Annotated in this window: 54 protein-coding genes, 1 pseudogene and 1 riboswitch (2 of these 56 cut by a window edge); of the genes and pseudogenes, 27 read left to right on the top strand and 28 right to left on the bottom strand. The window is 57.2% G+C overall.

The features are described from left to right. Nucleotides 1-958 carry the 5' portion of a bifunctional glutathionylspermidine amidase/synthase gene (gss, locus tag CRO87_RS06605; protein ID WP_097162139.1) on the bottom strand. It extends 911 nt beyond the left edge of the window, so only the first 958 of its 1,869 coding nucleotides appear in the window; the start codon lies at nt 956-958; the stop codon falls past the left edge of the window. A 150-nt stretch (nt 959-1,108) separates the two neighbouring features. Between gss and CRO87_RS06610 the strand changes: the two genes are divergently transcribed. Next, nucleotides 1,109-1,657 carry a thioredoxin domain-containing protein gene (locus tag CRO87_RS06610; protein WP_097162140.1) on the top strand — a complete coding sequence of 183 codons (549 nt, stop codon included), beginning with the start codon at nt 1,109-1,111 and terminating at the stop codon, nt 1,655-1,657. Between the two features lie 110 nt (nt 1,658-1,767). Here CRO87_RS06610 and CRO87_RS06615 read toward each other — a convergent pair whose 3' ends face one another. Next, on the bottom strand, nt 1,768-3,183 hold the full coding sequence (locus CRO87_RS06615) for an aldehyde dehydrogenase family protein (RefSeq protein WP_097162141.1): 1,416 nt from the start codon (nt 3,181-3,183) through the stop codon (nt 1,768-1,770). Between the two features lie 104 nt (nt 3,184-3,287). Here CRO87_RS06615 and CRO87_RS06620 point away from each other — a divergent pair, with 104 nt between their 5' ends. The 3 genes from CRO87_RS06620 to CRO87_RS06630 all read left to right on the top strand — a co-directional run bounded on the left by CRO87_RS06620 (nt 3,288) and on the right by CRO87_RS06630 (nt 6,249). Further along, the gene (locus tag CRO87_RS06620; protein WP_097162142.1) at nt 3,288-4,181 is read left to right on the top strand and encodes a LysR family transcriptional regulator; all 894 of its coding nucleotides are present in this window, start codon (nt 3,288-3,290) and stop codon (nt 4,179-4,181) included. 68 nt (nt 4,182-4,249) lie between these two features. After that, nucleotides 4,250-5,116, top strand: coding sequence for a glutathione-dependent disulfide-bond oxidoreductase (gene yghU, locus CRO87_RS06625; protein WP_097162143.1), 867 nt, complete (start codon nt 4,250-4,252; stop codon nt 5,114-5,116). 110 nt (nt 5,117-5,226) lie between these two features. Further along, entirely contained in the window at nt 5,227-6,249 is a 1,023-nt protein-coding gene (locus CRO87_RS06630) for a sensor domain-containing diguanylate cyclase (RefSeq protein ID WP_097162144.1), read from the top strand. Here the strand turns inward: CRO87_RS06630 and CRO87_RS06635 are convergent. From CRO87_RS06635 to yghX, 3 genes are all read right to left on the bottom strand, one after another. After that, nucleotides 6,199-6,486 (bottom strand): DUF2623 family protein, encoded by a 288-nt coding sequence (locus tag CRO87_RS06635; protein WP_097162145.1) that lies wholly within the window; start codon nt 6,484-6,486, stop codon nt 6,199-6,201. The genes CRO87_RS06630 and CRO87_RS06635 overlap by 51 nt on opposite strands. A gap of 65 nt (nt 6,487-6,551) precedes the next feature. Beyond that, entirely contained in the window at nt 6,552-8,171 is a 1,620-nt protein-coding gene (locus CRO87_RS06640; RefSeq protein WP_097162146.1) for a methyl-accepting chemotaxis protein, read from the bottom strand. A gap of 109 nt (nt 8,172-8,280) precedes the next feature. After that, nucleotides 8,281-9,168, bottom strand: coding sequence for a YghX family hydrolase (gene yghX, locus CRO87_RS06645; protein WP_097162147.1), 888 nt, complete (start codon nt 9,166-9,168; stop codon nt 8,281-8,283). Between the two features lie 110 nt (nt 9,169-9,278). Between yghX and CRO87_RS06650 the strand changes: the two genes are divergently transcribed. Further along, the gene (locus CRO87_RS06650) at nt 9,279-10,319 is read left to right on the top strand and encodes an aldo/keto reductase (RefSeq protein ID WP_097162148.1); all 1,041 of its coding nucleotides are present in this window, start codon (nt 9,279-9,281) and stop codon (nt 10,317-10,319) included. A 170-nt stretch (nt 10,320-10,489) separates the two neighbouring features. Here the strand turns inward: CRO87_RS06650 and CRO87_RS06655 are convergent, their stop codons facing one another. Continuing rightward, nucleotides 10,490-10,993 carry an ESA_00282 family adhesion-associated protein gene (locus CRO87_RS06655; protein WP_369680098.1) on the bottom strand — a complete coding sequence of 168 codons (504 nt, stop codon included), beginning with the start codon at nt 10,991-10,993 and terminating at the stop codon, nt 10,490-10,492. Between the two features lie 103 nt (nt 10,994-11,096). Between CRO87_RS06655 and CRO87_RS06660 the strand changes: the two genes are divergently transcribed. Together CRO87_RS06660 and CRO87_RS06665 are read left to right on the top strand one after the other, a co-directional pair. Continuing rightward, complete coding sequence (locus CRO87_RS06660; RefSeq protein ID WP_097162150.1) at nt 11,097-11,501, top strand: hypothetical protein; 405 nt, start codon at nt 11,097-11,099, stop codon at nt 11,499-11,501. A 3-nt stretch (nt 11,502-11,504) separates the two neighbouring features. Further along, nucleotides 11,505-11,936, top strand: a complete 432-nt coding sequence (locus CRO87_RS06665; protein WP_097162151.1) for a cytoplasmic protein — start codon at nt 11,505-11,507, stop codon at nt 11,934-11,936. Here the strand turns inward: CRO87_RS06665 and CRO87_RS06670 are convergent, their stop codons facing one another. From CRO87_RS06670 to exbB, 3 genes are all read right to left on the bottom strand, one after another. After that, nucleotides 11,937-13,391: a methyl-accepting chemotaxis protein gene (locus tag CRO87_RS06670; RefSeq protein ID WP_097162152.1), complete on the bottom strand. Its 1,455-nt coding sequence runs from the start codon at nt 13,389-13,391 to the stop codon at nt 11,937-11,939. A 210-nt stretch (nt 13,392-13,601) separates the two neighbouring features. After that, nucleotides 13,602-14,027, bottom strand: a complete 426-nt coding sequence (gene exbD, locus CRO87_RS06675) for a TonB system transport protein ExbD (RefSeq protein ID WP_097162153.1) — start codon at nt 14,025-14,027, stop codon at nt 13,602-13,604. 6 nt (nt 14,028-14,033) lie between these two features. Continuing rightward, complete coding sequence (gene exbB, locus CRO87_RS06680; RefSeq protein WP_097162154.1) at nt 14,034-14,765, bottom strand: tol-pal system-associated acyl-CoA thioesterase; 732 nt, start codon at nt 14,763-14,765, stop codon at nt 14,034-14,036. A gap of 251 nt (nt 14,766-15,016) precedes the next feature. Between exbB and metC the strand changes: the two genes are divergently transcribed. Both metC and yghB read left to right on the top strand, forming a co-directional pair. After that, complete coding sequence (gene metC, locus CRO87_RS06690; RefSeq protein WP_097162155.1) at nt 15,017-16,204, top strand: cystathionine beta-lyase; 1,188 nt, start codon at nt 15,017-15,019, stop codon at nt 16,202-16,204. A 130-nt stretch (nt 16,205-16,334) separates the two neighbouring features. After that, on the top strand, nt 16,335-16,994 hold the full coding sequence (yghB, locus tag CRO87_RS06695; RefSeq protein ID WP_097162156.1) for a DedA family general envelope maintenance protein YghB: 660 nt from the start codon (nt 16,335-16,337) through the stop codon (nt 16,992-16,994). 39 nt (nt 16,995-17,033) lie between these two features. Here the strand turns inward: yghB and CRO87_RS06700 are convergent, their stop codons facing one another. Further along, a complete protein-coding gene (locus CRO87_RS06700; protein ID WP_097162157.1) occupies nt 17,034-17,933 on the bottom strand; it encodes an AraC family transcriptional regulator in 900 nt (299 codons plus the stop codon). A gap of 193 nt (nt 17,934-18,126) precedes the next feature. Here CRO87_RS06700 and yqhD point away from each other — a divergent pair, with 193 nt between their 5' ends. Next, nucleotides 18,127-19,290, top strand: a complete 1,164-nt coding sequence (gene yqhD / locus CRO87_RS06705) for an alcohol dehydrogenase (RefSeq protein ID WP_097162158.1) — start codon at nt 18,127-18,129, stop codon at nt 19,288-19,290. A gap of 188 nt (nt 19,291-19,478) precedes the next feature. Further along, nucleotides 19,479-20,306, top strand: a complete 828-nt coding sequence (gene dkgA / locus CRO87_RS06710; RefSeq protein WP_097162159.1) for a 2,5-didehydrogluconate reductase DkgA — start codon at nt 19,479-19,481, stop codon at nt 20,304-20,306. A gap of 41 nt (nt 20,307-20,347) precedes the next feature. Here the strand turns inward: dkgA and CRO87_RS06715 are convergent, their stop codons facing one another. The 6 genes from CRO87_RS06715 to CRO87_RS06740 form a co-directional block, all read right to left on the bottom strand. Beyond that, nucleotides 20,348-22,585, bottom strand: a complete 2,238-nt coding sequence (locus tag CRO87_RS06715; RefSeq protein WP_097162160.1) for a YgiQ family radical SAM protein — start codon at nt 22,583-22,585, stop codon at nt 20,348-20,350. A gap of 101 nt (nt 22,586-22,686) precedes the next feature. Then, complete coding sequence (gene ftsP / locus CRO87_RS06720; RefSeq protein WP_097162161.1) at nt 22,687-24,099, bottom strand: cell division protein FtsP; 1,413 nt, start codon at nt 24,097-24,099, stop codon at nt 22,687-22,689. An 87-nt stretch (nt 24,100-24,186) separates the two neighbouring features. Then, entirely contained in the window at nt 24,187-24,927 is a 741-nt protein-coding gene (locus tag CRO87_RS06725; protein ID WP_097162162.1) for a 1-acylglycerol-3-phosphate O-acyltransferase, read from the bottom strand. A gap of 154 nt (nt 24,928-25,081) precedes the next feature. Then, nucleotides 25,082-27,346, bottom strand: a complete 2,265-nt coding sequence (gene parC / locus CRO87_RS06730) for a DNA topoisomerase IV subunit A (RefSeq protein ID WP_097162163.1) — start codon at nt 27,344-27,346, stop codon at nt 25,082-25,084. 136 nt (nt 27,347-27,482) lie between these two features. Continuing rightward, nucleotides 27,483-28,349, bottom strand: a complete 867-nt coding sequence (locus CRO87_RS06735) for a GyrI-like domain-containing protein (RefSeq protein WP_097162164.1) — start codon at nt 28,347-28,349, stop codon at nt 27,483-27,485. 115 nt (nt 28,350-28,464) lie between these two features. Beyond that, nucleotides 28,465-28,866, bottom strand: a complete 402-nt coding sequence (locus CRO87_RS06740) for a YgiW/YdeI family stress tolerance OB fold protein (RefSeq protein WP_097162284.1) — start codon at nt 28,864-28,866, stop codon at nt 28,465-28,467. Between the two features lie 151 nt (nt 28,867-29,017). Here CRO87_RS06740 and qseB point away from each other — a divergent pair, with 151 nt between their 5' ends. The 4 genes from qseB (at nt 29,018) to CRO87_RS06760 (ending at nt 32,073) form a co-directional block, all read left to right on the top strand. Next, on the top strand, nt 29,018-29,692 hold the full coding sequence (gene qseB, locus CRO87_RS06745; RefSeq protein ID WP_097162165.1) for a quorum sensing response regulator transcription factor QseB: 675 nt from the start codon (nt 29,018-29,020) through the stop codon (nt 29,690-29,692). After that, on the top strand, nt 29,689-31,038 hold the full coding sequence (gene qseC, locus CRO87_RS06750) for a quorum sensing histidine kinase QseC (protein ID WP_097162166.1): 1,350 nt from the start codon (nt 29,689-29,691) through the stop codon (nt 31,036-31,038). The genes qseB and qseC overlap by 4 nt, the downstream gene beginning before the upstream one ends. A 105-nt stretch (nt 31,039-31,143) precedes the next feature. Then, nucleotides 31,144-31,725 (top strand): NAD(P)H-dependent oxidoreductase, encoded by a 582-nt coding sequence (locus tag CRO87_RS06755; protein ID WP_097162167.1) that lies wholly within the window; start codon nt 31,144-31,146, stop codon nt 31,723-31,725. 33 nt (nt 31,726-31,758) lie between these two features. Next, nucleotides 31,759-32,073, top strand: a complete 315-nt coding sequence (locus CRO87_RS06760; RefSeq protein ID WP_097162168.1) for a putative quinol monooxygenase — start codon at nt 31,759-31,761, stop codon at nt 32,071-32,073. 290 nt (nt 32,074-32,363) lie between these two features. On the opposite strand, the gene parE is transcribed toward CRO87_RS06760, so the two are convergent. Genes parE through nudF form a run of 5 tightly spaced genes read right to left on the bottom strand, consistent with a single transcriptional unit; the run spans nt 32,364 to nt 36,765 of the window. After that, nucleotides 32,364-34,259, bottom strand: a complete 1,896-nt coding sequence (gene parE / locus CRO87_RS06765) for a DNA topoisomerase IV subunit B (protein ID WP_097162169.1) — start codon at nt 34,257-34,259, stop codon at nt 32,364-32,366. A 27-nt stretch (nt 34,260-34,286) separates the two neighbouring features. Further along, nucleotides 34,287-34,862 (bottom strand): esterase YqiA, encoded by a 576-nt coding sequence (yqiA, locus tag CRO87_RS06770; protein ID WP_097162170.1) that lies wholly within the window; start codon nt 34,860-34,862, stop codon nt 34,287-34,289. Then, the gene (gene cpdA / locus CRO87_RS06775) at nt 34,862-35,689 is read right to left on the bottom strand and encodes a 3',5'-cyclic-AMP phosphodiesterase (RefSeq protein WP_097162171.1); all 828 of its coding nucleotides are present in this window, start codon (nt 35,687-35,689) and stop codon (nt 34,862-34,864) included. The genes yqiA and cpdA overlap by 1 nt, the downstream gene beginning before the upstream one ends. Before the next feature lie 24 nt (nt 35,690-35,713). Continuing rightward, entirely contained in the window at nt 35,714-36,136 is a 423-nt protein-coding gene (locus CRO87_RS06780) for a DUF1249 family protein (RefSeq protein WP_097162172.1), read from the bottom strand. After that, nucleotides 36,133-36,765, bottom strand: coding sequence for an ADP-ribose diphosphatase (gene nudF, locus CRO87_RS06785; protein ID WP_097162173.1), 633 nt, complete (start codon nt 36,763-36,765; stop codon nt 36,133-36,135). Before nudF ends, CRO87_RS06780 begins: the two co-directional genes overlap by 4 nt. Before the next feature lie 205 nt (nt 36,766-36,970). On the opposite strand from nudF, the gene tolC reads away from it, so the two are divergent. The 3 genes from tolC to CRO87_RS06800 all read left to right on the top strand — a co-directional run bounded on the left by tolC (nt 36,971) and on the right by CRO87_RS06800 (nt 40,449). Further along, the gene (gene tolC, locus CRO87_RS06790; RefSeq protein WP_097162174.1) at nt 36,971-38,446 is read left to right on the top strand and encodes an outer membrane channel protein TolC; all 1,476 of its coding nucleotides are present in this window, start codon (nt 36,971-36,973) and stop codon (nt 38,444-38,446) included. Between the two features lie 171 nt (nt 38,447-38,617). After that, complete coding sequence (locus tag CRO87_RS06795) at nt 38,618-39,283, top strand: DUF1190 family protein (RefSeq protein ID WP_097162175.1); 666 nt, start codon at nt 38,618-38,620, stop codon at nt 39,281-39,283. 5 nt (nt 39,284-39,288) lie between these two features. Beyond that, complete coding sequence (locus CRO87_RS06800; protein WP_097162176.1) at nt 39,289-40,449, top strand: glutathionylspermidine synthase family protein; 1,161 nt, start codon at nt 39,289-39,291, stop codon at nt 40,447-40,449. A gap of 78 nt (nt 40,450-40,527) precedes the next feature. On the opposite strand, the gene ygiD is transcribed toward CRO87_RS06800, so the two are convergent. Continuing rightward, complete coding sequence (gene ygiD / locus CRO87_RS06805) at nt 40,528-41,319, bottom strand: 4,5-DOPA dioxygenase extradiol (protein ID WP_097162177.1); 792 nt, start codon at nt 41,317-41,319, stop codon at nt 40,528-40,530. A 195-nt stretch (nt 41,320-41,514) separates the two neighbouring features. On the opposite strand from ygiD, the gene zupT reads away from it, so the two are divergent. Further along, nucleotides 41,515-42,288: a zinc transporter ZupT gene (zupT, locus tag CRO87_RS06810; protein ID WP_097162178.1), complete on the top strand. Its 774-nt coding sequence runs from the start codon at nt 41,515-41,517 to the stop codon at nt 42,286-42,288. Nucleotides 42,289-42,337: 49 nt separating this feature from the next. Here the strand turns inward: zupT and ribB are convergent, their stop codons facing one another. Then, nucleotides 42,338-42,991, bottom strand: a complete 654-nt coding sequence (gene ribB / locus CRO87_RS06815; RefSeq protein WP_097162179.1) for a 3,4-dihydroxy-2-butanone-4-phosphate synthase — start codon at nt 42,989-42,991, stop codon at nt 42,338-42,340. Nucleotides 42,992-43,093: 102 nt separating this feature from the next. After that, nucleotides 43,094-43,243: riboswitch (FMN riboswitch) on the bottom strand. Between the two features lie 122 nt (nt 43,244-43,365). Between ribB and CRO87_RS06820 the strand changes: the two genes are divergently transcribed. After that, the gene (locus CRO87_RS06820; RefSeq protein WP_097162180.1) at nt 43,366-43,644 is read left to right on the top strand and encodes an accessory factor UbiK family protein; all 279 of its coding nucleotides are present in this window, start codon (nt 43,366-43,368) and stop codon (nt 43,642-43,644) included. Between the two features lie 42 nt (nt 43,645-43,686). On the opposite strand, the gene hldE is transcribed toward CRO87_RS06820, so the two are convergent. The 3 genes and pseudogenes from hldE to CRO87_RS06835 form a co-directional block, all read right to left on the bottom strand. Further along, nucleotides 43,687-45,120, bottom strand: a complete 1,434-nt coding sequence (gene hldE, locus CRO87_RS06825) for a bifunctional D-glycero-beta-D-manno-heptose-7-phosphate kinase/D-glycero-beta-D-manno-heptose 1-phosphate adenylyltransferase HldE (protein ID WP_097162181.1) — start codon at nt 45,118-45,120, stop codon at nt 43,687-43,689. A gap of 49 nt (nt 45,121-45,169) precedes the next feature. After that, the gene (gene glnE, locus CRO87_RS06830) at nt 45,170-48,007 is read right to left on the bottom strand and encodes a bifunctional [glutamate--ammonia ligase]-adenylyl-L-tyrosine phosphorylase/[glutamate--ammonia-ligase] adenylyltransferase (protein ID WP_097162182.1); all 2,838 of its coding nucleotides are present in this window, start codon (nt 48,005-48,007) and stop codon (nt 45,170-45,172) included. Nucleotides 48,008-48,036: 29 nt separating this feature from the next. Further along, nucleotides 48,037-48,939 (bottom strand): annotated as a pseudogene (locus CRO87_RS06835) (inorganic triphosphatase); the annotation flags it as partial. Nucleotides 48,940-49,137: 198 nt separating this feature from the next. On the opposite strand from CRO87_RS06835, the gene CRO87_RS06840 reads away from it, so the two are divergent. Then, nucleotides 49,138-49,758 (top strand): TIGR04211 family SH3 domain-containing protein, encoded by a 621-nt coding sequence (locus tag CRO87_RS06840; protein WP_097162285.1) that lies wholly within the window; start codon nt 49,138-49,140, stop codon nt 49,756-49,758. A 71-nt stretch (nt 49,759-49,829) separates the two neighbouring features. After that, nucleotides 49,830-51,068, top strand: coding sequence for a multifunctional CCA addition/repair protein (locus tag CRO87_RS06845; protein WP_097162184.1), 1,239 nt, complete (start codon nt 49,830-49,832; stop codon nt 51,066-51,068). Here CRO87_RS06845 and bacA read toward each other — a convergent pair. Both bacA and folB read right to left on the bottom strand, forming a co-directional pair. Next, nucleotides 51,061-51,882 carry an undecaprenyl-diphosphate phosphatase gene (gene bacA / locus CRO87_RS06850; protein ID WP_097162185.1) on the bottom strand — a complete coding sequence of 274 codons (822 nt, stop codon included), beginning with the start codon at nt 51,880-51,882 and terminating at the stop codon, nt 51,061-51,063. The two genes, CRO87_RS06845 and bacA, sit on opposite strands and share 8 nt — an antisense overlap. A gap of 99 nt (nt 51,883-51,981) precedes the next feature. Continuing rightward, nucleotides 51,982-52,344, bottom strand: coding sequence for a bifunctional dihydroneopterin aldolase/7,8-dihydroneopterin epimerase (folB, locus tag CRO87_RS06855; RefSeq protein WP_097162186.1), 363 nt, complete (start codon nt 52,342-52,344; stop codon nt 51,982-51,984). A 107-nt stretch (nt 52,345-52,451) separates the two neighbouring features. On the opposite strand from folB, the gene plsY reads away from it, so the two are divergent. The 5 genes from plsY to ureC form a co-directional block, all read left to right on the top strand. Further along, nucleotides 52,452-53,075 carry a glycerol-3-phosphate 1-O-acyltransferase PlsY gene (gene plsY, locus CRO87_RS06860; RefSeq protein WP_097162187.1) on the top strand — a complete coding sequence of 208 codons (624 nt, stop codon included), beginning with the start codon at nt 52,452-52,454 and terminating at the stop codon, nt 53,073-53,075. A gap of 142 nt (nt 53,076-53,217) precedes the next feature. After that, nucleotides 53,218-54,042: an urease accessory protein UreD gene (locus tag CRO87_RS06865; RefSeq protein ID WP_097162188.1), complete on the top strand. Its 825-nt coding sequence runs from the start codon at nt 53,218-53,220 to the stop codon at nt 54,040-54,042. 9 nt (nt 54,043-54,051) lie between these two features. Then, the gene (locus tag CRO87_RS06870) at nt 54,052-54,354 is read left to right on the top strand and encodes an urease subunit gamma (RefSeq protein WP_097162189.1); all 303 of its coding nucleotides are present in this window, start codon (nt 54,052-54,054) and stop codon (nt 54,352-54,354) included. A gap of 9 nt (nt 54,355-54,363) precedes the next feature. Then, complete coding sequence (locus CRO87_RS06875) at nt 54,364-54,681, top strand: urease subunit beta (RefSeq protein ID WP_097162190.1); 318 nt, start codon at nt 54,364-54,366, stop codon at nt 54,679-54,681. Further along, a protein-coding gene (ureC, locus tag CRO87_RS06880) for an urease subunit alpha (protein ID WP_097162191.1) crosses the window boundary here: on the top strand, nt 54,678-55,520 show its start. It continues 861 nt past the right edge of the window; only the first 843 of its 1,704 coding nucleotides appear in the window; the start codon lies at nt 54,678-54,680; its stop codon lies off the right edge, out of view. The genes CRO87_RS06875 and ureC overlap by 4 nt, the downstream gene beginning before the upstream one ends.

Consider the following 55,520-nt stretch of genomic DNA (forward strand, 5'->3'; position numbering starts at 1 on the left):
AGAAATCCATGCGCCCGGTGATCATGTCGTGACGACGGCGCTGCCAGGAAAGGCGCAGGCGTGGCCAGAGGATTTTCGGAATGTCGAACAGCGCCAGCAGCGAATCATCCTTCATCACCTTGTCGGTGGCGTGCAGGTACATCAAATGCAGCTCGTTGGTGGCTTTCACCAGCTCCTGTTCGGCGCATTCGGTGATGGTGAAATACTGGCAGGGATCTTTATTGATGAAATGCCCGTTGGCGCGAACGTAGGCGGCCTGTAACGGTTCCTGCTCGTTCAGCCATGCGCCGTCAAACTGGCCTTTATTTTCCAGACGCGCGCCCTGAATATTCAGCGCTTTCCCCGGCAATGCAGGCTGCGGCAGGCTGTGCTCGCTGTTATCCGTCTGGATCATCCAGCCGAGAATCGTGGTGTCATCGAAGGTATCTTCAATGGTGTAGCGCCCGTCTTTCACCACCAGCGTCAGCTCGCGGGTCCACTGCTGGCCCTGCGGCAGCGGGTGATGAATCACGTTCTGTTCGGCAACGCGGACCTTGTTACCGATAAGCTGCGTGATCACGGCAACGTGGCCGGTTTCATTAAACTCACCGCCCTTCTGCCAGATCAGCAGCGAGCCCGCGACCGGCGGACGCTCAGAACCATTAGCAAACGCCTGTAACGGCAGCAGATTGTCGTTCACGACCTGGCGCAAAAAGCGCAACGAGAAAATCTCATAGGCCATTCCAACGTCGGTAAAGACAAAGCCGTAGGTCAGAAACAGGAAGCGGCGCGCGAACTCCACGCACTGCCACTTGTGGCCCATGTATTCGTTATCGATATAGCTGCGAAAAGAGACATCGCTGTGCGAGAAGTCAGGATCTAAACTGCTGTAGTTTGAGGAGTAAATCGCTACGCCTCCCGGCGCATACCCTAACAAGGTTCCAAAAGGGGCATCACTGCCGGACATTCCAGTACTCATTGTTCCTACCTGATTTTTTGTTCGGGGGAGCAGGCGGCTGGCGAAAATCCTGTCGTCGTCTGCGGATTGCCAATGTTCTGACAGAAGTGGCTTAATCATACACCTCGCGGATAAGATAATCGAAACGACAACACAACATCAGGAGTCAACATGAGCTTACAGGCACAGGCGCTGGAATGGGGTCATGGCGCAAAAACTTTCGAGGTTTTTCTGGAACCTACCTGTCCCTTCTCGGTTAAGGCGTTCAACAAACTTGACGCCCTGCTGGCAAAGGTTGGGGAAGAAAACGTGACGGTGAAAATCCGTTTGCAGTCACAGCCGTGGCATATGTTCTCGGGCGTGATCGTTCGCTGCATCCTCGCCGCCTCAACGCTGCCGGACGGCAAAGCCAAAGCCAAAAAGGTGATGCAGGCGGTGGCAGACAATCGTGAAGAGTTTGAGTTTACAGATCACTGCAGCGGGCCGAATATGCAGGCCACGCCGCAGGAGATTGTGGAACGTATTGAGCGCTACAGTGGCGTGAAAGTGTCAGAAGCTTTTGCGGTGCCAGAACTGCAAACCGTCATTAAGTGGCATTGTAAATACGCCCGGCAGAACGGCATTCACGTCTCCCCGACGTTTATGGTAAACGGCCTGGTGCAGCCTGATTTAGGCAGCGGGGATGATATTTCCGTTTGGGCCGAGCGGATTCTGGCGTAACCACTGAGTATTGCCCGGTGTCTGATTGCCCGGTGGCGGCAGACGCCTTACCGGGCCTACAAAATATAACTTTGGGCCGGGCAAGCAACGCGCCGCCCGGCAATTCAGCCTTATCCCACCAGCAGCGTTTTCGCTTCCAGGTACGCCTGCATCCCCCATTTGCCCATTTCACGGCCCAGACCGGACTGCTTCACGCCGCCGAACGGGGCTTTTGGCTCATGCGCCATCGTGTTCACCAGCACTCGGCCAGACTCGATTTGCTGCGTGACGCGCACTGCACGTTCGGTATCGCCGCCAAGCACCATCGCGCTGAGGCCGTAAGTCGTGTCGTTGGCGATCGCCAGTGCTTCGGCTTCGTCGCCGTAAGGGATCATCACCAGCACCGGGCCGAAGATCTCTTCGCGCGCTATACGCATCTGGTTATGGCCGACAAACAGCGTCGGCTTCACGCCCCAGCCTTGTGCCATGCCCGCCGGACGCCCTTCGCCGCCCGCCAGCAGCTTCGCGCCCTCTTCCACGCCAAGGCGGATATAGTCCTGCACCCGCTGCCACTGCTTGCGGCTGACCATCGGGCCGATTTCTGTTCTCTCATCACGCGGATCGCCGGACTGCACCTGGCTTACCGCCCCGGCAAACGCCTGCTCAAATTCCGTCTGCCGACTGCGCGGCACCAGAATACGCGTCCCGGCCACGCAAGCCTGCCCGCTGTTCATAAAGCCTGCCGCCAGCGCCAGCGGCACGGCCTGAGCAGGATCGGCATCGTCCAGAATAATCGTCGGTGACTTCCCGCCCAGCTCCAGCGTGACGCGCTTCAGCGTCCTCGCGCCGCTTTCCACGATGTGTTTGCCTACCGCCGTCGAACCAGTAAAGGAGATCTTGGCGATATCCGGGTGATGATTAATCACCTCACCGACCACCTCGCCGCGCCCGGTAACGATATTGAACACGCCCGCCGGAATCTCTGCCGCATGCAGCGCTTCGGTCACAATCTGCGTCTGCATGGCGCTCATTTCACTCGGCTTTATCACCGCCGTACAGCCCGCCGCCATTGCCGTCGCAAGCTTATTGCAGATAAAACCAGCGTCGCTGTTCCACGGCGTAATCAGGCCCGCTACGCCAACCGGCGTCATGATCACCTGCGCGCTGCCCGCCTGTTCTACAAATTCAAAAGACTCCAGCGCCTCAATGGCCTGAGCAATGACGTCCGCAGGATATTGCGCCATCCAGCGGCTTCTGGAACGTGGCGCGCCGTATTCGGTAACAATCGCTTCGAACAGGTCATCTTCACGCGCCGCCACCGCCGCATGCATACGTTTCAGCACCGCGATGCGCTCTTCTTTACTCGTACGTGACCAGGCGGGGAAAGCGGCTTTAGCGGCCGCAATCGCCCGTTCGGCATCGACTTCGTCGGCGAGGCGCACGGTGCCAATCACCGCCTCAGTAGCCGGATTGTAAAGCTCAAAGCGCTCTTCGCCGTGCGGAGTGACGAACTCGCCGTTGATGTAAATGCTGTCGATGCGCTGCATGGTGTTCTCCACGAATTCAGTTTGTGGAGCGAGTATAGAAACGGATGACCGCCACGATAAGAGGGTCTATCCTGAATGGACTGTCACGAAAATCGGGATAATCTATGCATCGCACAGGAATCACGGAGCTGGAAGTGGTGCTCGCCGTTGCCCATCGTCAAAGCTTTCGCGCCGCCGCACGCGAGCTCGGCATGTCCGCCACGGCGGTAAGCAATGCCGTCGCTGGGCTGGAAAGTCGTCTGAAAGTCCGGCTGTTCAACCGCTCCACCCGCAGCGTGGCGCTGACGCCCGCAGGCGAGCGCTATGTCGAACGCATCGCGCCTGCGCTGGCTGAAATTCAGCGTGCATCGGAAGAAATCACCGCCCAGCCCGATACACCCACCGGCACGCTGCGTATTAATGCCCCGCAGGAGAGCGTGTCGATACTCTATGAGCCGCTTATCGACACCTTCCTGAAGCGCTTCCCGCAAATGCGGCTGGAAATAACCAGCGAGTCCCGGCTGGTGGATATTGTGGCGGAGGGCTATGACGCGGGGATCCGCCTGGCGGAATCCGTGCCGCAGGACATGATTGCCGTGCCGCTCACGCCGGAAATTCGCATGCGGGTTGTCGCCACGCCGGAATATTTCGCCGAGCATGGCACGCCGCAGTCGCCGGATGATTTACTGAAGCATCAGAGCGTCGGCATGCGCATGTCGCACGGTGGGATTTATCACTGGGAGCTGGAGCGCAACCAGCAGAAATTCAACGTCAACGTGCCGCCGCGGATCGTGCTCAACGAAATGCGCGCCATCCACCGCGCCGCGCTCAGCGGGATCGGCATCGCGTTTATCTCCAACGGGTTTGTGGATAAGGATATTGCCGCCGGACGCCTGGTCAGCGTAATGGACGAGTGGAGTCAGCCGTTCGGCGGCCTGCAACTCTACTACCCCGGCAGACGTCACGTTCCCCCGGGGCTGAAGGCCTTTATTGGCCTGGCGCAGGAATTACGCCGCTGAATGTTAAAGCCCGGCTTTTTGACCTGCTACACTGCCTGAATACTTCAACCAACAAACCAGGTACTCATATGTCTGACACCAACTATCAGCCTCCGAAAGTCTGGGAGTGGAAAAAGAACAACGGCGGCGCGTTCGCCAACATTAACCGCCCGATCTCCGGCCCGACGCACGAAAAGGCGCTGCCGGTCGGCACGCACCCTTTGCAGCTTTATTCCCTCGGCACGCCGAATGGCCAGAAAGTCACGATCATGCTGGAAGAACTTCTGGCGCTCGGCGTAACAGGAGCCGAATACGACGCCTGGATGATCCGCATTGGCGAAGGCGATCAGTTCTCCAGCGGCTTTGTCGATGTGAACCCGAACTCCAAAATTCCGGCCCTGAGCGATCATTCAGTCAATCCGCCGCTCCGCGTGTTTGAGTCCGGTTCGATCCTGCTCTATCTGGCGGAAAAATTTGGCCACTTCCTGCCCAAAGATCCGGCCGCGCGCACCGAAGCGCTGAACTGGCTGTTCTGGCTGCAGGGCGCGGCGCCGTTCCTCGGCGGCGGCTTCGGCCACTTCTATAACTATGCGCCGGTGAAAATTGAGTACGCGATTGATCGCTTCACAATGGAAGCCAAGCGCCAGCTGGACGTGCTGGACAAGCAGCTGGCGAAAAACCGCTACGTGGCGGGTGAAGAGTACAGCATCGCCGATATGGCCATCTGGCCGTGGTACGGCAACGTGGTGCTCGGCGCGGTGTATAACGCGGCAGAGTTCCTCGATGCTGAAAGCTACAAAAACGTGCTGCGCTGGGCGCAGGACGTGGGCAATCGCCCGGCGGTGAAGCGTGGACGCATCGTCAACCGTGCGCAGGGGCCGCTCAACGAGCAGTTGCATGAGCGCCACAGCGCCAGCGATTTCGACACCAATACTGAAGATAAGCGTCAGAGTTAATCCTTCCCGCCGACCGGACGTCATCGTCCGGTCACTTTTTTCTCACATCATATTTACACGCCAATACATTATTAGTATGAATATGGTTCCTGTTCGCATTTGGCCCGCAAATGTCTGAAATTTCACTTAAGTTACAGATCCAGAATCTGAAAAAGCATAACGCTCGCCTGCTGCGCATCGCCCGTGATGCAAAAAGCAAGCTCAGCGCTGCGCTGGACGGTACGGGACTGTGCTTATGGCAGCTGGATATTCCGAGCGGGAAACTGATTATTTATAACCGCCGCTGGGGCGCGATGCTCGGCTATCAGCCCAAAGCCCTGAGCGCTCGTTTCGACGTGTGGCGGGAGCACCTGCACCCGGAAGATAAGCAGCGGGTTTTAGACGCGTTTTACAGTCATCTGGAAGGTAAAGCCCCCTATTACGAAGCGCTGCACCGAATGCTGCACAGCAACGGCACCGTCACCTGGGTTTTAGATCGCGGGCGCGTGAGCGAGTGGGACGCCGACGGCAGGCCGCTGAAGGTCACTGGCACCCACATCGACATGACCAAAGAGAAGCAGTACGAAGAGCAGCTTTCTCAGCTGGCAAACCACGATCCGCTGACCGGGCTCGCCAACCGCCACGCGCTGCTGAAGCACTTTTCCCGCATGCAGCAGGACGAGGCAATGTGCGTGGCCTTTATCGATTTAGACGATTTTAAAGCGGTGAACGACCGGTTTGGTCACCGCTGCGGCGATGAACTGCTGATCCAACTGAGCCAGCGCCTGCGCGAAGCCTGCCCGCCGGAATCTGTCGTCGGGCGACTCGGCGGCGATGAGTTTGTGCTGCTGCTGCCGTTCTCGCTCAACAGTTTGCTGGTGTGGAGCACCGCCCACAACTGCCTGCGCGCGGCGCTGACGCCGTTTGAACTGGCAAGCGGGACGGCCAGCGTCGGGGCGTCAATTGGTATCAATGAGGTGCAGGCCGAAGATGATTTCAGCGCGGCACTTTTGCGGGCCGATATTTCGATGTATCAGATTAAGCACACCGGCAAAAACGGCGCGGCGATTGGTCAGACGCTGATTTCGCTGTCAAACGAAGACTCAGCGCTCGACGCGGTAGCCCGCCATGAAGTAGCGAACCGCCGCCTCTGAATTATTTTCGCGGAAAAAATCCATCACCATATCTTTATCGAGGCCGTAGCGGCGCGTCAGTACGCCCGCTTCCCAGGCGCTGAGCTGCCTGTCACCGGTCTGCTCAAACATTCGGTGGCTAAACCCCAGCACAAATCCCCGTTTGTAATCGGCGCAAAACTGCCCGACGTTTGCCGCCGCCTCGGCCTGCGCCGCATTCAGCCCGGCTATCAGACCTTTACCAAAATGGTTGTCCATCGCTTGCCCTCAAATCGCTATATAAAAAATTATATAGCGATATTTTAAGCATTATCCAGCGATTTTTAGAAAGCTACCCATTCTGGGGAAGAGAGGGGTTTTCGCGAAGGAGGCGTTGCGGGTTCAGTGACGGCGTCCTCTGCGGATAAACGGAACTGCTGCACCGAGCGCTGGAGCGCCTGGGTTTGCTGCTCCAGAGCGGAAGCTGCGGCGGAAACCTGCTCCACCAGCGAGGCGTTTTGCTGGGTGACGCTGTCCATCTGGGTGATGGCGATGCCGACCTGGGAGATCCCTTTGCTCTGCTCCGCCGACGCGCTGGCAATCTGCTTCATCAGGGCCGTCACTTCCTGCACGGCACGGAGGATGGCGTCCATTGTGCTGCCGGTGTCGTTCACCAGCCGCACGCCGCTGTCGATGCGGGTGACGGAATCAGTAATCAGCCCCTCAATCTCTTTTGCCGCGCCGGCGCTGCGGCTTGCCAGATTGCGCACTTCTCCGGCAACGACCGCAAACCCGCGTCCCTGCTCGCCCGCCCGGGCCGCTTCCACCGCCGCGTTCAGCGCCAGAATGTTGGTCTGGAAAGCGATGCTGTTGATGACGGTGGTAATTTCAGCAATTTTCTTCGAGCTGTCGGCAATGCCGGACATGGTCTCCACCACGGAGCCCACCAGCCTGCCGCCTTTGCTTGCGGTTTGGGAGGCAACGTCCGCCAGCTGGCTTGCCTGCTGCGCGTTATCGGCGTTCAGCCTGACGGTGGCAGTCAGCTGCTCCATGCTCGCTGCCGTTTCTTCCAGCGCGGACGCCTGTTCTTCCGTGCGTGAAGAGAGGTCGTTATTGCCGGAGGAGATTTCCGTCGCGCCGCGCCAGATGTTTTCACTGCCGTGACGAATTGAGCTGACCGCATCACGCAGGCTGTCCTGCATGCTGTTCAGCAGTGGCACCAGTTGCCCCACACAGTTGCGGCCAAACGGCGACATCGACTCACTGAGATCGCCCTGCGCCATCAGGCGGAAATGGTGGCGAACTTGCTCAAGTGGCTTCACCAGCATCGTCACCAGGTAGCGGTCGGAAAAGATGAGCAATAACAGACCTATAACCACAGCTGCGATAATAAGCGTACGGGTAACGGAGGTCAGGTGATCGACCACCACGCGGGTCTGATCGAGGGCGATACTGGCCTGGGCGTTAAATTTCTCCGTACTCGCACCGAAGGCTCGACTGAGCGCAGGTGTGACGTTGTTGGCCTGCTGTCGATACTCTTCTACAGAACCCTGAGCCGCCAGCTCCATCTGACGCGCGACGCCGTTATCCAGCAGCGCCTGCCAGCTGGCGAGAGTTGCAGCAGAAACCTGCGCATCCATCGGCCCTGGCGACATCGCTTTCAGCGCTTCAAGCTTTGAACGCATGTTGTCCAGCGCCTGTTGCGCCGGGGCGAAATCTGCCGCGCCGCCTGCCTCTTTGCTCTCCATCGCCCGACTGAGACGGGTGACAAAACGAAAATACTGATCGTTGCCCTGGCTTAGCAGCGTCATCTGTTTCACCAGCGCTCTGTCCACTTCATTGCCCTGGGAAAGTTTCGACAAAGAGTGGACGCTGTACAGCCCGACGCCGGACCACAGCAGACCAAAAATGCCGAGGATGATCAGCATGACCATCCGGATAGTAAAGTTACGAAGCAAATGCATGAATTCTCCTGGCCGTTGCAAGGTTATTGTGACAAGCATCACAGTTACCTCGTTATCGGCAGCGCCCGGAGAATTCCTAACCTTTTGTGATTATATTTTTGTGAAACTTTCACTTCAGGTAGCGGTTGAACCACTCAAGGGTACGTTTCCATGCCAGCTCCGCAGCGGCCTGGTCATAGCGCGGCGTAGAATCATTATGAAAACCGTGGTTCACGCCCGGATAGACATAGCCTTCATAGACTTTATGATTTGCCTTCAGCGCCTGCTCATAGGCGGGCCAGCCTTCGTTGATGCCCTTATCCAGCCCGGCATAGTGCAAAAGCAACGGTGCTTTAATTTTGGGGACGTCGGCAACCGCTGGCTGGCGGCCATAAAACGGCACCGCGCAGGCCAGTTCCGGATAAGCCACCGCAGCCGCATTACACACGCCTCCGCCATAGCAGAAACCGGTGATCCCGACTTTGCCCGTTGCCTGCGGATGGCGCTGCATAAACTCAACGGCGGCGAAAAAGTCGTTCATCAGCTTCGTCGGATCGACCTGCTGCTGAAGCGCACGCCCTTCATCGTCGTTCCCAGGATAGCCGCCCACCGAACTCAGCCCGTCCGGAGCCAGCGCAATAAACCCGGCTTTGGCGACGCGGCGTGCCACGTCTTCAATATAGGGATTAAGGCCACGATTTTCGTGGACAACGACCACCGCAGGGAACTTACCGCTGCCGCCAGTGGGCGTCACCTGATAGCCGCGCACCTTACCGTGACCGTTCGGGGAGGGGTATTCGATATATTCCGGCTTGATGGCCGGGTCGGTGAACGCCACCTGCTCCGCCAGCGCGTAGTTGGGCTTGAGCAAATTAAACAGCGCCAGCGCTGTGACACCACCCACCGCGTATTTGCCCGCGAGATGCAGAAATTCACGCTTGGTAATTTTGCCGTGGGCGTAATAGTCGTAGTAGTCGAGCAACTCCTGAGGAAAGTCTTTCGCCGTCATTCGGGTCATCGCATTCTTCCTTTTCAACTGCCAGCTCTGTGATCGCCCGGGCTTACTGGAACCTTTTCAGGCGCTAATATAGAAACGTTGTTTCAAAATATAGACCAGAAGGAGCTTATATGTCATGGCTTGCCCGTTCCGACCGTTATGAACAGATGCAGTACCGCTATTGCGGCAACAGTGGGCTGCAGCTGCCCGCCCTGTCGCTGGGGTTATGGCACAGTTTTGGTCACGTTCAGTCGCTCGATTCCCAGCGTGCGCTGCTGCGTAAAGCCTTTGATTTGGGCATTACTCATTTCGATCTTGCTAATAACTATGGCCCACCGCCGGGCAGCGCAGAGGAAAACTTTGGCCGCCTGCTGCGGGAAGATTTTGCGGCTTACCGTGATGAACTGATTATTTCGACGAAAGCGGGCTACGACATGTGGCCTGGCCCTTACGGTTCCGGCGGTTCACGCAAGTATCTGCTGGCAAGCCTCGACCAGAGCCTGAAACGCATGGGCCTCGACTATGTCGACATCTTCTATTCCCATCGCGTTGATGAAAAAACACCGATGGAAGAGACTGCCGCGGCGCTGGCTCAGGCCGTGCAGAGCGGAAAAGCGCTGTACGTGGGCATTTCGTCTTATTCGACCGAGCGTACTCAACAAATGGTAGCGCTGCTGCGCGAGTGGAAAATTCCGCTGCTGATCCACCAGCCCTCCTATAACCTGCTGAACCGTTGGGTCGATAAAACCGGGCTGCTTGATACGCTGGAAGAGAACGGCGTCGGCTGCATCGCCTTCACGCCATTGGCCCAGGGGCTGCTGACGGGGAAATACCTGAACGGCATCCCGGACGGATCCAGAATGCAGACCGAAGGGAAAAAAGCGCGCGGGCTGACGGAAAATATGCTCAGCGAAAGCAATCTGCAAAGTCTTCGACTGCTGCAGGAAATGGCACAGTCGCGCGGGCAGAGCATGGCACAGATGGCGCTGAGCTGGCTGCTGAAGGATAACCGAGTGACGTCGGTACTGATTGGTGCCAGCCGCCCGGAGCAGCTGGAGGAGAATGTGCAGGCGCTGAACAACCTCACCTTTACCCCGCAGGAGCTGGCGCAGATTGACCAGCACGTCGCCGACGGGCAGCTGAATTTATGGCAGGCTTCCTCGGATAAGTAAGGTTCACCCCTCTCCCCGGCCCTCTCCCAAAGGAAGAGGGAGAGAGTCAAAATCCACTCCGGTGAATTTGCTCTCCTCGGGGAGAGGGAAAATCAAAACGCGCTCCGTTCGATTCCCTCTCCCTTTGGGAGAGGGTTAGGGAGAGGGCATCCGCCGGACTGGCAACAACATCAAACCGCCTGCGGGTCTACCTTTGGGCGCTGAAACTCCGGCCACACCAGCGCCACCAGCGACGGATAGGCATTCAGGCTAAATTCGCGGAAGCACTGCTGGAGGTTGAGCACATCGAGGTCGCCCTGGGGCACCTTTTCACCATTAAGGCAGCGCTTTTTGATATTGTCATAATACTTGTATACTGCCGAATTGAGATCGCTGCAGCGCCGCTGGGCGTCAAACAACCCCTCGGTGGCATTTAATTCAGTGATGCTCATCCGTTTTATTGTGGCATGAAGAAAATCAATATATTCATGATTAACACGCCAGTACCATACCGGTGTTATCGCATTCATCAGCGTAGAGAAGTGGTCTTCACCCTCTTCTTTGCTCAGCATTTTCACCGAAAGAGGCGCAGGCGTTTCTTCCGTCACTTCATTTTTAAACAGACCAGAGATGATTAAAAGAATAACAACCGTGAGCACCAGCAATGCGATCACAAAATAGATAATACTGTTCATGGTTGGCTCCATTTTTTTTGATTTTAAATTTACGCCATGATATTGTCAACAAACCTCACACCTTTACCTCCCTTATCTCATTGAAACTAAAAGGACATCAGTCATGATACCCGAGTCACTGATCCCGGCACGTTTCCATATCTCAAACACCGAGCAAAATAACCCGACAGCAGAAAGTGACACTAATTTAGCTCAGGGAAAGAGAACCCTCGCAAATTTTTCCGCTGATATATTAGCCACGCCAGGTGGCAGCGGTCAGTCACGCAATATGCTACTGGAAGAACGCGACCGCCATATTACCGACAGGCTGTTCCGCGTGCTTAAAATTGAAGCTTTTGCGCGCGTGCTTAATGATTTACAAATTGAAGGGGAAATTGACGCGCAGGAATTAAGCCAAATCATTGCCAAACACACCGATAAAATTAATGAAGAAGGCAGCGAAATTTGGCTTAATTTGATCACGCGTGAAAAAACCACATCTCTATTTTACGACTTTCAGGCTGAATAAAAAATGAAAGAGGGTGAGAATAATAACGTTTATTTGACTTTAGACGACAAAAAAAGCGACGAAGTCGTTCTGCAGCATAATCTCCAGGCGCTCAATAATGAAAAAAATGCAGTCATCGCCGAGATTGCCCGCGCCCTCGTCTCGATACCTGCGGCGCTTGTGCGCATGAAGTGGCAGTATCGCCGGGAGATTTACGCCTTTCAGGTCAAGGAAGAGATTTACGGCGCGGCGCTGGCAGAAATCATCCAGCGCAATCCGCAGCTGAAAGAGAAAATCCTCGCGCATATTGAAGCCAGCTATCAGCACATTCTGGCTCGTGAAACGGCCACGCTGCGCCTGTCACGGAAGCTGTCGGATGGCAACTGTCGAACCACCAGCGTCAATATCGTTGCACCGCAGGAATCCGCTGCGGTGCCCGCAGCGAATAAAACCTGATCACACCAGTCTGAAGACCGAAATTGCGGTCTTCAGCTCACCCGTTTGCCACTGCTGTTGCTGCGCCACCTGCATCGTTTGCGCCACGTGCCGCACGTTTTCCTGCACGCTGGCATCTATGCTCGATATGCTGCCGTTGATTTGCAGAATACTCGCCCGCTGCTGCTCGCTCATCAGCGACAGCGCCTCTACCAGACTGTGCAGACTTTCGATACTGCCAATCATCACCTGCATGGTCTTCCCGGCCTGCTCTACCTGATCGGCGCCCTGCTGCGTGCTCTCCACCGAGGCGGCTATCAGTTGGCGAATATCCTTCGCCGCGCTTTCACAACGCAGCGCCAGCGTCCTGACCTCGGCGGCCACTACGGCGAAACCTTTGCCGTGCTCACCGGCCCTCGCCGCCTCCACCGACGCGTTCAGCGACAGAATATTGGTCTGAAACGCGATACCGTCAATCAGTTCGAGAATGCCGTTAATCCGCAATGATTCGTCGCGAATATGGACCATCGACGCCATTGCCGCCCGAATGTTCTCCCCGCCCTGCTGCGCCACATCGCTGGCCTTCAGCGCCAGGCCACGTGCCTCGCTCGCCTTCTCACTGGTTTGCGCCGCCGCGCCTAACAGCTGCTCCATGGCGCTGGCCGCAACGGCTAACGACTGCGCCTGGTTATCCGTGCGCTCCGACAACGCGGTATTGCGCTGCAATAAGGTCTGCGCGTCTTCCAGAAGCTGCGTCACGCCATGAGTCACCTGTTCGAGCGTGCTGCGCATAGTGCCGAGGGTCAGGCTGAAGGTACGGGCAAACGAGGAGTGCCCGGGAGAGGTTTCCTGCGTCAGCGTCAGAATGCCGGGTTCACGATTGATGACCGATGCGAGCTTTGCCACTTCACTGGCCGAGCGCGCATCCTGCTCCATCCGCAGCGCCATCAGCACCAGGATGATGGCCTGAGCCACAACGAACGCCGCATGCATCAGCACCATATGCAGCCCGGCACCCATCGCAAACACCACCACGCCAAAAAGGTCGTATTCCTGCAGATAGTTGAATAGCAAATGATGCACGGCTATTACCGCGGCCCCCATTACCAGTGGCTTCCAGTCACGCCAGGCGAGCAGGGCCGAGAGCAGCACAAACACAGAGAAGTGATATTCCGTTTCGCCTTCTCCCAGTTGGATCAGCAGCGCGGAGTAACCCATCAAAATAAAGGCAAGCAGCAGTCGCGTGACCAGCCGGCCCGGCATGAGCAGGCAGGCAAGCGTCGCCAGCCCCGCGAGCAGGCTTGCGCCAATCAGGGCGATAACGGCCTGGGCCATCAGCACGCCAAGCGCCAGGCTGATGGCCCAGAGGATCCACACCAGAGCCAGCATCAGGCGGTCGGCACGGCGGCGAATAGCAGAGAGAGAAATCAGGTCACGAGAGGGAGAGGCTGTGTGAAATAAAGTCGGGAGGGCCATAGTGGTTCCTCATACTGTACAGGGGATGTTTTTATAATGTTCCTGAATAAGCGTAGAGAAGTTTGCAGGGCGCGCCAGTGGCAGAAGGAAAATAATCAGGATATATCAGTGGGTTATCAATTTCACTTTAGTCTCTATTGCCGCCAGACACGCTAAAAAAAGGGCATAAAAAAACCGGCCATTGGCCGGTTCTTCATGGTTTCAGCGCGGTTATTTCGCCGCGGCGTGCTCTTCACCCACAAGGCCGATTTTCAGGTAACCCGCCTGATGCAGGGTATCCATCACCTTCATCATCGTCTCGTAGTTCACGGTTTTATCCGCGCGGAAGAAGATGGTGGTGTCTTTCTTGCCTTCGGTCAGGGCGTTGATCGCGTTCACCATCGTTTCGTCGGTGATCGGATCATTGCCGAGGAACATGCTGTTATCCGCTTTCACCGACAGATACACCGGCTTGTCCGGGCGCGGCTGCGGTTGGCTGGAGGAGGCCGGCAGATTGACCTTCACATCTACGGTTGCCAGCGGTGCGGCTACCATAAAGATAATCAGTAGCACCAGCATGACGTCGATAAACGGCGTCACGTTGATCTCATGCATTTCGCCGTTGTCGTCCAGATTTTCGTTCAGACGCATTGCCATTGGCTATCACCCTACCCGTAATTTCTGGGCGGTACGTACCGGCGGCGTGCCGCTGGCATTGAGGTCGAGGTCACGGCTCTGCAGCAGCAGAACCTGGGCGGCCACATCACCGAGCAGCGCTTTGTGGCTGCCAATCATGCGGGCAAAAATGTTGTAGATAACCACGGCAGGAATCGCGGCAAACAGGCCGATGGCGGTTGCCAGCAGCGCTTCTGCGATGCCCGGTGCAACGACAGCGAGGTTTGTGGTCTGCGTCTGGGCAATGCCGATGAAGCTGTTCATGATGCCCCAGACGGTACCGAACAGGCCAATGAACGGGGAGATTGCGCCGATGGTCGCCAGGTAGCCGTTGCCACGGCCCATATGACGGCCAGCCGCCGCTACACGACGCTCCAGACGGAAGCCGGTACGCTCTTTAATGCCTTCGTTATCTTCGGCACCTGCGGAGAGTTCCAGCTCGTTCTGCGCTTCGTTCAGCAACTGGACGCTGAGGCTTTTGGCCGGGAAGGCGGTAGCGATCTCGCTGGCCTGATTCAGGGAGCGGGCTTCGCCCAGCTGCTGCTGCTCTCGCTTGAGGCGGCGCTTTTGCGACAGCAGTTCGGTGCTTTTACTGAAGAAGATTGCCCAGGTGACAACCGATGCCAGAATCAGGCCGATCATAACCACTTTAACCACGATGTCGGCATGATGATACATACCCCAAACGGAGAGATCCGCCTGCATCAAATTATTACCCACTCTGTTTCTCCAGGATCTAAATCACAAAATCTGAGCGTAATGATATCAAAAAGTCGTCGAATTGATAGTCGTTCTCATTACTATTTACATATTGACGCAATCATCGCTAAGTTTCATTGCGCTCACGCAGTAAAAAAGGTGCTTTGCCGCATTCTGGCAAAATTTTCTGCTTAATCTCTGCGCCAGTCGTATTTCACCGCGCAACCATGTTAGTTTAGACGTCCAGACGTATAAAAACAGGTAAGGCGAACATGTCCGATAAGCAACTTGATACCGTGCTGGTGAACGCTGGCCGCAGTAAAAAATATACCCTAGGCTCGGTGAACAGCGTCGTTCAGCGCGCATCATCCCTGGTTTTCGAAACGGTGGAAGCCAAAAAGCACGCCACGCGCAATCGCGCAAAGGGTGAACTCTTTTACGGCCGCCGCGGTACGCTGACTCACTTCTCTTTGCAGGAAGCCATGTGCGAGCTGGAGGGCGGTGCAGGCTGTGCCCTGTTCCCCTGTGGCGCGGCCGCGGTGGCGAACTCTATTCTGGCGTTTGTCGAACATGGCGATCACGTCCTGATGACCAATAGCGCCTACGAGCCGAGCCAGGACTTCTGCACAAAAATTCTTGCCAAACTCGGCGTCACCACCGGCTGGTTCGACCCGCTGATTGGCGCAGGCATCGCCGACCTGATTCAGCCCAACACCAAAGTTGTGTTCCTGGAATCTCCTGGCTCGATCACCATGGAAGTGCATGACGTACCGGCCATCGTGAGCGCAGTGCGCCGCGTGGCGCCAGAGGCCATCATCATGATCGACAACACATGGGCAGCGGGCGTGCTGTTTAAAGCGCTTGAGTTTGATATCGATATTTCCATTCAGGCCGCCACTAAATACCTGATTGGACACTCGGACGGCATGATAGGCACCGCCGTTGCCAACGCCCGCTGCTGGGATCAGCTGCGTGAAAACGCCTACCTGATGGGACAGATGGTGGATGCGGACACCGCCTATATGACCAGCCGTGGCCTGCGCACCCTGGGCGTGCGCCTGCGTCAGCATCACGAAAGCAGTCTTAAAATTGCCGAATGGCTGGCACAGCATCCGCAGGTAGAACGCGTGAATCATCCTGCGTTACCGGGAAGCAAAGGCCATGAGTTTTGGAAACGAGACTTTACGGGCAGCAGCGGCCTTTTCTCATTTGTTCTCAAAAAACGCCTGAGCGACAGCGAACTTGCGGCCTATCTCGATAACTTTACGCTCTTCAGCATGGCCTACTCCTGGGGTGGCTACGAGTCGCTGATCCTGCCGAATCAGCCGGAACAGCTGGCCGCCATTCGCCCTAACGGCAAGCCTGACTTCAGCGGCACGCTGATTCGACTGCACATCGGTTTAGAGAATGTTGACGATCTTCTCCTCGATTTAGCGGCGGGCTTTGAACGCATCGTGTAAAGTGGCCACCGATGGACACAATTTCAGACAGTCCCCGCAAAAACTGCCTGCATTGTTGCGCCCGGGATCAAGGCATCCCGGGTGATTCAGGAGTACACTACACAGAAAATGTCAGTCCACAGGAAAGTCCATGGTTGTTATCCAGGAGATTGCCGCCGCTCTCTGGCAGCATGATTTTGCCGCATTGGCGGATCCTCACATCGTGGGGGTTGTTTATCTGGTGATGTTTGCAACGCTATTTTTAGAAAATGGCCTTTTGCCTGCGTCTTTCTTACCCGGAGATAGCCTGCTGCTGCTCGCTGGCGCGCTTATTGCCAAAGGCGTGATGGACTTCGTGCCTACCTTAGCGATTCTCACGGCTGCGGCAAGCCTCGGTTGTTGGCTGAGCTATGTTCAGGGTCGCTGGTTGGGTAACACCAAAACGGTGAAGGGCTGGCTGGCGCAGCTTCCCGTAAAATATCATGAGCGTGCAACCTGCATGTTCGACAGGCATGGCCTGCTGGCCCTGCTCGCCGGGCGCTTTCTTGCGTTTGTCCGCACCCTGCTGCCGACCATGGCGGGCATTTCCGGTTTATCCAATCGTCGCTTCCAGTTCTTTAACTGGCTAAGCGCAGTGCTGTGGGTTGGCGTGGTGATGAGCTTTGGCTATGCCCTGAGCATGATCCCGTTTGTGAAACAGCATGAAGACCAGGTCATGACATTCCTGATGATCCTGCCGATATTCCTGCTGGTCGCGGGCCTGCTCGGCACGGTGATTGTGGTGATTAAGAAGAAGTTCAGCAACGCCTGATCCGTATTTAACCCTCTCCCAATGGGAGAGGGCTTCGCCCTACACGCCCTGCATCCCCCGAATACGCGCCGCATCTTCTCCCGGCGTGATCCCGAAGTAACGTTTAAATTCCCGGCTGAACTGCGACGCGCTCTCATAGCCGACCTTCATCGCTGCGGTGCTGGCCTTCAGGCCATCGTGCACCATCATCATCCGCGCTTTGTGCAGGCGGTAAGTTTTCAGATACTGCAGCGGCGAGGTGCTGGTCACCGACTTGAAGTTGTGATGAAACGCGGAGACGCTCATGTTGGCCTCCGCCGCCAGCTGGTCGACGCTCAGGTTTTCCGTGTACTGGCTCTCAATGCGTTTGAGCACGCGGCTTATCAGGCTGAAGTGCGTCTGACGGCTAACCAGCGCCAGCAGTGCCCCGCCTCGTGGCCCCATCAGTACGTGGTAGAGCATTTCGCGGATAATCTGTTTGCCTAATATTCTGGCGTCCAACGGGCGCTCCATCACGTCGAGCAGACGCTCGGCGGCGCAGAGGATCTCCTCGGACAGTTTGGCGGAGTTGATGCCACTCGCCGCCATCGACGGCTGGAACAGCTCGTCTTCGCCGATCTCCATCAACAGTTCCTGCAATTGCAGAATATCGACATTCAGCCGCAGGCCGGCCAGCGGCACCTCCGGCGTGGCAAAGGTTTCACATTCGAACGGTAACGGTACCGTCAGCAGCAGATATTCCGTGGCATCGTAGCGAAAGACGCGCTCATTGATATGGCCAATTTTATGGCCGGAAAAGAGAAAAACGATGCCGGGCTGGTACATTACCGGCGTGCGGGTACCGGGCTGCGTGCCATACAGCAGGCGAATCTCCGGCAGCAGCTGACTCAACTTTTCTTCATTATTTTTCAGCTGCTTAATCTTATCCGTCAGCAGCAGACAGGTCTCTTCGCGGTTCATGGTGAGCAATATCCCGGGCGCATTACGATGACTGTATTGTGGGCATAACTGTTCATATTCTCCAGTCACCTGGAGAAATGGGCAATACATCGGCAGCTTTGTGCATTGAGACAACTCGTCGGCAGGACCACAATACGCATCATCAGGTAGCCCCAGGTTGCCGTTTTTTCACCCGATATGAAGGGAATAAGCCATGTTTAATTTCGACCTGCATACTCCAACCCGTATTTTATTTGGTAAAGGCGCTATCGCCGATCTGCGTGAGCAGATCCCGGCCGATGCCCGCGTGCTGGTAACCTATGGCGGCGGCAGCGTCAAAAAAACCGGCGTGCTGGACCAGGTGCTGAGCGCCCTGAATGGCCTCGACGTGCTGGAGTTCGGCGGCATCGAGCCAAACCCCTCTTATGAAACGCTGATGAACGCAGTAAAAATCGCCCGCGATGAGAAGGTCACCTTCTTGCTGGCCGTTGGCGGCGGTTCCGTTCTCGATGGGACGAAATTTATCGCCGCAGCGGCGCATTACGCTGAAGGTGTCGATCCGTGGGAAATCCTGCAAACCGGCGGCAGCCACATTAAAAGCGCCATTCCGATGGGCTCCGTGCTGACGCTGCCTGCCACAGGTTCTGAATCCAACATGGGCGCAGTGGTCTCCCGCAAAACCACCGGCGACAAACAGGCGTTTATGAACCCGCTGGTGCGCCCGGTATTCGCCATTCTGGATCCGGTTTACACCTACACCCTGCCACCTCGCCAGGTCGCCAACGGCGTTGTGGATGCCTTCGTCCACACCGTTGAGCAGTACGTGACTTACCCGGTCAGCGGCAAAATTCAGGACCGCTTCGCCGAAGGTATTCTGCTGACGCTTATCGAAGAAGGCCCGAAGGCGCTGAAGGAGCCAGAAAACTACGACGTGCGCGCCAACGTGATGTGGGCGGCGACTCAGGCGCTGAACGGTCTGATCGGCGCAGGCGTGCCGCAGGACTGGGCAACGCACATGCTGGGCCACGAACTGACGGCAATGCACGGCCTGGATCACGCCCAAACGCTGGCCGTTGTCCTGCCATCGCTGTGGAATGAAAAACGCGACACCAAACGCGCCAAACTGCTGCAATATGCTGAACGCGTGTGGAACATCACCGAGGGCTCTGACGATGCGCGTATCGACGCCGCGATCGCCGCGACCCGTGAGTTCTTCGAAGCCATGGGCGTGCCGACGCGCCTGTCCGACTATGGCCTGGACGGCAGCACCATCCCGGCGCTGCTGAAAAAACTCGAAGAGCACGGCATGACGCAAATCGGCGAAAATCAGGATATTACCCTCGAGGTGAGCCGTCGCATTTACGAAGCGGCACGCTAAGGCTTTTTCCGCTCAACCTTTCGTTTTCTCGTATTTCGTCCAGACTTAATGTTACTGATTTGCCGGAGGGCACGTTCTCCTCCGGTAAATTTCATTTGACCCCCCGATTTATTCGAGTGACAGACAGCGGCCAATTAGTGCTGTCCGCGCATCTGTCGCCTGAAGTATGACGGGAAAAGGAGGAATGCATGACACATCCAACTCTTATCAAACTCCAGGACGGCAACGTAATGCCTCAACTGGGTCTTGGCGTGTGGAAAGCAGGCAACGAGGAAGTCGTTACCGCCATTCATAAGGCGCTGGAGGTCGGCTATCGATCCATTGATACCGCCGCGGCGTATAAAAATGAGGATGGCGTAGGCAAAGCATTAGCCAGCGCAGGCGTCGCGCGCGATGAGCTGTTCGTCACCACCAAGCTGTGGAATGACGATCAGAAGCGCCCGGCGGAGGCCCTGCAAGAGAGTCTTGATAAGCTTCAACTCGACTATGTCGATCTGTACCTGATGCACTGGCCTGTTCCCGCTATCGACCACTTCGTCGAAGCCTGGCGAGGCATGATTAAGCTTCAGGAGCAGGGGCTGGTGAAAAGCATCGGCGTGTGTAACTTCCAGATACACCACCTGCAACGGCTGATCGACGAAACAGGCGTCACGCCCGTCATTAATCAGATTGAGCTTCACCCGCTGATGCAGCAGCGTCAGCTCCATGCCTGGAACGCAACGCACAAGATCCAGACCGAGTCCTGGAGCCCGCTGGCGCAGGGCGGCGAAGGCGTGTTCGACCAAACCATTATTCGCCATCTGGCGGAAAAATATGGCAAAACCCCTGCACAGATTGTCATTCGCTGGCACCTCGACAGCGGCCTGGTGGTTATCCCGAAATCGGTCACTCCCGCGCGTATTGCAGAAAACTACGACGTCTGGGATTTCCGCCTGGATAAAGACGAGCTGGGAGAGATTGCTAAACTCGAACAGGGCAAACGACTCGGGCCGGACCCGGATCAGTTTGGCGGCTAAGCCCCAAAAGAAAAATGCCCGGTCAGTGACCGGGCATTTTTTTATGGCTTCGCAGCGCGCTTAGCGGCAGGCTTCGGCCCTCGGGCTACGGCGTTTCGCGGAGTGGAAGCCCCGGTTTTCGCGCCGCCCTGTGCAGGCTTGCGAGCGCCAGGATTACGCTGATGCGCGACAGGCGTGTGCTTGGTCAGCGCCGGGCGAGTGTGGCGATTCTGGCGACGCGCTTCACGCATTTCATCCAGCGTCGGCGACGGCACCAGGCATTCGCGACGGCCACCAATCAGGTGCTTTTTGCCCATATCTTCCAGCGCCTGACGAATCATCGGCCAGCCTGCCGGATCGTGGTAACGCAGCAGGGCCTTGTGCAGACGTCGCTGCTTATCGCCTTTCGGGATAAAGACTTCTTCACTCTTGTAGCCAATCTTACTCAGCGGGTTCTTGCCGGTGTAATACATGGTCGTCGAGTTGGCGAGCGGCGACGGGTAGAAGTTCTGCACCTGATCGAGACGGAAGCGGTTCTTCTTCAGCCACAGCGCCAGGTTCACCATGTCTTCATCGGTGGTGCCCGGGTGTGCCGAAATGAAGTAAGGGATCAGATATTGCTCTTTCCCGGCCTGTTTCGAGTAGGTATCGAACAGCTCCTTGAAGCGGTCGTAGCTGCCCATCCCCGGCTTCATCATCTTCGACAGCGGGCCTTCTTCGGTGTGCTCCGGCGCAATCTTCAGGTAGCCGCCGACGTGGTGCGTTGCCAGCTCTTTGATGTAGCGCGGATCTTCCACCGCAATGTCATAACGCACGCCGGAGGCGATCAGGATCTTTTTGATGCCTTTCAGATCGCGAGCGCGACGGTAGAGGTTGATCGTCGGCTCATGGTTGGTGTCCATGTGCTGACAAATATCCGGATAAACACACGACAGACGACGACAGGTTTGCTCGGCGCGCGGCGACTTACAACGCAGCATATACATGTTCGCCGTTGGGCCACCAAGATCGGAGATAATACCGGTAAAGCCCGGTACCGTGTCGCGAATCGCTTCGATCTCGTTGATGATCGAATCTTCTGAACGGCTTTGAATAATACGGCCTTCATGCTCGGTAATAGAACAGAAGGAGCACCCGCCAAAACAGCCGCGCATGATGTTGATCGAGAAACGGATCATTTCATATGCCGGAATGCGGGCATTGCCATACGCCGGATGCGGCACACGTTTGTACGGCAGCGCAAAGACGCTATCCATCTCTTCGGTGGAGAGCGGAATGGCCGGCGGGTTCAGCCAGATAAAACGATCGCCATGCTTTTGCATCAGCGCGCGGGCACAACCCGGGTTGGTTTCATGGTGCAGAATACGGGAGGCATGCGCGTACAGCACTTTGTCGGCTTTGACTTTCTCGTAAGACGGCAGCAGCACATAGGTTTTTTCCCATGGCTTGGGGCGCGGAGGCTGAACGACAATCGCCTTCGCTTCGGCTTTCTTTGGCTCAACCGGTTTGTTATCAGCACACGGCAGGTCTTCACCGTACGGATGCGGGATCGGGTCAATTTTACCTGGCATATCGATGATACGTGAATCCACACCGCTCCAGCCCGGCAGCGCTTCTTTCACCATGATCGCGGTGTTGCGCACGTCGCGAATATCACCGACAGCCTCACCCATCGACAGGCGATGAGCCACTTCCACCAGCGGACGCTCGCCGTTGCCGAAAATCAGCATGTCGGCTTTGGAATCCACCAGCACCGAGCGGCGTACGGTATCAGACCAGTAGTCATAATGCGCAGAGCGACGCAGGCTCGCCTCGATGCCGCCGAGGATCACTGGCACGTCTTTCCAGGCCTCTTTGCAGCGCTGGGTATAAACAAGCGTCGCGCGGTCCGGGCGCTTGCCCGCCAGGTTATCGGCGGTGTAGGCATCGTCGTGGCGCAGCTTACGGTCGGCGGTGTAGCGGTTGATCATCGAGTCCATGTTGCCCGCGGTCACGCCGAAGAACAGGTTCGGCTTGCCCAGACGCATGAAGTCTTCTTTGCTGTTCCAGTCCGGCTGGGAGATGATGCCGACGCGGAAGCCCTGGGCTTCGAGCATGCGTCCGCAGATGGCCATCCCGAAGCTCGGGTGATCGACGTAGGCGTCGCCCGTTACCAGAATAATGTCGCAGCTGTCCCAGCCGAGTTGATCCATCTCTTCCCGAGACATAGGTAAAAAAGGTGCCGGGCCAAAACAGGCCGCCCAGTACTGGGGCCAGGAAAAGAGATCGCGATCCGGTTGGATCAGGGAAATTGCGCTCATAGTGCTTCCGGGTGGTTAAAAAAGAGACATCAAAAGGCGGGGATTATACGCTGGTTTGTAGCGGAAAATGAAGGGGTATATAACCCCCTTCACCCTGTGGATTAAGGCGCCGGGTTCACCAGCATCTGTCCGACGGAGCCGCGATCCGCCATTTCCAGCGTCTGGCTGGAGAACTGGAACGGGAAGTGCGGCCACGACGGCTGACCGTAGTACACCAGTAGCTCAACCTGACCATCGATCCACACTGTGTCCTTCCAGCCCCGGTCTTCCGGGAACGGCATCGCGCCGTTGACGTTGCGGATCTGGAACATCACGCCCTCAATGTGGAACGACTGCGGGCTGTCGGCGCGAAGCGTCCAGCGCTCCCAGCTGCCCTGCTGTGCCGTGACATCAATACGCTGTGGGTCCCAAAGCTGACCATTAATGCCCGGGTCGTCGCCGAGGGTAAAATCGCGGCTGCGAATCGGCGTACCGGTCAGGATCTCCTCCGGCAGCAGGCGCATCGGCAGGCTGTCAGTCACCAGCGGCAGCAGCCCGGTCGGACGCAGCGTCAGCACCAGGGTCGAAATCAGAATGCTCGACGGCTCGAAGAAGCCGCGAATGCGGTCGACGATGCTCGCCGCTTCGCCGCAGGTGATCGACACTTCGTCGCCGTTGGTCATATCAACCAGAATTTCACGGCGCTCGCCCGGGGCCAGAGAAAGCTGCTTGACGGACACCGGCGCAGGCAGGAAGCCCTGATCGCCGGAAATCACGTGCAGCGCACGCCCGTCGCTCATTTGCAGCTGATAGCGGCGGGAGTTGGACGCGTTCAGCAGGCGCAGGCGCACCCAGCCGCGGGAAACTTCGACATAGGGACTTTGCGCGCCGTTGACCATCAGCGTGTCGCCGACGAAGCCGCCGCTGCCCGGCTCGCTGTACTCCGGCGTGCCGAAGTTATCGAGGCGCTTGTCCTGAATGATCACCGGGAAGTCGTCCACGCCGTAGTGATTCGGGATAGGTAAGGACTTACTCACTTCGTCTTCCACCAGCCACATGCCCGCGAGGCCATTGTAAACCTGCTGCGCCATATGGTTTGGCGTGTTCGCCTGATACCAAAGCGTGGCGGCGCTCTGGCGAATTGGCAGCACCGGCGCCCAGTCGGCGTTCGGCGACATCATGCGCGCCGCGCCGCCAATCAGCGGGCCCGGCACCTGCAGACCACGCACGGTCATCGCCACGTTTTCCGTCAGGCGGTTGCTGTAAATCAGCTTCACGTCATCACCGCTCCAGACGCGGATCGTCGGCCCGAGATAGCGCCCGTTCACGCCCCACACCGGCGCGCGCGTGCCCTGGGTGAATGACCAGTGCGCACGCTGAAGGGTTAAAAACAGGGGCTGTCCACGGCGGGATTCGAGCAGCGGCGGGATCGGCAGGGCGGGCTGTTGCCCGGCCGCATTTGCCCTCAGCGGCACGGAGCCTGCACAAAGCGCAATTCCGGATGCCTGAATAAACTGACGCCGACTGAGTGACATATAAACTCCATGAAACAAACTGCTAAACAGAGGGAAACCGTTCCCAAACAGCATGGCAGGCCACCTGATGGCAGCCTGAAAACACGCTTACTTTTTCTTATTTGCCGCTTCGCGCTCGGCCACTTCCAGATCCAGTTCGGCGATTTTGGCCTGCATGATTTCACGGCAGTGTGTCGCCAGGTCACGCACCTGATCTTTGCCCCAGGCGCTGGTATCAATCGGCGGCAGCATTTCGACAATCACCAGCCCGTTATTAAAGCGGTTGAGGTTAATCTTGTTCGACGTGTTGGACACGCACACCGGCACAATCGGCACGCCCGCGGCAATGGCGGCGTGGAATGCGCCGGTTTTAAACGGCAGCAGGCCGCGGCCGCGGCTGCGGGTGCCTTCCGGGAACATCCAGAAGGAGATTTTGCGCTTATTGAAGGCATTCACCACTTCAGCAATGGTGCCGTGCGCTTTGGCGCGGTTGTTACGATCGATAAGCAGGTTGCCGGTCAGCCAGTAAAGTTGGCCGAAAAACGGGATCCATAGCAGGCTTTTCTTACCCACGGTGACCGTCGGCGGCAGGACAATATTGGCGGCCGTTACCATATCGTAATTGTTCTGATGGTTACCGATATAGATGGCGTTACCGAAGTTTTCATAGCCTTCCGGCAGGCGTTTTTCGACTTTCAGCCCAAAGACCGGCGCCAGTCGACCGAACATGTGGCCAAAGGTGGCGACGTGTTTAGGATTACGTGGGCTGAACAGACAATAAATGCAGCCAAATATGCACACCAGGATGCAGTAAATGACAACGATAATTGCGCGAAAAATCAATAGCATAGCTACCTCTGAAATCCTGCCCGCTTAGAGTTATATATCGGCCAGGGGATGTGACTTGCAGACCCTTAAGAAGGTATTGTTAATCGCAACGCACGAATTAACAACGGTTTGCCGCAAATTTTAAGGCCCCTTCCGGAGAGAAGGGGCTTCGGGATCACTCTTCGCTGTCGCCTGCGCTTGTGGCCGGGCGTAACGGAGAATCAATGTCAATCTTGTCGATTTTCTGCAAACCGCGCATCAGCGTGCCGCGACGACCGCGCTCGCCGGTGACTTTTTGCAGCTCTTCCGGACGCAGCTTGATCTTACGTTTGCCAACGTGAATGGTCAGCGTGCTCTGCGGCGGCAGGATATAGAGGTGCGCGAGGCCATCTGCGCCCTTCGCTGCATCGGCGGAAGGAATGCCGATTATCTTGTTGCCCTTACCTTTCGACAGCTGCGGCAGGTCGCTCAGCGGGAACATCAGCATGCGGCCCGCCTGGGTGATGGCAAGCAGCATATCGGACTCGTCTTCAATCACCAGAGGCGGCATCACCTGCGCATTTTCCGGCAGGGTGATGAGCGCTTTACCGGCGCGGTTACGCGCCACTAAATCGTTGAAGGTACAGACGAAACCGTAACCCGCATCGGAGGCCATCAGCAGTTTGCGATCGTCATTTTCCATCAGCATATGTTCGACTGTGGCACCCGGCGGCAGCGTCAGTTTGCCCGTAAGCGGTTCGCCCTGCCCGCGCGCCGACGGCAGCGTGATCGGGTCGATGGCGTAGCTGCGGCCCGTGGTGTCGACAAACACCACCGGCTGGTTGCTCTTGCCCTTCGCCGAGGCTTTCCAGCTGTCGCCCGCTTTGTAGCTCAGGCCTTTGGCGTCGATGTCGTGGCCTTTGGCGCTGCGCACCCAGCCCATCTGCGACAGCACAATGGTCACCGGCTCAGACGGCAGCATGTCGTGCTCGTTCATCGCCTTCGCTTCTTCGCGCTCGCGCAGCGGAGAGCGGCGATCGTCGCCAAACGCCTCGGCGTCGGCCTGCAGCTCTTTCTTCAGCAGGTTGCTCATTTTGCGATCGGAGGCGAGGATCGCCTGAATCTGATCGCGCTCTTTTTCCAGATCGCTCTGCTCGCCGCGAATCTTCACCTCTTCCAGTTTGGCGAGGTGGCGTAATTTCAGCTCGAGGATCGCTTCGGCCTGGGTTTCGCTGATGCCAAAACGCGACATCAGCGCCGGTTTCGGCTCGTCCTCAGTACGAATGATCTCAATCACTTCGTCGATGTTGAGGAACGCCACCAGCAAACCTTCGAGGATATGCAGGCGCTTGAGCACTTTTTCCAGGCGGTAGTTCAGGCGACGGCTGACGGTGTCGCGACGGAACGCCAGCCACTCGGTGAGGATCTCCAGCAGGTTTTTCACCTGCGGACGGTTATCCAGGCCGATCATGTTCAGGTTGATGCGGTAGCTTTTTTCCAGATCGGTAGTGGCGAACAGGTGATTCATCACCTGATCCATGTCCACTCGGTTGGAGCGCGGCACAATCACCAGACGGGTCGGGTTTTCGTGATCCGATTCATCACGCAGATCGTCCACCATCGGCAGCTTTTTATTGCGCATCTGGCTGGCGATTTGCTCCAGCACGCGCGCGCCGGACACCTGATGTGGCAGCGCGGTGATCACCACGGCACCGTCTTCTTTCTTCCACACCGCACGCATACGCACGGAGCCACGGCCGCTCTGATAAATTTTACGGATATCGGCGCGGGAAGTGATAATTTCGGCTTCGGTCGGGTAATCCGGCCCCTGCACGATGTCGAGCAGTTCGTCGAGAGTGGTTTTTGGCTTTTCAATCAGGGTGATAGCCGCCTGAGCCACTTCGCGCACGTTGTGCGGCGGAATGTCCGTTGCCATGCCCACGGCGATGCCGGTGGTGCCGTTCAGCAGAATGTTCGGCAGACGCGCCGGCAGCATGCGCGGCTCCTGCATGGTGCCATCGAAGTTCGGCAGCCAGTCCACGGTGCCCTGGCCGAGTTCGCCCAGCAGCACTTCGGCATATTTCGACAGGCGCGATTCGGTGTAACGCATTGCGGCGAAGGATTTCGGATCGTCCGGCGCACCCCAGTTCCCCTGGCCGTCGACCAGCGGGTAACGATAGGAGAACGGCTGCGCCATCAGCACCATCGCTTCATAGCAGGCGCTGTCTCCGTGCGGGTGGTATTTACCCAGCACGTCACCAACGGTACGGGCGGACTTCTTGAATTTGGCGCTGGCGCTCAGCCCCAGTTCGGACATTGCATAGACAATGCGGCGCTGAACTGGCTTCAGGCCGTCGCCGATAAACGGCAAGGCGCGGTCCATGATGACGTACATGGAGTAGTCAAGGTACGCCTTTTCCGTAAACTCATGTAGCGCAAGGCGCTCTGCCATATCGCTCATTAACTGTGATTCCTCAACGAATTCGCCCGGCCATGCAGGGGGCAATATTGCCGCAGATAGTACCTTATCTGTCGCGCTGAGTCACAGGAGATAAGCAGTTTTGCCGCCGCAGCCTGACGCCACGGCGGCAAGGTCGTCACACAAGCGGCAAATAGATATCCGTTTGCAGTTCGTGCTCAGGCACATCATTAACGAAGTTGTAATACTGGAAGAACAGCGGCGCATCGCGCAGGGTTTCGCCGCTGTCGGGCAGCCAGTCGCGGAACATCGCGGTGACGGTTTGCGAGATGTTGTCCAGCGAGCCGCGATGACGGCATACGGCATAGCGCCCGCCTTCGATTTCCCCGTTGATCACGCCAAATTCGTTGTCCGGAATAGCTTCAGAAACGCTGCCGCAGATATCACAACGGAACGCTTCCGGCGGCACGGCGGCAGGATCGTCCCAGGCGACACAGAAGGTCTGACTCTGATAGACCGGCGACAGCCCGCTGCTTTTTCGCCAGGCGATAAACTGTCCTACGCTGACGTAGACCAGCTCCGGGCTGCCGCGATGTTGCAGCATCGCCACATTCGTTTGGGGGAAATCGATGATTGAAACGTCCATCGTTTGTTGCTCCTGTGAGGCCATTTTCGGGACGCGCTGGTGCCAGTCGAGCCAGTCCGGGGAGAGCCTGAACTGACGCGGACTTTTGCCAAACGCGGTTTTGAAGGCGCGGCTGAACGACTCCGGGTTCTGAAACCCGGCATCGAGAGCGATATCGATAATTTTATCCTGCGGGTTAAACGCCAGCCGCCATGAGGCGTGACGCATGCGCAGCCACTGAATGTAGCGATACAGCGGCAGGCCGCTGAAAGCCGCAAACTGACGGTGAAAATGGTAAGGCGAACAGCAGGCCATGCTGCTGAGATTGTCCAGCGTCAGCGGTTCATCCAGATGGCGGGCAATATATTCGCACACGGCGGAAAACCGTTGGCGATACGCCGCAGAGTGTTTGTCGTTCATCGCATCCTCCTGATGGCCTACTTTGCCGAAGCGGCCCAGGATATTCCTGACCGATCTTGCGCAAGTGTATCAGAGGTGCAAACAGCGCCGCCGTCGGAGCAGCGGCACGGAGAGATTATTTGCTGACTTTATTGATTTGCTTCACGTCGATTTCCACCGAGTTCCAGTCTTTATCGACTTCACCCTGAATTTCCACCACGTCGTTTGGCGTGATGGTGACGCCGTTCCAGCGCTTGTGGCTGATGTCCACGTTCACGGTGCCACTCGAATCCTTGAAGGTGTAAGTGTCGTCAGACAGGCGCTCGACGATATTACCGCGCAGCGTGACCCAGGCGTCATCGCGCATCGATTTTGCTTTCTCAACGGTGGTGACGGTGCCGTTCGGGCCGACAAATCCGCCGTTCTGGCTGCTGGTTGCGGAGGAGCCCGGTCCGCTGAACCCGCCCTGAGTATTGGCGGCAAACACAGGGGCTGACATCAGGGCCACAATGGCCGCAATCGCTAAGTTTTTTTTCATGGTCATTTCTCCCTTTGAGTAGACTCTGTTGCCCATTAAACAGGTCAATACTTAACAAGTTCTTAAGGTGAAAAAAGAAAATTAAATGCTGTACAGCGCCTGCGCGCGCGGGTTTACTGGCCCTCAGAATCGGGCAAACGAGGGGGAAAGGATGCGTATTTTACTGGTGGAAGACGACAAGCTTATTGGCGACGGGCTGAAGGCCGGGCTCGTCAAAATGGGCTTTACCCTTGACTGGTTTACCCGTGGCGAAGAAGGCAAAGCGGCACTTTACACCGCGCCTTACGACGCGGTTATCCTCGACCTCACGCTGCCGGGCATGGACGGCCTGGAGATCCTGCGCGAATGGCGTTCTCAGGGGCGCAAAGAGCCGGTGCTGATCCTCACCGCACGCGACGCGCTCGCCCAACGCGTGGAAGGCCTGCGCGCCGGGGCCGACGACTATCTCTGTAAACCCTTCGCGCTGATTGAAGTGGCCGCCCGTCTTGAGGCACTGATTCGCCGCGTGCACGGCCAGGCGAGCAACGCGCTGCACCACGGCCCGCTGACGCTAAACCCGGACAGTCTCACCGCCACCCTGAACGATGAGCCCCTGACGCTCAAACCCAAAGAGTTTGCCCTGCTCGAACTGCTGATGCGCAACGCCGGACGCGTACTGCCGCGCAAACTTATCGAAGAAAAGCTCTACAACTGGGATGACGACGTCTCAAGCAACGCCGTTGAGGTTCACGTCCATCACCTGCGCCGCAAGCTCGGCAGCCACTTTATCCGCACGGTGCACGGGATCGGCTACACCCTCGGCTCACAAAACGCGGAGGACAAATGAAGCGCCTTCGTCATATGAGCCTTCGCCTGCGCCTGACGCTGCTGTTTATTGTGCTGACGCTGGTGGCCTGGAGCTGCGCCAGTTTTATCGCCTGGCAGCAGACCACCCATAAGCTCGACAAGCTGTTCGATACGCAACAGATGCTGTTCGCCAAACGCCTGAGCGTAATGGACTTCAACGAACTGCATGTCGCGAGCCCCGCACTGCGCACCAAAAAGAAGATTAAGCACGGTCATCTCGATGACGATGCGCTGGCCTTCGCTATTTTCACCACCGACGGGCGAATGGTGCTGAACGACGGCGACAACGGGCGCGATATCCCCTATCACTACCGCCGGGAAGGGTTCGACGATGGCCGAATCAATAACGACAACGACGAGTGGCGCTTTCTGTGGATAACCACCGCCGATGAAAAATATCGCATCGTCGTCGGCCAGGAGTGGGATTACCGCCAGGAGATGGCGCTGGACATTGTGACCTCACAGCTGACGCCGTGGCTGGTCGCCCTGCCCCTGATGGTGCTGCTCCTCATTCTGCTGCTGAGCCGCGAGCTTGCCCCGCTGAAAAAACTTGCCCGTACGTTGCAGCACCGCACGCCGGGTTCAGATGAGCCACTCAGCACCGTCGGGGTGCCAGGCGAGGTGCGCCCGCTGGTGGTCGCGCTGAATCAGCTGTTTGCCCGCTCCCATGAAATGATGATGCGAGAGCGCCGCTTTACCTCCGACGCCGCCCACGAGCTGCGCAGCCCGCTGACCGCGCTGAAAGTGCAGACGGAAGTCGCTCAGCTTTCGATGGACGATTCGCAAAGTCTTGAGAAAGCGCTGTCGCAGCTGCATTTTGGCATCGACCGGGCGTCGCGCCTGGTGGAGCAGCTCCTGACGCTGTCGCGCCTCGATTCGCTGGCGCAGCTCGACGACGTGGAGACGCTGTCGATTGCCGATCTTTTGCAATCCTCGGTGATGGATATTTACCACGCGGCACAGCAGGCGGGCATTGAAGTCCGTCTGCATCTCGACGCGCAGGAAGTCCGACGCAAAGGCCAGGCGTTGCTGCTGAGCCTGCTGGTGCGTAACCTGCTGGACAACGCCGTACGCTACAGCCCGCGCGGCAGTACGGTGGACGTGACGCTGGATCCGCGCGGCTTCACCGTTCGCGACAATGGCCCCGGCATCAGTGCCGAAGCCCTCGCCCGCATTGGCGAGCGCTTCTATCGCCCGCCCGGACAGGATGAACCGGGCAGCGGCCTGGGTTTGTCGATCGTGCAGCGTATCGCGGCCCTGCATCAGATGAGCGTCGTTTTCAGCAACGCACCGCAGGGTGGGTTTACGGCGCGCGTTAACATCTAGTGTGATTATTGCTCTGGCAGCAAAAGACTTTGCACATTTTGCGAATTTCTTCGCTTCGGCCTCAGGGTTACAATAAGGGCAAACTTCATTCTCTGAGGCATCTCAATGAGCAATATCCTGATTATCAACGGCGGTAAGAAATTTGGTCACTCCAACGGCCAGTTGAATGACACCCTGACCGAGGTCGCGGACGGTTTCCTGCGCGACGCCGGGCATGATGTCCGCGTTGTGCGCGCCGACGGCGATTACGACGTGAAAGCTGAAGTGCAGAACTTCCTTTGGGCTGATGCCGTTATCTGGCAGATGCCGGGCTGGTGGATGGGCGCGCCGTGGACCGTAAAAAAATACATCGACGACGTGTTCACCGAAGGCCACGGTTCACTCTATGCCAGCGATGGCCGCACCCGCTCTGACGCCAGCAAAAAATATGGCTCCGGCGGCCTGATTCAGGGCAAGAAATACATGCTTTCCCTGACCTGGAATGCGCCTATGGAAGCGTTCACCGAAGAAGACCAGTTCTTCCACGGCGTGGGCGTGGACGGTGTCTACCTGCCGTTCCACAAGGCCAACCAGTTCCTCGGCATGGAAGCGCTGCCGACCTTTATCGCCAATGACGTTATCAAAATGCCTGACGTGCCGCGCTATATCGCAGAATATCGCAAGCATCTTGGCGAAATTTTTGGTTAACTGAAGGCCTGCATAGAAAGGAGTGCGTTTATCATGTTAACTGTTATTGCTGAGATCCGTACCCGTCCTGGCCAGCATCACCGTCAGGCCGTACTGGATCAGTTCGCGAAAATTATTCCAACCGTGCTGAAGGAAGAAGGCTGCCACGGCTATGCGCCAATGGTCGATCATGCCGCAGGCGTGAGCTTCCAGGCGACCGCACCAGACTCCATCATCATGGTTGAACTGTGGGAAACCGTTGCCCATTTAGAAGCCCACCTGCAAACCGCGCACATGAAGGCGTGGGGCGAAGCGGTCAAAGGCGACGTGCTGGAAAGCCATATCCGTATTCTGGAACCGGCACAGTAATACTCCCGCTGTCAGAATCTAGCCTGGTTGCCAATACGCGCCGGGCTTTTTTATTTCTATTACCATCGCAGCGGTTATTTCTGAACCGCTTATTTTACGCTTCACCGCCGAGTATTATTTTTCATTAAGCTCCTTGCCTTAGCCCTCACCCCTTTTTCATAACAAAAAGTAAAGCCGCGTAGCTGAATGAAGACACGGCTAAATAACGAAAGCGTATTCGTCATTGACGGAGGCTTATCAGACAGAAAAAAACCGGCGAATCGCCGGTTTTTTCTTTGTGAGCGCGCGAATCAGGCCTCAAGATCCGCCCTGTCGCCTTTTTCCTGCAGCCAGTTGCGGCGGTCTTCGGAGCGTTTCTTGGCGAGCAGCATATCCATCACCGCGTCGGTCTGACGTTCGTCTTCATCATCAATAAACAGCTGCACCAGGCGGCGAGTGTTCGGATCGAGCGTGGTTTCGCGCAGCTGCATCGGGTTCATTTCACCGAGGCCTTTGAAGCGCTGCACGTTTGGCTTGCCCTTCTTGCGCTTGAGCTGATCCAGCACGCCCTCTTTTTCCTGCTCGTCGAGCGCGTAATAGACCTCTTTACCCAGATCGATACGGTACAGCGGCGGCATAGCAACGTAGACGTGTCCGGCTTTCACCACATTTCGGAAATGCTTCACGAACAGCGCACACAGCAGCGTGGCGATGTGCAGGCCATCGGAGTCTGCATCCGCCAGGATACAGATCTTGCCGTAGCGTAGCTGGCTCAGATCGTCGCTGTCCGGATCGATGCCGATCGCGACGGAAATGTCGTGCACTTCCTGCGAGGCCAGCACTTCGTCAGACGAGACTTCCCAGGTGTTCAGGATCTTACCTTTCAGCGGCATGATCGCCTGATATTCGCGATCTCGCGCCTGCTTGGCTGAGCCGCCTGCTGAGTCCCCTTCCACGAGGAACAGCTCGGTGCGATTCAGATCCTGAGCGGTGCAGTCTGCCAGCTTGCCCGGCAACGCAGGGCCGCTGGTGAGTTTTTTACGCACCACTTTCTTGGCGGCACGCAGACGGCGCTGGGCGCTGGAAATCGCCATTTCGGCGAGCATTTCGGCGGCCTGAACGTTCTGGTTCAGCCACAGGCTGAAGGCATCTTTCACCACGCCGGAAACGAACGCCGCGCACTGGCGTGACGACAGACGCTCTTTGGTCTGCCCGGCGAATTGCGGATCCTGCATTTTCACCGACAGCACGTACGCACAGCGATCCCAGATATCTTCCGCCGACAGCTTCACGCCGCGCGGCAGAATATTACGGTATTCGCAAAACTCACGCATGGCGTCCAGCAGGCCCTGACGCAGGCCGTTGACATGGGTGCCACCCTGCATGGTTGGGATCAGGTTGACGTAGCTTTCGGTGAGCAGCTCGCCGCCTTCCGGCAGCCACAGCAGCGCCCAGTCCACGGCTTCCGTATCGCTGGCGAAGCTGCCAACAAACGGTTTTTCCGGCAGCAGCGGCAGGCCGTTCACCGCTTCGCTCAGGTAGTCGTTCAGACCGTCGGCGTAGCACCAGGTCTGCTCGCTGTTGTTCACTTTGTCTTTGAAGACGATTTCCACGCCCGGGCAGAGGACCGCTTTTGCCTTCAGCAGGTGCGTGAGGCGCGATACGGAGAAACGTGGGCTGTCGAAGAAGCTTTCGTCCGGCCAGAAATGCACGCTGGTGCCGGTGTTACGCTTGCCGACGGTGCCGCTCACGTGCAGATCTTCCACTTTATCGCCATTCTCAAAAGCGATGGTGTAGATCTGGCCGTCACGGCGCACGCTAACTTCCACCCGTTTTGACAGGGCATTCACCACCGAGATCCCCACGCCATGCAGGCCGCCGGAGAACTGGTAGTTCTTGTTGGAGAATTTACCGCCCGCGTGCAGACGGCAAAGAATCAGCTCAACTGCCGGGACACCCTCTTCCGGGTGAATGTCGACCGGCATGCCGCGTCCGTCGTCGATAACTTCGAGCGACTGGTCCGCATGCAGGATAACTTCCACGCGTTTAGCATGGCCTGCCAGTGCCTCATCCACACTGTTATCAATCACTTCCTGACCAAGATGGTTAGGACGAGTGGTGTCGGTGTACATCCCCGGGCGGCGGCGAACCGGCTCAAGCCCGGTGAGTACCTCAATGGCATCAGCGTTATAAGAAGATTGCGTCATGGTATGTTCACGAGTAGTGAGAGCTGATCAATGCAGCCCCAGAAAATCGATAATCTGTGTGAAATGATCTTCAAAGCCGATAAAGGCATGATTTCCGCCCTCTTCGACCGTTTGTCGGCAGGCGGCGTAGTAGTCAACAGCCTGGCGGTAATCCAGCACTTCGTCGCCTGTCTGTTGCAGCAGCCAGAGCAGGTCCGGCGCTTCGAGCGGGTCGATTTGCATCACTTTCAGATCGTAAATATGGCGAGACTCTAGCACATATTGCTCCCCGGTGTAGGGATTCTCATTATGGCCGAGATAACCTGCCAGCAGCTCGAACGGGCGCACCGCCGGGTTCACCACCACCGCGGGCAGCATGAAGCATTGCGACAGCCAGGTGGCGTAATAACCGCCGAGAGACGATCCCACAATACCCAGCGGCGCGCCGCCGTGTTGCAGGACCAGTTTCTCCAGCAGCTCAGCGGCCTGAGCCGGAAATGCAGGTAGCTGCGGCACCACCATGTCAATATCAGGATGGTGTTCAGCAAGCCACGCTTTCATCGCCGTGGCCTTTGCAGACCGCGGCGAACTGTTGAACCCGTGGAGATAAAGAAGCGTAGACATCAGTATCCTTCTGAAGCCGTGTCCGGGCGGAACTGCGTCCCGTCCAGGCGGCAAACTTCGGTGGTAAGCGTGCCATCGGCATGCAGTTCCAGCCAGCGCCAGCCTGGAGCAATGGTATCAAGAGTAAAATTGGCACTGTGTGGTTTGAACTGCACACAGGTCGAGGGCGTTGCCATCATCCGGCGACCGTTCCAGTCGACGTCCATCTCCTGATGAATATGGCCGCAAAGCAAATGCCGGACGCGTGGGAAACGCATAAGCACGCCATCAAGCGCACCAGAATTACGCAGGCTGTGCTGATCCAACCAGCTACACCCCGCCGGAAGCGGATGATGATGAAGTAGCAATAGCGTGTAACGTTCGGGGGATTCCAGCAGACGTTGCTCCAGCCATTCAAGCTGAAACTCGCTTAATTCACCGTGCGGCACGCCAAAAACCTGGCTGTCGAGCATCAGAATTTGCCAGTTCTCTCCGGCAAACACGCGTTTTGCCGGGGAGATGCCCGCATCATGCAATGCGCTGTACATAGCGGGTTGAAAATCATGGTTGCCGGGCAACCAGACGCAGGGCGCGTCGAAGCCCGCGATGCCTTCTGCAAAATGCTGATAGGCCGCGGACGAATGATCCTGTGCTAAATCCCCAGTAGCGACAACGAGATCGCACTCACGCTTTGACGCGTGGATGGCTGCCAGTACCGCCTGATAACTTTCCCAGGTGTTCACGCCCAGCAGCGTTTCATGTTTTTCAGCAAACAGGTGAGTATCAGTGATTTGTAAGACTCTCACCCCGGCCCCACCAGCCAGAGTGAGATTTAACAGGCTTTCCAAATGGTGTCCTTAGGTTTCACGACGCTAACAAACCGGAATCGCCATCGCTCCATGTGCTAAACAGTACCTCAGCCAGTCGGCCAAAAACTGGTTAATTTGATGCTTTTCGTCGCGCTGATGCAACTTTTTATTTGGGTAATCATACCGTGCTTTAAAGCGAAAAATCTGCTGGCTTGAACACACTTCAGCCACCATCGCATCGTGGTAAAGGCGCACCGTCATTGACGGCAGGCTCCAGTAACTCACGGCGGGCACGGTCTGCTCAATTTCCACCAGAGTAGTGTAGCGGGTCGATTCGCTTATCGTTAACCGGTATTGCGCATTGGCCACCTGATAGCTCACCGTTTCGCCGGGCGCGTCCGTTTGGGGCAACAGCCGGCGCAGCTGGGCGAAGTTGGTTTCGCACAGGCGCATCATTTCAGGGAAGTCAGGTGTATAGCGCTTCATTTTGTCCACTCGTCTCGTAATGCCTGATAGTGCAACTGCAGCCATTGCAGGGCGATGACAGAGGCTGCGTTATCGATTATTCCCTCTTCTACCCATTGGTAAGCCTGCTCCCTGCTGACCACATGAACCCGAATGTCTTCGTTCTCATCTGCCAGACCGTGAATGCCTTGCGCGGTCGTGGCGTCCACTTCGCCAACCAGAATTGTTAGACGCTCGCTGGTGCCGCCCGGGCTTGCCAGGTAGCTTAGCATTTTCTTAACCCGTCCCACCTCCAGACCGGCCTCTTCCTCCGCTTCACGGCGGGCCACGTCTTCAGGCGTTTCGCCCTCTTCTATCATCCCGGCAACCATTTCCAGCAGCCACGGGCTTTCACTGGTTTCGTAAGCCGGGATGCGAATCTGCTCCACCAGCACGACTTCATCACGCACTGGGTCAAAGGGTAGCAAGACTGCGGCATGCCCGCGCTCAAAAATTTCACGACGCACCTCGCCGCTCATTTCACCGTTGAATAACCGGTGACGAAAGCGCCACAACTCCAGCGAAAAAAAACCGCTGTAAAGCGTTTCACGTGCAATAATTTCTACATCATTTTTGCCGAAGGTTACGGCAGAGTGTTTTTCCTGGGTCATCTTCAGTGTCCTGGTAGTCAAAGTGATGTCGAAATTGAGGATTTCACCCCTCATTGGCTATTGTTTTACTTTTGCTGTGGTAGATTGGTGCAAATTAACGCCAGAAGGCACGATACGCCAACTTTTTACGCGGGCGGACTCTGGTACAATCGACGAATCTTTTTGAATTAGATCAGCGCTAAATGCTTCACAACAAGGAATGCAAATGAAGAAATTGCTCCCCATCCTTATCGGCTTGAGCCTGACGGGCTTCAGCGCACTGAGCCATGCGGAAAACCTGCTGCAGGTTTATCAGCAGGCACGTTTGAGCAACCCGGACCTGCGTAAGTCCGCGGCCGATCGTGATGCTGCATTCGAAAAAATTAACGAAGCACGCAGCCCGTTACTGCCGCAGCTCGGTTTAGGTGCAGATTATACCTACACCAACGGCTATAAAGATCAAAACGGTATCAATTCTAATGCCACCAGCGCCGCGTTAACCCTGACGCAAACCATTTTCGATATGTCTAAATGGCGTGCGCTGACGCTGCAGGAAAAATCTGCGGGCATTCAGGACGTCACTTATCAGACCGATCAGCAAACGCTGATCCTGAACACCGCCACCGCCTACTTTGGCGTGCTGAGCGCGATCGATTCGCTCTCCTACACCGAAGCGCAGAAACAGGCAATTTACCGCCAGTTAGATCAGACCACCCAACGTTTCAACGTGGGCCTGGTTGCTATCACTGACGTACAGAACGCCCGTTCACAGTACGACACCGTGCTGGCTAACGAAGTCACCGCGCGTAACGACCTCGACAACGCGGTTGAGCAGCTGCGTCAGGTCACCGGTAACTACTACCCTGAACTGGCTTCCGTGAACGTTGAAAGCCTGAAGACGGACAAACCACAGGCAGTGAACGCGCTGCTGAAAGAAGCGGAAAATCGCAACCTGGCGTTGTTGCAGGCTCGTCTGAGCCAGGACCTGGCGCGTGAGCAAATTCGCTACGCGGAAACCGGCCACATGCCAACCGTGGGTCTGACTGCGTCTACGGGCGTAACGGATACTAAATATAACGGTAGCAACGCCACCAGCAGCCAGTATACCGATCGCAACATCGGTCAGAATCAGATTGGCCTGAACTTCAGCCTGCCTCTGTACAGCGGTGGCTCGGTCACTTCTCAGGTGAAACAGGCGCAGTACAACTTTGTGGGCGCCAGCGAGCAGCTGGAAAGCGCGCACCGCAGCGTGGTACAGAACGTCCGTTCCTCTTTCAACAACGTGAACGCCTCCATCAGCAGCATTAATGCCTACAAACAGGCCGTTGTTTCTGCGCAAAGCTCATTAGACGCTATGGAAGCCGGTTATCAGGTTGGTACCCGCACCATCGTCGACGTGCTGGATGCCACCTCCACGCTGTATCAGGCAAAACAGAGCCTCTCCAGCGCGCGTTACAACTACCTGATTAACCAGCTGAACATTAAATCAGCTCTGGGTACGCTGAACGAAAACGACCTGATGGCGCTGAACAATACGCTGGGTAAAGCCGTTTCCACCTCTCCGGAAACCGTTGCACCTGAGAATGCTAAGCAGGACGCCAACGCAGATGGTTACAACGGTAACGGTGCAGCAGCACCTGCCGCTCAGCCTGCTGCACAGCGCACGACCAGCAGCACTGGTTCTAACCCGTTCAAAAACTGATTCGGGCTACCCCGGCGGCGCCGTTCGCCGGGGTTCATTCACTTTCTCTGTTCCCCCGCAAAAATAAACGTAAGGCAACGTAAAGATCCGCGTCGCTCGCCCCTCATCGCTTCAATTTCAACCACTCATCCACTATCCTGAGCGCTACCACTGGGTCCAGGATGAAAGACAATGAAACGGACAAAAACAATTAATCACGCCTCGTTCCGTAAGAACTGGGGCGCACGCCATCTGACGCCGGTTGCGCTGGCGATCACCGCAGTCTTTATGCTTGCAGGCTGTGAAAAAACAGACGAAACGGTGTCGATGTATCAGAACGCCGATGACTGCTCGAGCGCGAACCCAGGCAAAAGCGCCGAATGTACCGCCTCCTACAATAACGCCCTGAAAGAAGCCGAGCGCACCGCGCCGAAATACGCCAGCCGTGAAGACTGCGTGGCAGAATTCGGTGAAGGCCAGTGTCAGCAAACGCCAGCACAGGCAGGCATGGCGCCGGAGAACCAGGCGCAGGCTCAGCAGAGCGGCGGCAGCTTCTGGATGCCGCTGATGGCGGGTTACATGATGGGCCGCATGATGAGCGGTGGTATGCAGCAACAGCCGCTGTTCAGCTCGAAAAACCCGGCAAGTCCTGCGTATGGTCAATACACCGACGCTGGCGGGAAAAGCTACGGCGCAGCACAGTCCGGACGTACCGCGAACGTGCCGAAAACCGCCATGGCACCGAAACCCGCCACCACCAGCACAGTGACACGCGGCGGCTTCGGTGAGTCCGTCGCCAAGCAGTCCACCATGTCTCGCAGCTCCGCAGGCACCTCCACCCGTTCAATGGGCGGCTGATCGCCATGGAAAGAGTCAGTATTGTCGAGCGCCCGGACTGGCGCGAAAAGGCCACCGAGTATGGCTTCAACTTTCACACCATGTACGGCGAGCCCTACTGGTGTGAGGACGCCTATTACCAGCTGACGCTGGAGCAGGTTGAAAAGCTGGAAGACGTCACCGCTGAGCTGCATCAGATGTGCCTGAAGGTTGTGGAACGCGTAGTCGGCAGCGATGAGCTGCTGGCAAAATTCCGCATTCCAAAACACACCTGGAGCTTCGTGCGCCAGTCCTGGCAGACGCAGCAGCCGTCGCTCTACTCCCGCCTCGATCTGGCATGGGACGGCAAAGGCGAACCTAAGCTTCTGGAAAATAATGCAGACACGCCAACCTCTCTGTACGAAGCGGCCTTCTTCCAGTGGATTTGGCTGGAAGATCAGCAGAATGCCGGGAAGCTGCCCGAAGGCAGCGATCAGTTCAACAGCCTGCAGGAAAAGCTGATTGAACGCTTTGCTGAGCTGCGCGAGCAGCACGGTTTCAATCTGCTGCACTTCGCCTGCTGTCGCGACACTGTCGAAGATCGCGGCACGGTGCAGTACTTACAGGACTGCGCCAATGAAGCGGGCGTCGCCAGCGAATTTCTTTATATCGAAGATATCGGCCTCGGCGAGAAAGGTCAGTTCACCGACCTGCAGGATCAGGTTATCAGCAACCTGTTCAAGCTCTATCCGTGGGAGTACATGCTGCGGGAGATATTCTCCACCAAGCTCGAAGACGCTGGCGTGCGCTGGCTGGAGCCTGCCTGGAAAAGCATTATCTCCAATAAAGCGCTGCTGCCGATGCTGTGGGAAATGTTCCCGGATCACCCGAACCTGCTGCCCGCCTATTTCGCTGAAGACAACTACCCGGAAATGGCGAAGTACGTGAAGAAACCGATCTTCTCCCGTGAAGGCGCCAACGTCTCGATCGTGGAAAATGGCAAAGTGCTGGAAGCCGTTGAAGGGCCGTACGGCGAAGAAGGCATGATCGTCCAGCAGTTCTGCGAGCTACCAAAGTTTGGCGACAGCTACACGCTGATTGGCAGCTGGCTTATCAACGACCAGCCCGCCGGGATCGGCATTCGTGAAGATCGGGCGCTGATCACTCAGGATCTGTCACGCTTCTATCCGCATATTTTCGTGGAGTAATTCTCTGCGGTCTGCAGCCCTCTCCCACAGGGAGAGGGAGAAAACAGTAAAAACGGCAACCGAAGTTGCCGTTTTGCTTTAACTTCCAATCTGAACCGACAGCATACTCAGGCTGCCCATCTCGATGCCATCTGTCACAACGCTGACAGGCTCCTGCCCGTCCCATGCACCCAGCACGTACAGCAGCGGCAAATAGTGATCCGCCGTAGGGTTCGACAGCGAGCCACCTTCGTGGTCGAGGTAGTTCACCAGCGGATGCTCTTCCGTTGGCCCCTGCCAGGTCAGGTTATCTTTCACAAATTCATTGAACGATGTCGCCCACGGGTATGGTGTGTTTTCACCGTGCCAGCGCGCAGTGCGCAGGTTATGCACCACGTTGCCGCTCGCCACCAGCATGATGCCTTCCTCACGCAAAGCCGCAAGCTTGCGCCCCATCTCCATATGCCAGGCAGGAGGTTTGGTGCTGTCGATACTCAGCTGCACCATTGGGATGTCCGCATTCGGGTACATCTTAATAAGCACGCCCCATGAGCCATGGTCAAAGCCCCAGGCTTCTTTGTCGAGCGCAACAGGTACCGGTGCCAACAGCTCAACCAGACGCTGAGCCAGCTCCGGCGAACCTGGTGCCGGGTAGTGCGTGTCGTACAGCGCCTGTGGGAACCCACCGAAATCATGAATGGTTTTCGGGGCTTCCATCGCCGTTACGCCCGTTCCGCGCGTAAACCAGTGCGCAGAAATCGCGACAATCGCTTTCGGACGCGGCAACGTTTCACCGAGTTGCTGCCAGGCACGCGTATACACGTTATCCTCCAGCACGTTCATCGGGCTACCGTGACCTAAAAACAGTGCTGGCATACGGGAAGAAGACATGATGATATCCTTACAAGAACAGTCGGATTGATGGCTCTACATTACGCGGTTTTGAGTGCGGATGAACTCAGATAACGGTGATGGAGATCATCAGGAAATTTGAATGTAAGGACACGTAAAAGCGCCCTCTCCCTCTCGCTTTTGGGGAAAGGGATCTTTACTATAAATGATAATCATTATCATAAAGGAGTTTCCATGTCGGTACCGTTGATTCTGACCTTGCTCGCCGGTGGGGCCACCTTCATTGGGGCTTTGCTCGGCGTTATCGGCCAGAAACCCTCCAATCGCGTGCTCGCTTTTTCCCTCGGCTTTGCCGCCGGGATTATGCTGCTGATTTCCCTGATGGAAATGCTGCCCGCCGCGCTCGGCACTGAAGGGATGTCGCCGGTGCTGGGCTACGGTATGTTTGTCGTCGGGCTGCTCGGCTACTTTGCGCTGGATCGTATGCTGCCCCATGCCCATCCGCAGGATTTAATGCAGGGCGACAAGGCCGTGATGCCGCGTAACCTGCGCCGGACGGCAATCCTGCTGACGCTCGGCATCAGCCTGCATAACTTCCCGGAAGGCGTGGCAACCTACGTCACCGCCAGCAGCAATCTGGAACTCGGCTTTGGAATTGCGCTGGCCGTCGCGCTGCATAACATTCCGGAGGGGCTCGCCGTCGCCGGGCCGGTGTATGCCGCAACAGGCTCAAAACGCAAAGCCGTTTTCTGGGCAGGGATTTCAGGGATGGCCGAAATTCTCGGCGGAGTGCTGGCCTGGCTGATACTGGGCTCGCTGGTGTCGCCGGTTGTAATGGCGGCCATCATGGCCGCAGTGGCAGGGATTATGGTGGCGCTGTCGGTCGATGAGCTGATGCCTCTCGCCAAAGAGATCGACCCGCATAACAACCCGAGCTACGGCGTGCTGTGCGGCATGTCGGTGATGGGGCTAAGTCTGGTGCTGTTACAGTCGATGGATTTCGCATAGCAAAACGCCGGGATTATCCCGGCGTTCTTCTTTTCAGCCTCAGGCTGAATCAGCTGGCCTTACGCTCATGCTTTTGGCGATATTCCACCAGATCTTCGATGGTCACTACCGGCATGTTGTGCTCCGCTGCAAACTTGATGCACTCTGGCGCGCGCGCCATAGTGCCGTCGTCGTTGGTCAGTTCACAAAGCACGCCCGCTGGCTTGAAGCCTGCCAGAGTCACTAAATCGAGAGTCGCTTCGGTATGACCGCCGCGAGTCAGCACGCCGCCCGCCTGCGCACGCAGAGGGAAAACGTGGCCCGGACGATGCAGATCGGCAGGTTTTGCGCCATCAGCGATGGCAGCGCGAACGGTGGTGATGCGGTCAGCCGCAGAAACACCGGTAGTCACGCCGTGCGCGGCTTCGATGGTCACGGTAAAACCAGTGCCGAAGGCGCTGGTGTTGTTGTCCACCATCATCGGCAGGTCGAGCTGCTTGCGGCGCTCTTCGTTGATGCACAGGCACACAATGCCGCTGCCGTGGCGAATGGTCAGCGCCATCTGCTCAACGGTCATGGTTTCGGCGGCAAAGATCATGTCGCCTTCGTTTTCACGGTTTTCATCGTCGAGCACCATCACGCCGCGGCCTTCGCGCAGCGCGGCTAACGCGTGTTCCACACGTTCAAAAGCGGTACCAAAAGAGGAAAGTAGCGTCTGATTCATGGTAAAAGACCTCATTAATATTATGGTTACCAGAATCAGGGCAGTCTTAGGAGCGCCGCTTGTGCGGCAAAAAAATAACGTGAGCGGGCCGAGCCCGTAGATCGTTACTCTCTCCCATCCGGACTCTAACCGTCGGCCCCGGAATTACACCGGATCTGCTGACCTTCAGACTGACGCCTGAAGCGCTCGCGGGCTTTCAACATGCGTTGATTTACCGCCGGTGGGGAATTTCGCCCCGCCCTGAGAATAAGCGTGATTACTATAGCGCTAATGATATAAGGCGGCAATGCATAAGCTTCAAACATTTCTGGTTTATAGCCAGGGCTATAGGCACTACAATAATCTGCAAAACCGACCAGATCAGGGAAACCATCATGATTGATCCGAAGAAAATTGAACAGATTGCCCGCCAGGTTCACGAGTCCATGCCAAAAGGCCTGCGTGATTTTGGTGATGACGTTGAGAAGAAAATTCGTCAGGTGCTGCAGTCTCAGCTGACCCGTCTGGATCTGGTGAGCCGTGAAGAGTTTGATGTGCAAACGCAGGTGCTGCTGCGCACGCGTGAGAAGCTCGCTCTGCTGGAGCAGCGCATCAGCGATCTGGAAAGCCGCTCAGCCATTCCGGCCATTCCGCCGGTCGACGAGCAGCCATAAAAAAACGGGCCAGCTGGCCCGTTTTTTACATCCACAGCACTCTTATTTCCCGCTGTCTTTCTGAATGCGCTTGATGATGTTGGTGGTGGAAACGCCGTCTTCAAAGTTCAGCACCATCACTTCCCCGCCGTTCGCCCAGACTTCCTCGCTACCCGCGATTTGATCAGGTTTATAGTCGCCGCCCTTCACCAGCAGATCCGGCAGAATGCCTGCGATCAGGCGCTGCGGCGTGTCTTCCTCAAAGGAAACGACCCAGTCAACGGATTCCAGCGCGCCGAGCACGATCATACGCTGCTCAAGCGGATTCACCGGACGGGTTTCCCCTTTCAGACGCTTAGTCGAGGCATCGCTGTTCACTGCGACAATCAGACGGTCGCCAAGCTTGCGAGCGTTAGAGAGATAAGAGACATGGCCCGCGTGCAGAATGTCGAACACGCCGTTGGTCATCACCACTTTCTCGCCGCGTTTACGGGCAGCCGCAACCGCCTGCTTCAGCTCGGCCTCGCTCATCACGCCAAAGCCAGTGTCAGCGCGACCGCGAACCGCGTTCTCAAGCTCGATTGGCGAAACGGTAGAAGTCCCGAGTTTGCCGACGACAACGCCTGCTGCGGCGTTGGCGAAGAAGCACGCTTCCTCCAGTGAATTACCGGCAGCCAGCGTCGCCGCAAGCACGCCAATCACCGTGTCACCCGCGCCGGTGACGTCATAAACTTCCTGCGCCTGAGTTGGCATATGCAGCGGCGCTTTGCCCGGCTGCAGCAGCGTCATGCCCTGTTCGGAACGGGTTACCAGCAGAGCAGAAAGATCGTAATCGGCAATCACCTTCATGCCGCGCTCAACGATTTCCGCTTCGCTCTTACATTTCCCGGCCACGGCTTCAAATTCTGAAAGGTTCGGCGTCAGCAGCGTCGCGCCACGGTAGCGCTCAAACTCAGTACCTTTTGGATCGATCAGCACCGGAACGTTCGCCTTACGCGCCAGCTGAATCATCGCCTGCACGCTTTCCAGCGCGCCTTTGGCGTAGTCAGAAAGCACCAGCGCGCCGATGTGGCCCAGCGCCTGCTGAATACGCTCGTGCATTGGCTGCGGATCCACGCCAGCAAAGCCTTCCTCGAAGTCCAGACGAATCAGCTGCTGATTACGGGAAAGCACGCGCAGTTTGGTGATGGTCGGGTGCGTCGGTACGGAGACGAAATCACACTTCACGTTAACGTCCGCCAGCGCTTTGCTCAGCGCACGCGCCGCATCATCAATGCCGGTCAGGCCTACCAGACGGGAGTTGGCGCCCAGAGAGGCGATGTTCATCGCCACGTTCGCAGCACCACCAGGGCGTTCCTCAATGGTATCCACTTTCACCACCGGCACCGGGGCTTCCGGGGAGATGCGACTCGTCGGGCCGTACCAGTAGCGGTCCAGCATCACATCACCCACAACCATCACACCTGCACGTTCAAACTCTGGCAGCGTTACTTTCATTCCAGACTCCTGAAAGATTCATCAATTGCGCGCGATAATAGCATAAGCTTCACATAACCAGCCATTTCTGCCATGAGGCGGCGACCAGCTCTCGCTCTTGCGAGAAGGCATCCAGCGCCACATGCCCGGCCTCTTCCTGCAAAGCCAGATGATGCAGCGCATCACGGAGCGTCGTGTAAGCCCGACTCAGCGCCAACCCTTCCTGCTCATCCATAATGTCGTTCTGCGCCAGCAGCTCGAGGATGCGCACGTTATCAGACCAGCGCGTCAGCTTCGGCTTATCATGGGCAAAACGCAGCACCAGGTACTGGGTGATAAATTCGATGTCCTGGATGCCGCCTTCATCAGCTTTAATATCAAAGCGATCCTTATGTTTACCGCCCAGGTGAGCACGCATTTTTTCACGCATTTCACGCACTTCGGTTTGCAGCTTTTCGCCTTCACGCGGTAGCGTCAGCACGTCGCGGCGAATGGCGTCGAACTGCGCCTGAAGCTGCGGATCGCCATACACCACGCGGGCGCGAACCAGTGCCTGATGCTCCCAGGTCCAGGCTTCGTTTCGCTGATAATCGGCGAACGATTCGGTCGTCGTGACCAGCATGCCCGCCGCCCCGGAAGGACGTAAGCGAGCGTCCACTTCGTACAGAATGCCGGACGAAGTTCGGGTGCTGAACAGGTGCATGATGCGCTGCGCGAGACGCAGGTAGAACTGACGGCCGTCAATTTCGCGCTCGCCGTCGGTCATCACGTCCGCCGGGCAGTCGTGGAGGAAAACCAGATCGAGATCGGAGCTGTAGCCAAGCTCCCAGCCGCCGAGCTTGCCATAACCGACAACGGCGAAACCGCGCCCCTGACGATCGGCCAGGTGCTTCGGCTGGCCGAAACGGGCCACCATCTGCGTCCAGGCCTGCTGGACGACCGCGTCGATCATCGCCTCCGCAAGCCAGGTTAAGTGATCGCTCACTTTCATCACCGGCAGCGTTCCGGCGATATCCGCCGCCGCCACGCGCAGCAGCTGCGCCTGTTTGAACTGACGCAGCGCTTCCAGCTGTTGTTCTTCATCCTCTTCCGGCACGCGCAGCAGGTACTGGCGCAGCTCGTCGCGATAGGCGTCGGTCGCCGTTGGCTGATAAAGCGTGTTCGGGTCGAGCAGTTCATCGAGCAGCAGCGGATAACGCGCCAGCTGGCTGGCCACCATGGGCGAAGCGGCGCAAAGGCGGATCAGGTGCTTCAGCGCGCCGGGGAATTCACTCAGCAGTTCAAGATAGGTGGTGCGGGTGACGATGCCGGTCAGCAGAGGCATGATGCGGGCCAGCGGCACGGGAGCATCTTCCCGGCTGCACACTTCACTCAGTAAATGCGGCATCAGCGAATCCAGAACCTGACGCCCGCGCGGGCCGATGGTGCGCTTATCCAGCTCTTTTTTGAAATCGGCGATCAGCGCCAGTACCTGATGACGATCGCCGTCTGTCAGATGCGCCAGCCCTGGCGTGGTGTCATCCTCCTGCAGTGCATCCTGCCACAGCTCGCGCCAGTGTTCGGAGAGTTGCTCATCCGCCGGGGTTTCTTCGTCGTCGCCAATCAGCTCGTTAAAAATCTGCCGCACCTGCGCCATGTGCTCATCCAGCGCCTGGCTGAGCGCTTCCCAGTCGGCGAAATGCATGCCCCACGCCAGACGGGCGCGGTTCAGCTCATCCTGTGGCAGGGTTTGCGTTTGCTCATCGTTGATGCTCTGCAGCAGGTTTTCCAGGCGACGTAAAAACAGGTAGGCATCGTGCAGCTGCTGTGCTTCACCCGCAGGTAAAAGATGCAGTGTTTCGATGGCGTCCAGCGTCGGCAGCAGCGAGCGGCCCTGAAGAGAGGGCTCGCGGCCACCGCGAATCAGCTGGAAGACCTGAACGATAAACTCGATTTCACGAATGCCGCCCGCGCCAAGCTTGATGTTGTCCTTCAGGCCACGGCGGCGCACTTCGCGCGCGATCATCCCCTTCATGTTGCGCAGCGACTGGATCACGCTGAAATCAATATAGCGACGGAAAACGAACGGCCGCAGCATGGCGCGCAGTTCGTCAACGTAGAGCCCTTCCCGGTCGCCCATGATGCGCGCTTTGACCATCGCATAGCGTTCCCAGTCACGCCCCTGTTCCTGGTAATAGTCTTCCAGCGCGGCAAAGCTCAGCACCAGCGGACCACTTTCGCCGAAGGGGCGCAGGCGCATATCCACGCGATAGACAAAGCCGTCCATCGTCGCCTGATCGAGCACTTTGATAAGACGCTGCCCCATGCGGGTGAAGAACTGGGCGTTGTCGAGTTCGCGCCGTCCGCCCTGTGTTGAACCGTGCTCCGGCCAGGCAAAGATAAGGTCGATATCAGAAGAGAAATTGAGTTCACCGCCACCAAGCTTGCCCATGCCCAGGATCAGCAGCGGCTGCGGTTTCCCTTCGGCATTGCAGGGCGTGCCCCACTCGCGGCAGCAGGCGTCGTAAATCCAGTCACGTGCGCTAACAATCAGCGTTTCGGCCAGGTGGCTCAGCTGCTGCAAGCTGTTTTCGGTGGAATGCAGCGAGAGGGCCTGCGCCCAGGCGATACGCACCATGATGCGGCGACGGAACAGGCGCAGCTCGCGCATCAGGCTGTTTTCATCGCTGACGTCCGCCAGCCTCTCCTGAAGCCAGGCGGCATAGTGTTGCCACTCATCCGCGAGCGGCGGGCTGCTTTCCAGCTCGCTCAGCCATTCAGGGTGCGCAACCAGGCTTTGGCTGATGAAATCGCTAAAGATCATCGCCGCCTGCGCCTGTGTGCTTAGCGAACCGGCGGGAAAATCGTCCGGCAGTCGGTCAACCACCGTCTGCCAGTGCTGCTGTAACTGCATAGAAAACGGTGTCATGACTGCCCTCGTGAAAGTTATCGTCCGGTGACCAGGAAGGCCGTCAGCATCAGTTTAGCCTGCACAATTTGCGGCTTAAACGCCGCCTTTTTAGCGTCCGATGCGCTGGCAATCGCTTCGCCAATCTGCGCCATTTGTGCGGCAGCCATTTCGTGTTCAGGCTGGAGGGCATCGCGTATAAACGCCACCGCCGTTAATACTTCGGCTTTAGCTTTCTCATTCCCGCGCAGCCACAGCTCTTCGTGATACTGCCAGTGCGCCAGCGCCGCTTCGAGGGCGGCGTTGCCCTGTTCTTTAAATTCGCTTTTTTTCAGCGCACGCTCGGCATTACCTGCCGCCAGATGGTAGCCGCGCGCCGCTTTGCTGAGGCTTCCCTGGCGCAGCACGCCTGCGGAAATCAGCTGCTCGGCTAAATCCAGAATATCGTCAACCTGGCCATGAAGCAGCTCCAGCTCCAGCTCGCAAATCGGCTCCTGATGGCTACCCGCTTTCACATCGCCCAAATCCAGCGCCAGTTCAATGCGGCTTTGGTTATGATTCACCAGCCATTTTTCACGGTAAAAATCAGTGCTGAACAGCGGCTTAACCTGAGAGGCCAGCTCCGGCGGTAGCTCGCCCTGCGGCCAGACTTCAGCAGGCAGCTTTTCCAGCGCCAGCTCGGCTTTATCGAGGTCGATATTGTATTCAGGACGGGAATGTAAGCCGCCGACGACTTTACCGGCGATTTTCATCGTCATCTCATAGCGACCGTTGTGGCCGCGAATGCGCAGGCCCATGTCATGACGACGCAGCCAGCTGTCGGCGGTTTCGTAGTAGATGTTGAGCAGCTGAGCCGCAGGGATATGTTCCGCGGAAAGGGCGTTGAGCTGCTGGCGAAGGGCGTCGACGCCGTGCTGCTCAACGATGAACTTCAATTCAATTTCCTGATCCATGACTGATTTCTTATGGTTGCAAAGCCTTGATTGAACGTTACGCCGAACTTCTGCGCATCTTTTTTGTCAGTAGAGTGTATTTCGCGGTACTTTGCCATGCAATCGCCTCCTGGAGGATTCCGATTGCGGCAGAATGCCTGGCATCGTCAGACTGATGCCTTTACTATCGATTCACTTTATGACAATAACGAAGACCCGATGCCTAAATTACGCCTGATTGGATTAACTTTACTCGCGCTTAGCGCAACTGCTGCCGTTCACGCGGAAGAAACTCGCTACGTTTCTGATGAACTGAATACCTGGGTTCGCAGCGGCCCTGGCGACAATTATCGCCTGGCGGGCACCGTCAGCGCGGGTGAAGCCGTCACCCTGCTTCAGACCAACGAGAATACCGAGTATGGCCAGGTGCGCGACAGCAACGGCCGTACCGCATGGATCCCACTGAAAGAGCTGAAAAGCGAACCGAGCTTTAAAAGCCGCGTGCCGGAACTTGAAAATCAGGTTAAAACCCTGACCGACAAACTGAACAATATCGACGGCACCTGGAATCAGCGCACGGCGGACATGCAGAAAAAAGTCGCTGGCAGCGACAGCGCCATCAGCAGCCTGAAGGCCGAAAATCAGAAGCTGAAAAACGAGCTTATCGTGGCGCAGAAAAAGGTGAATGCCGCCAATCTGCAGCTCGATGACAAACAGCGCACCATCATCATGCAGTGGTTTATGTACGGTGGCGGCGTGCTGGGTGTGGGTCTGATTCTGGGCCTGGTTCTGCCGCGCCTGGTGCCAAGCCGTAAGCGTAACGATCGCTGGATGAACTGACCGCCCGATTCGCTAATCCCTCTACACTTACGTATTATCTCCCGATAATCAAAGTAGAGGGGTTGTGTGGCGTGAAGACATATCTGGTCGGTGGTGCAGTTCGTGATGCGTTGTTAGGCCTGCCGGTCAAAGACAAAGATTGGGTCGTCGTCGGCGCCACCCCACAGCAAATGCTCGACGCGGGCTACCAGCAGGTAGGCCGCGATTTTCCTGTTTTTCTCCATCCGAAGACTCACGAAGAGTACGCCCTCGCACGCACCGAGCGGAAATCAGGTTCCGGTTACACCGGTTTTACCTGCTACGCCGCACCGGACGTGACGCTGGAGCAAGATTTGCTGCGCCGCGATTTGACCGTCAACGCCCTTGCCCAGGACGAAAGCGGCGAAATTATCGACCCGTATAACGGCCAATCCGATCTGCAAAACCGCCTGCTGCGCCACGTATCCCCGGCCTTCGGCGAAGATCCGCTCCGCGTTTTGCGTGTGGCTCGCTTTGCGGCCCGCTATGCGCATCTGAGTTTCCGTATCGCCGATGAAACGATGGCGCTGATGCGTGAGATGACCGCGACGGGCGAGCTGGAACACCTCACGCCGGAGCGCGTGTGGAAAGAAACCGAAAACGCAATGAGCACGCGCAACCCGCAGGTTTTCTTCCAGACGCTGCGCGACTGCGGTGCGTTAAAAGTGCTGTTCCCTGAGTTAGACGCGCTGTATGGCGTGCCTGCTCCGGCCAAATGGCACCCTGAAATCGACACCGGCGTGCACACGCTGATGACGCTGACGATGGCGGCCATGCTCACGCCTGCCATTGACGTGCGTTTTGCCACGCTGTGCCACGACCTCGGCAAGGCGCTCACGCCAAAAGAGTTCTGGCCGCGCCATCACGGCCACGGTTTAGCGGGCGTCAAACTCGTCGAACAGCTCTGCGCTCGCCTGCGCGTGCCTAACGAAATGCGCGATTTGGCGAAGCTGGTGGCGGAGTTTCACGATCTGATTCACACCTTCCCGATTCTCAAACCCGCCACTATCGTGAAGCTCTTCGACTCTCTAGATGCCTGGCGCAAGCCGCAGCGCGTGGAGCAACTGGCGCTGACCAGCGAGGCGGACGTGCGTGGGCGCACAACGTTTGAAGCCTGCGATTATCCGCAAGGGCGTTTACTGCGCGAAGCGTGGGATGTGGCGAAATCGGTGCCGACGAAGCCGGTGATTGAGGCTGGGTTTAAAGGGCCGGAAGTGCGGGAGGAACTGACGCGACGCCGGATTGAGGCCGTCGCGCAGTGGAAAGAGAAACGCTGTCCGCAGGTTACATAAACACCGCGTAGACCGCTGCCGCCACAACGAAGCGGTAGATGGCAAACGGAATAAAGGTGATGCGCTTGATGATATGCAGGAAGGTTTTGATAGCAAACAGCGCCACCACAAACGCGGTCGCAAAGCCCACGGCAAACATCGGAATATCAGAAGTGGTCAGGAAGCCGATGCTCTTGTAGAGATCGAGCGCCGTCGCCCCCATCATCATCGGCACCGCCAGCAGGAAGGAAAACTCCGCCGCCGCATAGCGACTCACGCCAAGCAGCATCCCGCCTGCGATAGTGGAACCTGAACGAGAGAAGCCCGGCCACAGCGCCAGACACTGGAAGCAGCCGATGGCGAAGGCCTGGAAGTAAGTCATATCGTCAACGCTCTGCGCGCGCGGCTCTTTCGGCTTTAAAAGTTCTGCCGCAATCAGCAGTACGCCGCCGACAATCAGCGCATACATGACGTTGATTGGGTTGAACAGTGACTTAATAAAATCGTGCAACACCAGCCCCAGCACCACCGCCGGGAACATCGCCAGCAGCACATGAATCAGCGACAGGCGGCCTGTCCCCATACCTTCATGCACCGGCGGGCGGCCAAAATGAATCCCAATCAGGCCAAACAGGCGACGCCAGAACATCACCACCACCGCAAGGATCGATCCTAACTGGATAACCACCTCAAAGGTGTTCGCCTTATCGCCCTCAAAGCCCAGCAGGTGGCCGACGATGATCATGTGTCCGGTACTGGAAACGGGTAAAAACTCCGTCAGTCCTTCGACAACACCCAGGATAGCCGCAATCAGCAGCGAGTGCATATCGCTCATTCAATAAACCCTTAAATAATAGAAAAAAGAAGCTACAAAAATGAATCCAGCTCTAAGACATAACTATCGGTGTTTCGTTTACTCATGATGAATTTATTCTTACGGTTTCGGATTTACGCCACGCTCGATGATGACGCCAACGTTGGCCGCACGCGCCACGGCGCCCGGCTTGCTGAGCTTAATGCGCACCCACGGCGAGTTAAAGCGCGTCAGCAGAATCTGCGCAACTTCTTCGGCCACGCGTTCCACCAGCGCAAAACGCCCGCCTTCAACATGCGCGACAACTGCGTCACTGATGTCGGCGTAGCTCAGGCAATCTTCAACGTTGTCGCTGACGGCGGATTTGCGGTTATCCCACGCCATTTCGATATCGAACACCAGCCTCTGTTCGATGGTCTGCTCCCAGTCGTAAACGCCAATAGTGGTGATTACCGAAAGTTGCTCTATAAATACAATATCCATCACGCCCTGCCTGCTTTTTGCCCACGCCGGATACCACTTCCGACAAAATATGCGTATTATCCACAGATGAAGAGAATACCGATACATTTTCAAAACGGAACAGCGTTATGAGTGCAATCGAGCCTGGAATGGTAATCCTGGCCTACCTTTGCGGCTCAATTTCCAGCGCCATTCTGGTCTGCCGCCTCGCGGGTCTGCCTGACCCACGCGCGAGCGGCTCCGGCAATCCCGGAGCGACCAACGTTTTAAGAATTGGCGGCAAGGGAGCAGCCGTAGCAGTCCTGATATTCGACATCCTCAAAGGCATGTTGCCGACCTGGGGTGCCTGGGCGCTGGGGTTTACCCCCTTCTGGCTCGGCATGGTCGCTATTGCCGCCTGTCTCGGCCATATCTGGCCGGTCTTCTTCGGTTTTCGCGGCGGTAAAGGCGTGGCCACTGCGTTTGGCGCTATCGCCCCCATTGGCTGGGACTTAACGGGCGTCATGGCCGGCACCTGGCTGCTGACTATCCTTCTTAGCGGCTACTCTTCGCTGGGTGCCATCGTCAGTGCACTGGTTGCGCCGTTTTATGTCTGGTGGTTCAAACCGCAGTACACCTTCCCGGTTTCCATGCTTTCCTGCCTTATTTTGCTGCGCCATCACGACAACATCCAGCGTCTCTGGCGTCGTCAGGAGAGCAAAATATGGTCGCGCCTGAAGCGTAAGAAAAAGCCTCAGGACCCGCAGGAATAATTCCTCCCTTCGCCGCCAGTCGCGCGGCGACATTAATAATTACATTTAATTAACATCATAAGCGTTTCCTATGATCGCGAAGCCCATGCGCTGATCCATACTCATTAGCGACTGATTAATCACGCTATTGCAGGGGTGCCACTTGTCTGGCGCAGGACGGAAAAGTGAACATACGGGCTGGCGCGCCACGCTCGATCTGCTGTTTCGCCATACGCCGCAAAAAACGGTGCTGGCTTCCGCTCGCCATTCCGGCCCTCTCACCGTGCAGCGCCCCTTCTGGCCAGAAGGTGAAACCTGTCACCTCTATCTGCTGCATCCGCCCGGCGGCATCGTCGGCGGCGATGAACTGACTATTAACGTCAGCCTCGAAGCCAACAGCCATGCGCTCATCACCATGCCCGGTGCCAGCAAGTTCTACCGCAGTGCGGGCCCGCAGGCGAGACTCAGCCAGCGCTTTGAGGTGGGTGAAAATGCCATTCTCGAATGGCTGCCGCAGGACACCATTTTCTTCCCCGCAGCTCGTGCAACCCTTCGCAGCATTTTTCATTTACAGGAAGGGGCCCGGCTGCTCGCCTGGGAGCTTTTTTGCCTCGGTCGCCCGGTGATGGGAGAGCGCTTTCACGAGGGAGAAATCAGCAACCGCCTTGAAGTGTGGAAGAACGGTGAGCCCCTGCTCATCGAGCGGCTGCACCTGCGCGACGGTGATTTAAGCGCCGTGGCCGAACAGCCGTGGACAGGCAGCCTGCTGTTTTACCCCGCCGATGAAACGATGCTTGAGTCAGTGCGCGAAAGCCTTGCACCACTCGATACCTATGCCGGGGCAACGCTTGCTGACGGCCTGCTGACGGTCCGCTTTTTGTCGCACGATAACCTGATTTGCCAGCGCGCCATGCGCGACGTCTGGCAGCAGCTTCGCCCGCAGTTACTGAACAAATCGCCTCTGCTTCCCCGCATCTGGCTGACCTGAGAGAACGCTATGGAACTGACGCCCAGAGAAAAAGACAAACTGCTGCTGTTCACCGCGGCCCTGGTGGCAGAGCGCCGCCTCGCCCGTGGGGTAAAACTCAATTACCCGGAATCCGTGGCGCTGATCAGCGCTTTCATCATGGAAGGCGCGCGCGACGGCAAAAGCGTGGCCTCACTGATGGAGGATGGCCGCCACGTGCTCACCCGCGATCAGGTGATGGAGGGCGTGCCGGAGATGATCCCCGACATTCAGGTGGAAGCCACGTTCCCGGACGGCTCCAAGCTCGTCACCGTGCACAACCCGATACTCTGAGGCAGCAATATGATCCCCGGTGAATACAAGATCCAAAGCGGCAATATCGTCCTGAACCAGGGCCGCGAAACGCGAAAAATCGTCGTAGAGAACCATGGCGATCGCCCGATCCAGGTCGGATCGCACTACCACTTTTATGAAGTGAACCTGGCGCTGAAATTCGATCGCTCCGCCTGCAAAGGCTTCCGCCTGAACATTGCGGCAGGCACCGCCGTGCGCTTTGAGCCAGGTCAGAAGCGCGAAGTGGAACTGGTTGCGGTCGCGGGTGACAAACGCATCTTTGGTTTTCGCGCAGACGTAATGGGTGAACTGGAGGCAAAACCATGACTGAGATTTCGCGTCAGGCGTATGCCGACATGTTCGGCCCAACAACGGGCGACAAAGTCCGCCTCGCCGACACCGAGCTGTGGATCGAAGTGGAAGACGACTTCACCACCTACGGCGAAGAGGTGAAATTCGGCGGCGGCAAAGTGATCCGCGACGGCATGGGCCAGGGCCAGATGCTGAGCGACGCCTGTGTGGATCTGGTGTTCACCAATGCGCTGATTGTCGATCACTGGGGGATCGTGAAGGCAGATATCGGCGTGAAGGACGGCAGGATCTTCGCCGTCGGCAAAGCGGGCAACCCGGACATTCAGCCTGATATCACGATCCCGATCGGCGCGGGCACCGAAGTGATCGCCGCCGAAGGGAAGATCGTCACCGCAGGCGGCGTCGATACCCACATTCACTGGATCTGCCCGCAGCAGGCGGAAGAGGCGCTGGTCTCCGGCGTGACAACGATGATCGGCGGCGGCACCGGCCCGGCGGCAGGCACCAATGCCACCACCTGCACGCCCGGGCCGTGGTATATCAGCCGGATGCTCCAGGCCATCGATTCTCTGCCGGTCAACATCGGCCTGCTCGGCAAAGGCAACAGCTCGAACCCTGACGCACTCCGCGAGCAGGTTGCCGCAGGCGTGGTTGGCCTGAAGATCCACGAAGACTGGGGCTCCACACCTGCGACTATTGACTGCTCGCTAACGGTCGCCGAAGAGATGGATATTCAGGTGGCACTGCACAGTGACACCCTGAACGAGTCGGGTTTTGTCGAAGACACCCTCGCGGCGATCGGCGACCGCACCATTCACACCTTTCATACCGAAGGTGCGGGCGGCGGCCATGCG

Source organism: Enterobacter sp. CC120223-11 (assembly GCF_900215375.1).
Taxonomy (GTDB): Bacteria; Pseudomonadota; Gammaproteobacteria; order Enterobacterales; family Enterobacteriaceae; genus Scandinavium.

Excerpts from the sequence above, each read along its gene's own strand:
- CRO87_RS06780 (WP_097162172.1), bottom strand. The coding sequence starts at position 36,136 with ATGAAGCGCTATACACCTGACTTCCCTGAAATGATGCGCCTGTGCGAA.
- CRO87_RS06840 (WP_097162285.1), top strand. The coding sequence starts at position 49,138 with ATGCCTAAATTACGCCTGATTGGATTAACTTTACTCGCGCTTAGCGCA.
- exbD (WP_097162153.1), bottom strand. The coding sequence starts at position 14,027 with ATGGCAATGCGTCTGAACGAAAATCTGGACGACAACGGCGAAATGCAT.
- yghB (WP_097162156.1), top strand. The coding sequence starts at position 16,335 with ATGGTTGTTATCCAGGAGATTGCCGCCGCTCTCTGGCAGCATGATTTT.
- qseC (WP_097162166.1), top strand. The coding sequence starts at position 29,689 with ATGAAGCGCCTTCGTCATATGAGCCTTCGCCTGCGCCTGACGCTGCTG.
- CRO87_RS06635 (WP_097162145.1), bottom strand. The coding sequence starts at position 6,486 with ATGGACAACCATTTTGGTAAAGGTCTGATAGCCGGGCTGAATGCGGCG.
- qseB (WP_097162165.1), top strand. The coding sequence starts at position 29,018 with ATGCGTATTTTACTGGTGGAAGACGACAAGCTTATTGGCGACGGGCTG.
- CRO87_RS06740 (WP_097162284.1), bottom strand. The coding sequence starts at position 28,866 with ATGAAAAAAAACTTAGCGATTGCGGCCATTGTGGCCCTGATGTCAGCC.
- CRO87_RS06620 (WP_097162142.1), top strand. The coding sequence starts at position 3,288 with ATGCATCGCACAGGAATCACGGAGCTGGAAGTGGTGCTCGCCGTTGCC.
- CRO87_RS06630 (WP_097162144.1), top strand. The coding sequence starts at position 5,227 with ATGTCTGAAATTTCACTTAAGTTACAGATCCAGAATCTGAAAAAGCAT.
- parE (WP_097162169.1), bottom strand. The coding sequence starts at position 34,259 with ATGACGCAATCTTCTTATAACGCTGATGCCATTGAGGTACTCACCGGG.
- zupT (WP_097162178.1), top strand. The coding sequence starts at position 41,515 with ATGTCGGTACCGTTGATTCTGACCTTGCTCGCCGGTGGGGCCACCTTC.
- CRO87_RS06665 (WP_097162151.1), top strand. The coding sequence starts at position 11,505 with ATGAAAGAGGGTGAGAATAATAACGTTTATTTGACTTTAGACGACAAA.
- ribB (WP_097162179.1), bottom strand. The coding sequence starts at position 42,991 with ATGAATCAGACGCTACTTTCCTCTTTTGGTACCGCTTTTGAACGTGTG.
- CRO87_RS06820 (WP_097162180.1), top strand. The coding sequence starts at position 43,366 with ATGATTGATCCGAAGAAAATTGAACAGATTGCCCGCCAGGTTCACGAG.
- CRO87_RS06655 (WP_369680098.1), bottom strand. The coding sequence starts at position 10,993 with ATGAACAGTATTATCTATTTTGTGATCGCATTGCTGGTGCTCACGGTT.
- CRO87_RS06640 (WP_097162146.1), bottom strand. The coding sequence starts at position 8,171 with ATGCATTTGCTTCGTAACTTTACTATCCGGATGGTCATGCTGATCATC.
- CRO87_RS06615 (WP_097162141.1), bottom strand. The coding sequence starts at position 3,183 with ATGCAGCGCATCGACAGCATTTACATCAACGGCGAGTTCGTCACTCCG.
- CRO87_RS06800 (WP_097162176.1), top strand. The coding sequence starts at position 39,289 with ATGGAAAGAGTCAGTATTGTCGAGCGCCCGGACTGGCGCGAAAAGGCC.
- bacA (WP_097162185.1), bottom strand. The coding sequence starts at position 51,882 with ATGAGCGATATGCACTCGCTGCTGATTGCGGCTATCCTGGGTGTTGTC.
- metC (WP_097162155.1), top strand. The coding sequence starts at position 15,017 with ATGTCCGATAAGCAACTTGATACCGTGCTGGTGAACGCTGGCCGCAGT.
- folB (WP_097162186.1), bottom strand. The coding sequence starts at position 52,344 with ATGGATATTGTATTTATAGAGCAACTTTCGGTAATCACCACTATTGGC.
- CRO87_RS06660 (WP_097162150.1), top strand. The coding sequence starts at position 11,097 with ATGATACCCGAGTCACTGATCCCGGCACGTTTCCATATCTCAAACACC.
- nudF (WP_097162173.1), bottom strand. The coding sequence starts at position 36,765 with ATGACCCAGGAAAAACACTCTGCCGTAACCTTCGGCAAAAATGATGTA.
- CRO87_RS06755 (WP_097162167.1), top strand. The coding sequence starts at position 31,144 with ATGAGCAATATCCTGATTATCAACGGCGGTAAGAAATTTGGTCACTCC.
- ftsP (WP_097162161.1), bottom strand. The coding sequence starts at position 24,099 with ATGTCACTCAGTCGGCGTCAGTTTATTCAGGCATCCGGAATTGCGCTT.
- CRO87_RS06735 (WP_097162164.1), bottom strand. The coding sequence starts at position 28,349 with ATGAACGACAAACACTCTGCGGCGTATCGCCAACGGTTTTCCGCCGTG.
- yghU (WP_097162143.1), top strand. The coding sequence starts at position 4,250 with ATGTCTGACACCAACTATCAGCCTCCGAAAGTCTGGGAGTGGAAAAAG.
- CRO87_RS06795 (WP_097162175.1), top strand. The coding sequence starts at position 38,618 with ATGAAACGGACAAAAACAATTAATCACGCCTCGTTCCGTAAGAACTGG.
- ygiD (WP_097162177.1), bottom strand. The coding sequence starts at position 41,319 with ATGTCTTCTTCCCGTATGCCAGCACTGTTTTTAGGTCACGGTAGCCCG.
- glnE (WP_097162182.1), bottom strand. The coding sequence starts at position 48,007 with ATGACACCGTTTTCTATGCAGTTACAGCAGCACTGGCAGACGGTGGTT.
- dkgA (WP_097162159.1), top strand. The coding sequence starts at position 19,479 with ATGACACATCCAACTCTTATCAAACTCCAGGACGGCAACGTAATGCCT.
- plsY (WP_097162187.1), top strand. The coding sequence starts at position 52,452 with ATGAGTGCAATCGAGCCTGGAATGGTAATCCTGGCCTACCTTTGCGGC.
- hldE (WP_097162181.1), bottom strand. The coding sequence starts at position 45,120 with ATGAAAGTAACGCTGCCAGAGTTTGAACGTGCAGGTGTGATGGTTGTG.
- CRO87_RS06700 (WP_097162157.1), bottom strand. The coding sequence starts at position 17,933 with ATGAACCGCGAAGAGACCTGTCTGCTGCTGACGGATAAGATTAAGCAG.
- CRO87_RS06715 (WP_097162160.1), bottom strand. The coding sequence starts at position 22,585 with ATGAGCGCAATTTCCCTGATCCAACCGGATCGCGATCTCTTTTCCTGG.
- parC (WP_097162163.1), bottom strand. The coding sequence starts at position 27,346 with ATGAGCGATATGGCAGAGCGCCTTGCGCTACATGAGTTTACGGAAAAG.
- CRO87_RS06610 (WP_097162140.1), top strand. The coding sequence starts at position 1,109 with ATGAGCTTACAGGCACAGGCGCTGGAATGGGGTCATGGCGCAAAAACT.
- yqhD (WP_097162158.1), top strand. The coding sequence starts at position 18,127 with ATGTTTAATTTCGACCTGCATACTCCAACCCGTATTTTATTTGGTAAA.
- CRO87_RS06725 (WP_097162162.1), bottom strand. The coding sequence starts at position 24,927 with ATGCTATTGATTTTTCGCGCAATTATCGTTGTCATTTACTGCATCCTG.
- CRO87_RS06870 (WP_097162189.1), top strand. The coding sequence starts at position 54,052 with ATGGAACTGACGCCCAGAGAAAAAGACAAACTGCTGCTGTTCACCGCG.
- yghX (WP_097162147.1), bottom strand. The coding sequence starts at position 9,168 with ATGACCCGAATGACGGCGAAAGACTTTCCTCAGGAGTTGCTCGACTAC.
- CRO87_RS06670 (WP_097162152.1), bottom strand. The coding sequence starts at position 13,391 with ATGGCCCTCCCGACTTTATTTCACACAGCCTCTCCCTCTCGTGACCTG.
- tolC (WP_097162174.1), top strand. The coding sequence starts at position 36,971 with ATGAAGAAATTGCTCCCCATCCTTATCGGCTTGAGCCTGACGGGCTTC.
- CRO87_RS06760 (WP_097162168.1), top strand. The coding sequence starts at position 31,759 with ATGTTAACTGTTATTGCTGAGATCCGTACCCGTCCTGGCCAGCATCAC.
- CRO87_RS06650 (WP_097162148.1), top strand. The coding sequence starts at position 9,279 with ATGTCATGGCTTGCCCGTTCCGACCGTTATGAACAGATGCAGTACCGC.
- yqiA (WP_097162170.1), bottom strand. The coding sequence starts at position 34,862 with ATGTCTACGCTTCTTTATCTCCACGGGTTCAACAGTTCGCCGCGGTCT.
- CRO87_RS06875 (WP_097162190.1), top strand. The coding sequence starts at position 54,364 with ATGATCCCCGGTGAATACAAGATCCAAAGCGGCAATATCGTCCTGAAC.